We start from the raw sequence: 55,755 nt of genomic DNA, 5'->3' as shown, positions 1-55,755 counted from the left end.
TCCCGACAGGTCCCGGCCGATGAGGGCCTCGTAGAAGGCGCACATGGCCAAGGAACCGACGGCCACCTTCGCCCCGTGCGACAACGGCACCTCGAGATCGGCGCCCAGATGGGCCAGTTCCCACAGGTGGCTGAAATAGTGCTCGGCTCCCGAGGCGGGGCGGGTTCCGCCGTAGGCCTGCATGGCCAGCCCGGACAGGCACAGCCCCTCCACGAGACCCCGGAATGCGTCGGGTTGTCCCGCGGCGAGGGCGTCGGGATCGGACAGGGCCGTGTCCACCCCCGACTGCACCAGGCGCCACACGTCGGGGTCGATGGGCTCCACCCCGGTGACGTCCGCCAGGATCCAGTCGGCGCCACCGGGGATCTTCGCCGCCAGGTCGCCGTAGCCCGAGGCCGTCAGGTACGCAGGGGCGGCCGCCGCGACGTCCAGGTCCATGACGATCACCGCCGGGGCCTTGCAGGCGCGGGTGACCTTCACCCCCTGGCTGCTCATCGGCGCCCCGGAGCCGGTGTAACCGTCCATCGATGCGGCGGTGCCGACGCAGGCGTAGTCCCGGCCCAGTTCGAAGGCCGCCAGCTTCACCAGGTCATTCAGGGTGCCCGCCCCGACCGCCACCGGCACCGCGTCCCCCAGCGAGTCCCGGATCCGGTCGGCGTTTTCCTGGGCCGCGTACAGCACCGGACGGCCCGGGAAGACCAGCGGCTCGGCGAGCGCGGCCCCGGAACCACGCAGCGATTCCTGGACGGCCTCCCCGGCCACCGCGAAGGTGTTCTCGTCGGCGATGACCTTGAAGGGGCCGGGCCCCAGGTGGGCGGTGATCAGCTCGCCCGCCGAGGCCAGCACCCCGCGGCCCACCGACGCGGCGACCGTGTCGGTGGCGCGGGCGAGCGCGTCGCGCAGGATGTCGTCAGGCATCGCCGATCACCAGCCGTGTGCCCGCGGCCAGAGTGGGCTCGGTGTGTGGTCCGCCGAGGTGCAGCGCCCCCGGCAGCCTCGGTTCCGACGCGCCGTCGAAGACCAGGGTGACGTGTCCGAGCGCGCCCAGGTTCTTCTCCGCGACATCCCCGATGGCGGTGATCCGCCACTCCTGGTCGCCGATCAGCACCGGCTGGTCGACGGCCAGCGGGCTCGTCAGCTCCGACTTGTCGATGACGAAGCAGTACGAACGCAGCTCCTCGGGGGCGTTTCCCGCGAAGGTGATGGCCATCTGTTCCGCGAGGAAGTCGCTGGCGTCCGGTCCGACTTCGATGATGGTGGTTGAGTAGCCCATGGGAAAATCCTTTCAGGTTGTTCGGGTCGGGTGGTCAGGACTGCGGGTAGAGGCCGATGCTGGCCAGCCAGGCGATGGCGACGCGCGGAACGCCGTTGAGGAACCGCGAGTACAGCACCGCGGGAACGCCGACCTCGATGGTCTCGGGTTCCGCCTCCCCGAGTCCCATGCCCACGGGGATGAAGTCGCAGGCGTTCTGGGTGTTGATGGCGAACAGCGCGGGCAGCGCCAACTGGGGCGGGATTCTGCCCTTGCCGATCTCCACGCCGATGAGGGTGCCGATGATCTGGGCGATGACCGCTCCGGGGCCGAGCAGCGGCGACAGGAAGGGCAGCGAGCAGATGAGCCCCAGCGCCATCAGGCCCCAGCCGCTTCCGGCGAGGGGGGTCAGCAGGTGGGAGAACCAGTCGCCCAGACCCGAGGCCTGGATGATGCCGATCAGCATGGCGACGAAACCCATGAACGGCAGGATGGTGTTGATCATCATCTGCACGGCGTTGCGGCCGGCCTGGTAGAACACGGCGATGACCTTGCCCGCACCCAGCCCGATCTTCTCCAGCAGCGACTTCTTCTGCTTCGTTGCCATCTGCTCGGTGAGTTTCATGGGGCGTCCGTCCTCCCTGGTGGGGATGGACTTCTCCGCCGGTGCGGTGGCCGCCGCTGCCTGCGCCCCGGCGACCTCGTCGGCATCCGCGAGACGCACCTGGTCCATCCCGACGGCGGAGACGTAGATGCCCTCGTGGATGTGCTGGGCCAGGGGGCCGGTCTTGCCGGTGGGCACGACGTTGATGGTGGGGATGCCCTTCTTCGGGTAGAGGCCGCAGCGCAGCGACCCCCCGCAGTCGATGACCACGCAGCAGTGTTCGTCGTCGGGCACCCGGGTGTTGAACCCGTTGACGGCCTCCGCGCCGGTTAGCTCGGCGATCCTGTCGACCACCTCGGGTTTCTGCCCGCCACCGACGATGTAGACGACCTTGTTGCGTTTCTCGTCCGGGGTGATGGTCAGGGGACCGCCGTAGCCGCCGGGACCCTTGGAGACGGTGATCGTGCGGAACTCAGACATGAGCGTGCACCTCCTTCGACAACGTGACGCCCTGCTGTTTCGCGACGTAGGCGGTGGTGAAGTCCGTCACCCAGCCGCCGAAGAAGTTCAGGACGGCGCCGAGCAGCAGGTAACGGATGGCGAGGTCGCCGGTGGGCAGCTGCAGGGTGATGATGCCCTGCGCGATGCCCGCCCACACGAACAGCTCACCCGGGTTGTTGTGCGGGAACAGGCCGTTGTTGGTGTGCACCATCTGGGCGACGGAGGCGTAGTAGCCGGGTTTGTAGGCCTCGGGCAGGAAACGGCCGAGGGTGAAGGCCGCCGGGTTGGTCAGGAAGAAGGCCCCGATCCACGGCAGGATCAGGTAGCGGCTGATCACGTTGCGGCCGGCCTTCGCGGCGAGCTTGTTGATGCGTTCCTCCCCGATCAGGGCGATCAGGGAGTTCATGGCGATCAGCAGCATCAGGACGAGCGGCACGATGTTGGTCATCCAGCCCAGGAACGTTTCCGCTCCCTTCCGGAACAGCCCGACGAACCATTCCGCTGCCAGAACCATCCCGTCCTGGGCGGCGGCCATCCAGTTCAAAAAGTCGGACATCTCAACTCCTTTCGGGTGTTTTCGGGCATGACGGACCCGTCAGGCCCGGTGGGACCCGGGCTGTCGTGCCCGGGGTGTGGATTGGGAAAAAGAAGAGGGGGCGTCAGTCCGCGGCCGGGGTGGGGGTCCTGCGGCGGAAGGTTCCCTTGACCTTCTTGACGGTGCGGGCCAGGGCGCTCGGCGGTTCGGGGGCCTGGCCTCCGGCGGTGACGATCCGGTAGTTCTCGCGGGCGTTCGCGACGGCTTTGCGGACCTGTCTGCCGTGGTGGGCGGCGTCGGCCGGGTCGATGTCGGCGATGTTCTGGCCCGTGAAGTCCTCGAATCCGCGGAACCGGGCCATCACCGTGACCCCGTTCAGCCGGTGACCCTCGGTGATCACGCCGTCGGCGTCGACGCCGAACAGGACGATCGCGCCCTGCACGACGCCGCCCTTGAACCGCCCCATCGCAACCCGCCCGCGGCGGCGCATGGCGACGAACAGTTTAGTGAACGACTGGGTCTGCTTGAAGGACAGGTAGGACTGCAACACCCAGGCGGCGCCCAGGGCGGCGAGAAAGATCCAGAACGTCATCGTCTCAGCTTTCTGTGAGCGGATTGGTGGCGAGGAAGTAGTAGAACTCCTCGAAGGTGGTCAGGTGGGAGATCCGTGTCAGCAGGTCCCGGCGGGTGCCGAGCCGCAGCACGGCGTCGTAGACGGGCACGAGAACGCTCTCGCCGCGCCGCGGGTCCTGCGGGACCCCCAGCAGGATGATCAACCGCACCCCGTCCTCGTCGGGTTGCCGGGGAACCACGCCGACGGCCAGCAGCACGCCGGAACCGGAGGTGAGGGTGGTGTGCGGGAACCCGACCCAGGAGTCGAGCTGGGTGGGGGAGAGGCGTTCGCGTTCCCGGATGCGCTCCCCGAAACCCTGCTCCGCCAGACCACGGGCCTCGAGGTGACCGGTCATGTAGTCGACGGCGTCGGCGTATCCGGTGCCGGGCGGCAGCGCGAAGAAGTGCTGCTCGTCGAGGGCACTGGCCAGGATGCCGCCGTCCGAACCGGGGGGCCGCATGTGGTGGCGGTCCAGTTCCCGGGCCAGGGCGTGGCGATCCAGGATGTGACCCACGCGCAGGACCGGCACCGGGGCGGAAACCGGGTGGTCGCCGGTGGTGACCACCAGGTCGACCCCGGCGAGTTCGTCCCTTGTGACGGCGGAGGGCAACAGCAGGTACTGCGTCGCCGAGGGCAGCAGCTTGGACAGCTGGAGGCGCACCAGCTCGGCAGTGACCCGGCCCGTCGAGGTGATGACCGCGACCCGCAGCGGCAGACGTGGGTTCCGGTCCGCGGCCTCCAGGAACACCTGGAAATAGGCCGTCAGGAAACCGAGCTCCGAGCCGTCGACGGGCAGTCCCACCCGCTCCTCGATCACCCGCGCGGCCACCGTCGCCATGCGGTGGGCGACGGGGAACTCCTGGCCGATGCTGGCCACCCCCGAGTCGTCCACCCAGATCCGGTACCGCATCCGGTTGATCATGTAGGCCAGGTGCCTGGTGAACTCGGCGAGCTGTGGGGCACCCCGCAGGTCGATCTGCATCTCGGTGTGAATGGCCCCCAGGGTCCGTTCCACCAGCTCCTCGATGGGTTCGCTGTGGTCGCCGAGGTCCGTGGCGAGTTCGCTGTCGCTCGGGGCCCGCATGCCCGCTATCGGGAGTGCCAGGAAGGTCACCTCGTCGCCGGCCAGCTCAACCCCGTCGTCGGCCAGGCGTAGGGTGAGGCGTTCGGCCAGCGCGTGGGCCGGGGTGCCCGGCAGCTCCCGGTACCGGGCGGGCAATGTCCCCAGGGGGCGGGACTGGCGGGTCCGGTCCGTGGCCACGACGGCCCAGCGGGTCAACTCGGGGATGTGGACGGGATCCAACCCGGCCTCGGCGGTCAGCCCGGCGACCGCCTCCTCGATCCGTTGCCAACTCGGGTGGTGGTCGTAGGCGGCGGGGTAGTGGTGCCGAAGGATCAGCAGGCGTTGCTGCAGCTCCGGGCCGCGCAGCACCAGACCGACATGGGTGCGTCCCTCGATCTCCAGTTCCCACTCGCCGACGTGTTCCCGAACCCGGTTGAGGTCCGCCACCACCGTCGTGCGGCCCACCGACATCTCCTGCGCCAGTTCCTCGATCCTCACGGGTTGGGTGGCGCGGAACAGGCGGGCGACGATGAACGAGGCCCGGGCAGTGGGGTCGTTGAAGGAGGTGCTGGAGGCCAGCCCGGAACGGACGGCCCGGTAGCGGGGCGGGTCGGCCACCAGCAGGCGGTAGCGGCCCTCCACCAGGGTGATGGAGGCGGCCTGGCCGAGCAGTTCCTGCAGCGATGCCACCTCACCGGCGACGGTGCGGCGGCTCACCCCGAGCAGGGAGGCGAACTCGTCGGCCGAGGTGGCGCGCGTGGATTCCAGCGCGTTCAGGATTTGTGCTGCCCTGCTCACCTCGGCTCCTTTGCTCGTTCGTCGTTGGGTGGGTATCGGCTCAGGCCTGGCCGGAGCCGTCGCCGCCGAAGAAGCTGTCCCAGGGGACGGCCACGGGCTGGTCCAGGCCGACCACCTCGTAGAGGTGACGCAGCAGCGGGAACCTCTCCGGGGGCACGATGCCGCGTTCGGTCAGGCGGACCATGGCCTTGCCGATCACGACGATGGCCGCGGCGCCCTCCAGGGTCACGCCGGGCATCTGAGCGCGGGCCTGGCTGAAGGTCATCCCCGACCCGACCAGCCGGCCGCACCGTACGTTGCGACCACCCATGGACGTGACGAAGCAGTCGCCGATCCCGGGCAGGCCGATGGGGGTGGTGGGTTTGCCGCCCAGCAGCTCCATGAACTGGATCATCTCCACGGAGGCCTGCCCGAACAGGGCCGCCCCGTAGTTGTAGTTGACGTAACGGTCCCCGGCCGCCTCGCCCATCGCGTCGAGCAGACCCTGCATGAAACCGGCACCGAAGGCGTAACAGTTCTTCGTCGCCGCACACACCTCGACGCCCACGAGGTCGGTGTTGTTCCACACGTGGTAGTGCTCGGTGGCGAACAGTTCGCGCCAGCGCGCCAGGATCTCGGGGTCCTCGCCGGTGAACACGACGCTGGTGTGGCGGTGCACCGCCACCTCGCCCGCGATGGAGGGTCCCGCGATCGCGGAGATGCTCACCTTGGAGCGCAGCTCCTCGGGGAGGCGGGAGGCGAGTGCCCGGGGCAGGATGGTGAGGTTGCCGTCGTCGTCGGCCTGCATGCCCTTGGCGAGGGCTATCACGTGCATTCCGGGGCGCAGCAGGGAGGCGAACTGGTCGCCGGCCCAGTCAACCCCGAACGAGTTGACCCCGCTCATCACGAGCTCAACCCCCTCGAAGGCCCGCGGCGCGTCCTCCAGCTGGTGGGCGGTCACCCCTTCGGGCACCTTCAGGCCCAGGTTCGGGTGGATGCCCGTTTCCTGGATGGATGCGATGATCTCCCGGTCGAGGTGGGTACCGACCAGACGCACCTCGTGGCCGTTGTCGGTCAGGGGGGTGGCCAGGGCGGTGGCCATGATTCCCGAGCCAAGCACGGTGATGACTGCCATGGTTCCTTCTTCCTCGCGCTGCCTTGCGCGGATCGGCTGGTTTCCCCGACGCTAATCGGCGCAGCCGGGAAAAAGCCATAGGAATTGGGCCAGGGTTCTGCACACGGATTGCGACTAAGCGGCCTAATCCGTCGTCATCCCCCCGGGGCAGCGGGGTCACAGGTGTTTGAGGGCCTCCCGGCGGCTCAGGCCGCTGAGCCGCGATCCGCGCGTCTCCACGAAGGCCTTCACCCAGTCCGGGTCGATGCGGGCGTGTTGCCGCAGCGCCCAGCCGATGGCCTTGCGGATGAAGAACTCGGAGCCGTACCGCGACCCCTCCAGGTTGGAGTCGATGGCGTGGCCGAGCAGCTCCAGGTCGATGGAGGTCTTGCGCTGCAGCTGGCAGATGATGGAGATGCGACGCAACCACAGGTCGTCTCCCGTGGCCCAGTCCCAAACCACGGCCCGCGCCCCGGGGGTGGTCGCGACCACGTTTTCCACCAGGGGAGAGGCGATCCCGTCGACGACATCCCACCAGGCCCCGGTCGTGGCGAGGTGCCGGTACAGCTCCAGGGCGCCGAGGTCCTGCCAGTCGCGGGCGTCGCGGTGGCCCGCGATCTCCAGCGCCGCGTACCAGTGTTCCCGGTGCGTGACCTCGTCCCACAGCTCCCGGACGGCCCGTTCCCACTGGTCGCGGCCGGTCAGGGGGTGTTCCTTCAGCAGGGTCTTGGTGATGCGCCGCACCTCGGGCAGCCGCACCCCGTGGAAGGGCAGCGCCGACTTCATGTAGGCCTGCTCCCGGGCGGCCTTCCCGGGATCACCGGCGGCGGCGAGCACGCCGCGGATCTCGTCGACGAGCTGCACGGAGGTCATGGGGTCAATCTACTCGCACGGACATCGATTGCCGCTTTCCTCGACGAGCTGCCGGCGAGGATCCGAAGGGCCGGGACCGGGCGGTTCCGCTTGCCCACTCGTCGTCTGCTTGCGCTGTAGCGCTGGCGTTCGACGGTTGGGCTGGCGGATGGTGGGAAGGCCAGCGGATGGCGCGGCCCGATGCGCCGGTCGTGAACCGGGGTCCGTGACCCGGAGGGCCGACGGCCCGTTGAACCGCCTCCAAGTCCTGTAAAGCCAGCCTTGACAGAAGTGGCGGTGTAAACCTACTCTTTACACATGTCGACCGACGATGTGACCTCCGAGGAGCTCGCGAGGCGTCTTCGGAAGATCGGCTCCCTGGTGGCGGCGGAGCTCGCCGCTGCCGACGATCCGGACGCCCCCGGGGGCGACATGACCCACTCCCTGGCCGCCGTGCGCTCGCTCCAGTCGCTGACCGACGAGATCCTGGCCCGGCTCGTCACCGCGGCCCGCGGGAGGGGGGTCACCTGGCAGGCCATCGGCGATGCCCTGGGTACCAGCCGCCAGGCGGCCTTCCAGCGTTTCGGAAACCCGACCGACCCGAGAACAGGAAAACCCATGAAGAAACCCACCGATTTCGAACTCCGCGCCGCCGTCGAGAAGGCGGAGGCATTCCTCGACGCCATCGAGGAGCACGAATGGCAGAAGGCCAACGAGCTGGCGGGGCCGCGCGCCGGATGGCAGCTCGACGCCGAACGGCTGGCCGACGCCTGGGCGCAGGTGATCGCGCTGGGTGGGGAGCTCGAACGGCGCGGCACCCCGACACCCTTGGTCCTGTCGGGCGGGGTAGTCGTGGTGGAGGAACCCCTTCACATGGAGGCCGCCGACCTCGTGGCCCGCATCAGCTACAACAGCGACGGCGACATGATCGGCCTGTGGTTCCTGCCCTCGGGGCAGGCGCTCGTGGAGGAAGAACGGCAATGACCATCGCCGGGCGGCGGGGCGTTCACGTGCGGGCGGTCGGCGTGTTCCTGCTGGTGGGTTTCGGGGCGGCCCTGCTCCTGGACTGCGTCGTGGCCGTGACCGGCGGGCTGGGAACACCGCAGGCCAAGGGGATACTTCCGCTCCGGATGTTCACCCCCGCCCTGGCCGCCTGGGTGGTCTGCCGGTTCGTCACCCACGAGTCCTGGCTGCGGGAGAGCGGGCTCGCCCGGCGAACGCCCGGTTCCGGGGGGCGTCCCGGTTGGCTCCGGATCCTCGGTTTCGCGACGATCGGGGTCGGCGTCGTGGTGGCCGCGCTCGCCCTGCTGCTGGCGTTGGTCATCGGTGCCGGGTGGTTCAGTCCGGACTGGGCCCTGACCTCGTTCGCGAACAATCTGCGCGGCATCGCCCCGGAGGGGTCGCTGCCGCCCGTCGCGATGATCTGGGTTCTCGTGATAGCGGCGAGCGTGTTCGCCGCGTACACGATCAACGGGCTGTTCGCCCTGGGGGAGGAGGCCGGGTGGCGCGGCTGGCTCCAGTCGGCCCTCGAACCCCTGGGCCGGCGGCAGGGAGTCGTGCTCACCGGCGTGATCTGGGGTCTGTGGCACGCGCCCTTGATCGTCATGGGCTACGAGTACGGCGACAGGCTCCCCGCGGTGGTCGGCATCGCCCTGTTCACCTGCCTGTGCGCCGGCCTCGGCACGCTGCTGTCCTGGCTCCGGGTTCGTTCCGGCAGCGTCGTGCCGGCCGCCATCACCCACGGCGCGGTCAACGCCTTCGGTGGCCTGCCCGCGATGTTGGTGGCGCCCGGTGGCAGTCTGGACCTGGTTCTGGTGGGCCTGATCGGCTGGCCCGCGGTGGTGCTTTTCGGTCTCCTGGCGGCCCTGTTGCTGAGCGGTTCGTGGGCCGGGTGGGCCGGTGTCGAACAGGGGATGCCGTCCTGAGGGTTGGGTCTTGGCCGTCGACTTGTGCTTCTCGCGAAGGGCCGTGTAGAGTTTGCCGACGGCTGGCCCCTATAGCTCAGTAGGCAGAGCGTCTCCATGGTAAGGAGAAGGTCTGCGGTTCGATTCCGCATGGGGGCTCTGTTCTTGCCCGGGAGTTCTCGGGCAAGAATGTCGACGGGGTAGCTCAGTCGGTAGAGCAAGCGGCTCATAATCGCTGTGTCGCGGGTTCAAGTCCCGCCCTCGTCACCACACAACCGAAGCCAGCGCGCATCCGCGCCACTACACCGAGGGAAACTGATCATGGCCAAGAAGGGGCAGGACGTCCGTCCGAAGATCACGCTTGCCTGCACCGAGTGCAAGGAGCGCAACTACATCACCAAGAAGAACCGCCGCAACGATCCCGACCGGATTGAGCTCAAGAAGTACTGCCCGCGCTGCCGCACCCACCGCGCGCACCGCGAAACCCGCTGAGCCGCACTTTTCCGCTGAGGGCCGCACCCGCAAGGGGCGGCCCTCAGCGTTTTCCCGGTAGCCTTCCCCCATGCCGATTTCCGCCGAGCACGCGGGCCGGACCTATCCTCCGGCCCCCGCCTACCGCGTCAGCCGCGCAAAGATCGCAGAGTTCGCGCGCGCCATCCAGGACGAGAACCCCGCCTACTTCGGCGACCATCCCATCGCCCCGCCGACCTTCGCCGCCGTCATCGCGGCCCAGGCGTGGGATGCCCTCTTCGGCGACGAGGAGCTGGGACTGGCCCTGCACCGAACCGTCCACGCCGACCAGACCTTCGACTTCCACCGTCCCCTGCGTGAGGGCGACGACGTGGTGGCCCGGCTCACCATCGAACGGGTCCGCAACCGCGGCAACCTGGACATGGTCACGATCCTGGTGGCGTTGACCGTCGACGACGAGGCGGTCTGCGACGCCCGCTCCACCCTGATGCACACCCGCGAGGAGGCCCCCCATGACTGAACGCGAGATCCAGGTGGGGCAGGAACTCCCGGCCCTGGAGATCCGGGTCACCAGGTCGGTGGTGGTGCGCTACGCCGGTGCCTCCACGGATTTCAACGAGATCCACTTCTCCGACCGCCACGCCCGCGCCATCGGCCTGCCCGGGGTGCTGGCCCACGGCATGTGGACGATGGGTGCCGGGCTCGGCCTGGTCACCAGCTGGATCGGCGATCCGGCCCGCGTCGGGCGCTACTGCGTGAGGTTCACCCGTCCCGTGGTGGTTCCCGACACCGACGAGGGTACGCTGGTGCGTTTCACCGGGACCGTCGCCGCCGTCGCCGACGGGGTGGCCACCGTCAACCTGACTGCGACCTGCGGTGACGACGCGGTGCTGGGGGCCGCGAAGGTGGAGGTCCGCATTGACTGAGCCGCTCGCGAACCACACCACCTTCCGACTCGGCGGGCCCGCGCGGCGTTTCGTCGAGGCGACGACCGAACAGCAGCTCATCGACGCCGTCGCCGACTGCGACTCCCGGGGCGAACCGGTCCTGGTCCTCGGCGGCGGCTCCAACGTCCTGATCGCCGACGAGGGTTTCGACGGCACCGTGGTCAAGGTCGCCACCCGGGGGGTTCGTGCCGAGACCGCGGACTGTTCCGGGGCCCAGCTGGAGGTTGCGGCGGGGGAGGTGTGGGACGATCTCGTCGCCCGGGCCGTGGCCTCGCAGTGGTCCGGAACGGAAGCCCTCTCCGGGATACCCGGGTCCGTGGGGGCCGTCCCGATCCAGAACGTCGGCGCCTACGGGGCCGAGGTGGCGAGCCTCATCCAACGGGTCCGCACCTGGGACCGGGCCGAGGGGTGCATCCGCACTTTCGCGGCCGCCGAGTGCGGCTTCGGCTACCGAGACTCCCGTTTCAAACGCGAGAAGGGACGCCACCTGGTGCTACGCGTCGACTTCCAGCTGCCGCTCGGGGAACTGGGGCAACCCATTCGCTACCCCGAACTGGCCCGTGCCCTCGGTGTCGAGGTGGGGCAGCGCGCCCCCGCCGCCCGGGTGCGGGAGACCGTGCTCGCCATCCGGCGCAGAAAGGGCATGGTCCTGGACGAGAACGACCACGACACCTGGTCCGCCGGTTCCTTCTTCACCAACCCGATCCTCACCCCGGAACAGGCGGCCTCCCTGCCCGCGGAGGCCCCCCGTTTCCCCGCGGGGGAGAGGGTCAAGACCAGCGCCGCCTGGCTGATCCAGCACGCGGGATTCCCCGCGGGTCACGGCACCGGCCCGGCGAGGCTGTCCACCCGGCACGTGCTCGCGCTCACCAACCGCGGACACGCCACCACCGCCGATGTCCTGGCTCTCGCCCGCGAGATCCGCTGCGGGGTGCGGGAACGTTTCGGAATCACCCTGGTTCCCGAGGTGAACCTGGTCGGCGTGAGCATCTGAGCAGAGATTTCGGACCTTGCCGGGTATGCGGTAAGGTATGGGTCTGGCGAGGTCGGCCGCGCCTCGTACCAAGGCGTGCGGCCACGTCGAAGGGTAGTAGCTCAACTGGCAGAGCAGCGGTCTCCAAAACCGCAGGTTGGGGGTTCGAGTCCCTCCTGCCCTGCGAAGCAGATGCTTCCAACGCCTGCCACCCAGTGGGTGGGCAGGCATTTCGTTTGTTGACCGAAAGGGACCGCGCGTGAGCGACGACAAGACTCGGCAGGACGGGGACGAACTCCCCGAGGCTGACCCCGTCGCCGACGACGAGGTGATCGCCGAGCTGGAGGACCAGTTCGACGAGGACTCCTCCGAGGACGGCGCGGAGGACGCCGACCACGAAGACGACGCGGGCAAGGACAAGTCCGGGAAGGCCGACAAGAAAACCTCGAAGGTGGTGACCCGCAGGACCGCGAAAGCCCCCGTCAAGAAGACAACGGCCACCAGGAAACGCTCGGAGACCGAGCGTGAGGAACACGACCCTTACCGGGCGAAGAACCCTGCGCAGTTCGTGCGCCAGTCCGTGGCCGAGCTCAAGAAGGTCGTGTGGCCCACCTGGGTGGAGCTCACCGTGCTGTTCTCCGCGGTCCTGCTGTTCGTGTTGTTCATAATCGCCTACGTCATGCTTCTCGACAACGGCTTCGGCTGGGCCCTGCTCAGCCTGTTTGGAGGAACCCCCAGTGAGTGAGAACACCGACGACTTCGAGATCGATCTGGGGGAACTGCCCGCTCCCAGCGACGAGGTCGAGATCGACCTCGGCCCGCTCGACGAGGAGAACGAACCCCAGGAGGAGATCGCCCTCGCCGATGAACCGGAGGAGGACGAACCCGAACAGCCGGAGACCGACGACGCCACCGCGGCGGCCGTCGCGAAGCTCCGCGAGGAGCTGGAGTCCAAGTTCGGCGAGTGGTACGTCATCCACACCTACTCGGGCATGGAGAACCGGGTCAAGCAGAACCTCGATTCCCGCGCCACCTCCCTGAACATGGAGGACTACATCTTCGAGACGATCGTCCCCACCGAGGAGGTCGTCGAGGTGCGCAACAACGCCCGCAAGACCGTCACGCGCTGCGTGCTGCCCGGCTACGTGCTGGTGCGGATGGAGCTGACCGACGACTCTTGGGCGGCGGTGCGCCACACCCCTTCCGTGACCGGTTTCGTCGGCCACGGCCAGACCCCCGTCCCGCTCAGCCTGGACGAGGTGGTCAGCATGCTGACTCCTTCCGTCGTCGCGAAGGTGGCCTCCGAGGCCTCCGCCGCCGTGGCGCGCGCGAAGAAGAAGGTGGAGGTCGTTGACTTCGCGGTCGGCGACTCCGTGATGGTGATCGACGGCCCCTTCACCGGGGTGCACGCCACGATCACCGAGATCAGCGCCAACCAGCAGCGGTTCCGGGCTCTCGTCGAGATCCTGGGTCGCGAAACCCCTGTCGACCTGGAATTCAAGCAGGTCGAGAAGGTCGGTTAGGTTCCCGCCCGTCCGGGACTCTACAATGGCGCGTTGCGTCGCGACCCGGGTGCGCCCGGCGTGACCGTTCCAAAACCAAACCCATAAGGACCCAACATGCCTCCCAAGAAGAAGGTCGCAGCCCTCGTCAAGGTTGCCCTGCAGGCTGGCTCCGCCACCCCTGCGCCGCCGGTCGGTACCGCTCTCGGTCCGCACGGTGTCAACATCATGGAGTTCGTCAAGGCGTACAACGCCGCGACGGAGTCCCAGCGCGGCAACGTCATCCCCGTCGAGATCACCATCTACGAGGATCGCACGTTCACCTTCATCACGAAGACCCCGCCCGCCGCCGAGCTGATCAAGAAGGCCGCCGGAATCCAGTCGGGCTCGGACAGCCCGCTGAAGAACAAGGTGGGCAAGCTCACCAAGGACCAGGTGCGCGAGATCGCCACGATGAAGCTGCCGGACCTCAACGCCAACGACGTTGACGCCGCCTGCAAGATCGTGGAGGGCACCGCCCGCTCCATGGGCGTCACCGTCGAGTGACGCACCCCCTGGCAGGGAGCCCACTCCCACACCAGAACTGGTGGATCAGCCTGCGAGGCTGACGACAAAGAACGGAACCAGAGATGAAGCACAGCAAGGCTTACAAGGCCGCCGCCGAAAAGCGCGACGGCTCCCAGCTGTACACCCCCGAGGCGGCGGTGAAGCTGGTCAAGGAAATGGCTTCGGCCAAGTTCGACGAGACCATCGAGGTGGCGGTGCGTCTCGGCGTGGATCCCCGCAAGGCGGATCAGATGGTGCGTGGCACGGTCAACCTTCCCAACGGCACTGGCAAGACGGCTCGGGTCCTCGTCTTCGCCTCCGGTGAGAAGGCCGAGGCCGCGATCGCAGCGGGCGCCGACGAGGTCGGCGTCGACGATCTCGTCGAGAAGATCTCCGGCGGCTACCTCGATTTCGATGCCGTCGTCGCCACCCCCGACATGATGGGCAAGGTCGGCCGGCTGGGCCGTATCCTCGGCCCGCGTGGACTGATGCCGAACCCGAAGACCGGCACCGTCACCATGGATGTGGCCAAGGCCGTCTCCGACATCAAGGGCGGCAAGATCGAGTTCCGCGTGGATCGGCACGCGAACCTGCAGTTCATCATCGGCAAGGCCTCGTTCACCGAGCAGCAGCTCGTCGAGAACTACTTCGCGGCGCTGGAGGAGATCCTGCGTCTCAAGCCGGCCGCTTCCAAGGGCCGCTACGTGAAGAAGGTCGCGTTCTCCGCCACCATGTCGCCCAGCGTCCTGGTCGACGGTACGGTCACCAAACCGGCCGAGTGAGCCACTGACGACGAAGGGGCGGGCACCATCCGGTGTCCGCCCCTTCGTCGTCGCCCGGGCAGGAAATGAGCGGGCCGGGAAGGTCAGGGTGAGATCCCGGGGCGGACAGTTGGCCGCCACGCCTGCCCAGCAGCTCACGAAAGCCGCTGCCCTCCGCTTCCAAGGAGGCAGGCAGCTCACCCACGGCCCGTTCGACCACGCGGGTCTGACTCAGCCCCGTCCGGGCGGCGGCCCGACGGACCAGGTCGTGGACGTGCTCGTCCTTGATGTTCAAACTCACACAACAGTTCTACCTTCCCGGAGTAAAATTCCACTCTCCCGGGTTGGTTGGTTCATGAGCTGCTGGGGCGGCGCTCCCGGGAGGCTGATCGAACCGCTCTGCGAGTTGTTGGTGATGGATGCCCCGGTCGGCGTTTTCCTTTCGGGGCAGGTCCGGGCGATGTGTGGGCGCATGTTGGGCAGTCCGGGTCGCGGGTATCAGGGTCAGATCTTGCCGTAGCGCTGCTGGAACTTCTCGACGCGTCCCGTGATGCTGAGCCTGCGCGCCTTGCCCGTGTAGAAGGGGTGGCTGTCGGCGGTTATCTCCACGTCGACCAGGGGATAGGTGTTCCCGTCGCTCCACTCGATCGTCTGCTTGGAGGTCATCGTTGAACGGATCAGATACATGGTCCGGGTGGTGATGTCGCGGAAGACGACGGGGTGGTAGTCGGGGTGGATGCCTGGTTTCATCGTGGGCCTTCCGGGGCGGATTGGAACTTTGATTGCAACTCATTATCATTATCGGCGAATGTTCGTGCAACCCGAGGAGTCCCATGTCGCGTCACTGCCAGGTCACGGGGGCCGCGCCCGGTTTCGGGCACAACGTCCCCTGGTCGAAGAAGAAGACCAACCGCCGTTTCAACGTCAACGTCCAGACAAAGCGTTACTGGGTGCCGTCGCTGGGGCGAAGGGTCAGGCTCACGGTCTCCGCCAAGGGCATCAAGGTGATTGACGCCCGAGGCATCGACGCGGTGGTCGCGGACCTCATCGCCCAGGGAAGGAAGCTCTGAGATGGCCAAGAAAAACGACCTGCGTCCGCTGATCAAGCTGCGCTCCACCGCGGGAACCGGCTACACCTATGTGACCCGGAAGAACCGCCGCAACGACCCCGATCGGCTCTCGCTGCGCAAGTACGACCCCATCATCCGGCGCCACGTCGAGTTCAAGGAAACCCGCTGACGGCCAGGCGCTCCAGGATCACCCAGCCCGAACGGCGCAGGCGGATCGCTGCCCAGCAGGGGAGAAACGGTTCGCGCTCAAGGCCGTGATTGCCTGTCCCGCCACCGGACCACCTCGCATCGTGACGTGTTGTTTCCCGTTCCCCGGCGCAGGGCTTCAGCGCCACAGGGCCGAGAGAGGCAGCGCCCACAGATCGTCGCCGAAGCTGGCGGGGCGGTCAATGGGCGCGAGAACCACGCCCCTTGTCAGGCGGGGGCCGAGTTTGTCCTTCAGGAATCGCAGCCCGGTGAGGTGAGAGCCCGTGACGGTTCGGCTGGCCTTGACCTCGATAGCGATCAGTCGCGAATCGTCGACCTCCAGGACGAAATCGACCTCCTTCTGGTTGCGGTCACGGTAGTGGTGGATGCGGTATCGGCTCCTGCTCCACTGCTGCTGGGCGTGCAGCTCACCGGCGACGAACCCCTCCGTCAGGGCCCCGAGCTGCTGCATGCCGTGCGGGATCGTAGTCAGGGCGGCCGGAGACGCGTCGCACAACCATGCGGCCAGCCCGGAGTCCAGCACGGAAACCTTCGCTCGTCCGATCTCTCGTTTCGTGAGGTTGGTCTCCCACGGTCTCACGTGCAGGATGAGGAACAGCCTGGCCAACACGTCCAGGTAACTCGTCACCGACGATGCCGCGAGCCCCGCATCCTGGGCCAGACGCGCCTTGACCAGTTCACCGGACTGGTGGGCGGCGAGCAGGCGGAGCACCGTGAGCAGACGTTCAGGGGTGAGGCGAGAGCCATCAGCGAGGGCGTCGACGCGGACCAGCCGCTCGACGTAGTTGCGGTACCACTCCGCCCGCAGCCGTGGTTTGGCGTTGTGAACCGCAGGGAAACCACCTGCTGTCAGAAGATGTGCAAGGCCGGCGTGGGTCAGTGGCTCAGCGGAAGCCGGGAAGTCGTGAACTCCCGTGGCCTCGAGCAGTCTGTCAACCAGTGTTCCCGACGCAGTTGTGCCCCGGATCTCGGTCTGGGTCAGCGGGCACACGGTCACCGACAGTGCGCGTCCGGCGAGTGAATCCTTGTCGCCACGTACCCGCGCGAAATCCGATGATCCCGTGAGGATGAAGCGACCTGGTCGACGATCGGCGTCAACGTTGGCCTTGATCGCCAGAGACAACGAAGGCAGGCGCTGGAACTCATCGATGATGAGGACACCATCACCTGCTTGAGCGGCGAATCCCACCGGATCGTTCCGGGCGTAGTCCAAGGTCTGGGGGTCGTCGAGGTTCACCGTGATGGCGTTTGGCCGCAACATCAGCGCCAGAGTTGACTTGCCCGTCTGCCTGGCCCCTTCCACGACCAGGACCGGGCTGAAGCCGAGGAGTTCCTCAGCCCATGGCTGGATGGCTCGTTCAATCAGCCGCGACATGGAGGAAGCCTATCCGAGAGGCGGCGAAACCGCAGATTTGCTGTGATGCAGGTCGTCGTTTCGCTGTGATCGATCCCGCAGGTTTGCTGGCCTTTGTGCATCGTTTCGGCAGGTTCGCGGTGGCTGGCGAGAAACTGGTCCGGCGTCGTGGTCGGGAGGGGCGGGGCAGGTGCTCGGGTTGGAGACGTGATGCGGTGGGCCTATGGCCCGAGCAGCGCAAGGGGGATCACCGCCACACCGTCTTTCCGCCGGTAGGCGGTGGTTCCCGTTGTGAGGATCACCAGATCGGACACGTCCTCGGGCATCCGGGAACGCAGCCAGATGAGGTGTTGAACATCCGGGTCCGTCACCGAGGCGGCCAGTTTCACCTCAATGGCGACGATGCGCCCGTCGCGGGTCTCGGCGATCAGGTCGATCTCGTGATCGCCGTTGCGGGTGCGCAGATGGCCCACGCGGGCCCGTGCCGCCTCGGCGGCCACCCGTACGGTGAGGGTGGCGAGGGCCTCGAACAAGGGGCCGGCGAGGTGGGAGTGGCGAGGAGTGGTCATGGAGGAGGCGGTCGCGCCCAGCAGCGAGGCCGCCAGGGCGGGATCGGCCAGTTGGTGTTTCGGCGCCTGCTGCAATCTGGTGAAGGGGTTGCGGCTGGGGCTCCAACCAGGAACCGGGTCGAGCAGCCGGAGCCGGGTGAGGTGATCACGGTAGGTCTGGGTGGTGTCCCGGGTCGGTTGTTGGCCGTCGCCGCAGGTGGTGGTGTCAAGAAGCTTGGAGTAGCTGGTGGTGGTCGAGGATGCGGCGGCGTATGCCGCGAGCCAGCGGCGCAGCGTTTCGGGCCGGCGCACGCCATAGCCCAGATCCGGCAGGTCGCGATCAATCACGCGCTGGATGTAGGTGGTGAGTTGTTCGGTTCGCAGGTCGGGGCCAAGACCCATGATGCCGGGAAACCCGCTTGCCTCGATGGCGCCCAGATAGTCCGCCAGGCAATACGACGTGTGGCCTTCGATCTCAGCCGAGCAGGGTCGTTCTGCCGTCAGCAGGGAAGCGAGTGAGACGGTGGGGGTGAGCTGCCCGCGTTCGTGAAGGGCCATGGGGCGCATGCGCAGCGACAGGATGCGCCCTGCGCCGCTGTGGGTCCCCTGCGCCGTGGTGGGGGTGGCGGATCCGGTGAGCAGGAAGCTGCCCGGACCTGCTCCGTTGTCCACCTCCCTGCGCACGAGATCCCAGACCTCGGGCATCCGGGACCATTCATCGAGCAGCGTCGTTCCCGGCCGGCGGATTCCGTCGGGATCGGCCTCGACGAGGGCGCGTTGGTCCGGGCGATCCAAGAGGAAAACCTTCGTGGCGCGCTGAAGTGCCGTGCCGGTCTTCCCAACCCCTTTCGCCCCATCCAGCGCAATGGCGGGCGCTTGGGGGAGGAATGTGTCCAGCAGCTCGTCCACGGTGCGGCGAAGATACATGACCACCCTTACTCGACATCCAGCAGGCAATCTAGTCGACATCCAGCAGGCGATCCAGTCGACATCCAGCAGGCGATCCAGTCGACATCCAGCAGGCGATCCAGTCGACATCCAGCAGGGTGATGTTCTTTGGGCACGTGATGCCGGACCGCTGGAGGCGTATCGGGGTACGTCAGGTCAAGCCGGAGGATGGATCGTGGAATGTGGTGACGCCGTCAGAGGTTCGTTGTGTCGGTGGCGCAGACGCGGAGGCGATGCCCGTCGGGATCGGTGGCGACGAAGGTGTAGCCGAAGGCGAGCTCGGTGGGTTCCAGGGCCATGGGGAAGCCGAGCTCACTCCAGGAGCGGTGAATGCGGTCGACATCGTCGCGGGTGGCGTGGCTCATGGACAGTTCGACGCTGCCCGGGGCACCCACGGCCGCCGGATCGATGTCGTCGCGGGCCTGCAGGCCGAGGGTGACATCCTTGGTCAGGGCGAAGACCGAGAAGCCTTCGAAGGTTTCGACGGGCTCCTTTCCAAGGGCATGGCGATAGAACGCGGTGCTGGTATCCACGTCCTCGACGTAGAGGATGATGCTGGTGGGGGTGAAGACTGTCATGAGAGATTTCCTTGTCGCTCGGAATCTGGCCTGTCACATGAGAAGGTACGGGCCGTGGATGACATCTCCTGTCATGTTTGTGTGACAACCTCGGACTCATGAGAGCAGATCGGTTGCTGTCGATGATCTGGCTGTTGCGTGCCAACGGCGGTCTCTCGACCAAGGAACTGGCGCAACGACTGGAGGTCTCGCGACGCACGATCCTAAGAGACGTGGAGGCGCTGTCGGCTGCCGGGGTCCCGGTGTACTGCCAGCGCGGTCCCGGGGGCGGGGTCAGGTTGCTGCCGGGGTACCGCACCGATGTGACCGCGTTGAGCGGGGATGAGAGCAGGGCGCTTTTCGCGGCGCTCTCGTCGTGGGGTGCGGACGCGATGGGATTGAGTGCGGCCTTTGCGTCGGGGATTCGCAAGCTACTCGCTGCTGTCCCGGATGCCCATCGCAACCGGACGGCGGCCGTGGCGTCGCGGATCGTGATTGACCCGAACGGTTGGCTGCCCCAACCTGATGCCCTGCAACCCGGTGAGGCGTTCGCGACGGTGCAGGCAGCCGTGTTCGCGCGGGAGAAGGTGCGTCTCGAATACCGGTCGTCCCGGGCGGTCGTACAGGACCTGGTGGTGGAGCCGCATGGTCTGGTGAGCGCGGGCAATGACTGGTACCTGTGCGCAACCAGTGACGAGTGCGTGCGATTCTTCAAGGTGGCTCGCATTCGGACCGCCACCCTGCTCGCAACGCCCTGCACGGACGATGCAGTGGATGTTGCCGCGGCCTGGAAGCGGCATCGTGCCCGCTTCCTCGAGCGGTTCACCCCGGTGGTCGTGACCGGGTGGCTCCGGGTGGATCGGTGGGAGGATGCCCGGGAGTGGGCCATCCGTGTCGACGAAACCGAACTGGGTGACGATCCGCCCGCGGGGAAGTGGCGTCCCGCGAGTCTGGAGTTCATGGATGATCTCCACGCGCTCACGATCCTGCTTCGCCTTGGCCCCGGCATCCGCGTCGAGGCGCCGACCGAGATCAGGACCAGGCTGCTGAGCCACCTCGACCGGATCACGGAGCTCTACCATCGCTGAGCCGCTCGTGAGATGTCCGTGCCGGGGCCTCGTCGCGGGGGTTGCTCACTGTGCCTCTGCGCCTCGGGGAACAAGGCTCTCGTTTTCCGGCCGGGGTCCCGAAACAAATTCGATCGAAAGATGTGACGTAAAAGGTTGCCGTTGGGGATCCGCGCTGTAATGATTGAAGCGGAGATCGCCCGACGAAAAGTAGCGCAGGCGGCTGGGCGGCAGGGTCGTCGGACCAGCGAGGTGACCTCTTGTTCGAGAAGGCGAACACCAGAACTTTCGAACCCAGTGCAAGGAGGCAAAATGAAGGGCTACGCGATGCTCAGGATCGGTGAGGCCGGGTGGATCGAGAAGGAGGACCCGAAGTGTGGGCCGATGGACGCGATCTGCCGCCCGATCGCCCTGGCTCCGTGCTCCTCCGACATCCACACCGTCTACGAGGGCGGCGTGGGGGAACGCCACAACATGATGCTCGGCCACGAGGCGGTCGGTGAGGTCGTCGAGGTGGGACCCATGGTCAAGGACTTCAAGGTTGGCGATCAGGTCATCATCCCCGCCATCACCCCCGACTGGTCCTCGGTGGCCGCCCAGGAGAGCTACGCCATGCACTCCGGTGTTCCGCTCGGCGGATGGAAGTTCTCCAACACCAAAGACGGTGTCTTCGCCGAACTGATCCACGTCAACGACGCCGACGGAAACCTGGCGCTCCTGCCGGAGGGGATTTCCCCCGAGGTCGGCGCGATGCTGTCCGACATGGTCACCACCGGGCTTCACGGGGCCGAACTCGCCAACATCGAACCCGGCGATGTCGTCGCGGTCATCGGCATCGGTCCGGTGGGCCTGATGTCCGTGGCGAGCGCCTCCGTTCTCGGTGCGGGCCGTCTGTTCGCCGTCGGTTCGCGCCCCAAGTGCATCGAGGTGGCCCAGGAATACGGCGCCACCGACATCATCAACTACCGCGAGGGTGGGATCGTGGAGCAGATCATGGAGGCCACCAAGGGTCAGGGCGTCAACCGGGTCATCGTCGCCGGGGGAGACCTCGACACCTTCCAGCAGGCCTTCGACATCCTGAAGGTGGGCGGTCGGGTCGCGAACGTCAACTACCTGGGAGAGGGTGAGAACATCAAGATCAGCCGCGAGTCGACCTTGGTGGGCATGGGCCACAAACACTTCGTCGGTGGCCTCACCCCCGGCGGTCGTAACCGCATGGACAGGATGGCCAACCTCGTCCTGGCCGGGCGCATCCACCCCGAGAAGATGATCACCCACCGCTTCACCGGGATCGAACACGTCGAAGACGGCGTGGAACTCATGCGCACCAAACCGCGCGACCTCATCAAACCCGTCATCCTGGTGTGAGGAACCCGCCCCGGCGGGGCTTCCCGAAACCCATCGATCCAAGCCATTGGTCTCCCGGGCGAACAAGCTCGGGGGACCATCCCGGGAACCGGGAAACGGGCCCTGGGGCGGGACCCCGAAACCCGGTTGGGCCGACCCACTGAAGCTTGTGGGTCGGCCCAACCGGTCTCCGGGGACAGCGGCCTGTCAGGGGGTGCGGTTACCTGCGGCGTAGGGGGCCTCCGGGCAGATGTCCAGGACCTCCCGTTCAGGTCCGATCAGGGCTTTCTCGTGCTGGCAGCGCCAGCGGCTGTCCTCCTGGACGCCCGGGACGGTGTGACCGTCGTCGATCACGTCACCCTCGCGCATCAGGTAGATACCGGTGTTGTACAGCAGCCTCGAGACCTCATCCGGATCGAGCCCCCGGAAATGGCACTGGAGATCGGGCACCCCGAAGATGCCCAGCCCGCGGGTGTCCATGAGGGAATCGTCGTCGCTGTTGCTGATCCTGAACAACCGCACGTTGAAGAAGCCGTAGTAGGTGTAGCCCTCGCGCTGGACCTCCAGCCAGCGGCGGGGCTCGAAAAAGGCGTCGGCCGCGCTGGAGTACAGCGCGATCGGGTCGGTGAGCTCCACCAGGGCCGAGGTGAGGGCGCGGAACAACCGCAGCCGGTCCTCGAATGCCAGGGCACGGGCCAGGAACTCGAAGGTGGACAGGATGTGACGGCCCCGGGACAGCACGTCCTTGATGTCGGGGAAGTCCCAGCACTGCTGGAGCGCCGTCTCGTAGTCGGCGAGATCGGAGAGGTCCTTGGATGCGTTGAGGAAGGCCTGCGCCGGAACTCCCGACCGGTCCTCGTAGTCGAAACGGTGCTCGGGGAAGGCGAAGAAGACGGGAGGTTCGCCGTCGCCGATGATGTCCGTGGGGCCGAACTCGCGGGACAGGTACTCGCGCCAGGCGCCCACGTCGATGGCCGGTGGGGTCGCGTAGATGCCATTCATGACGAACGGGTCGGGTGGAAAGCGGGGAGATTCCTGCATGACTCCTTCTTAACAGACGAAGGGGCCCGGGGTGTGGCGAGTCCTTCTGGTTGAAACCGCTAGCATGCTGCCCCGATCGGAAGGAACCCCATGCTTGTCGACCACATCGTCGTATCCCGCAAGTCGATCAAGAGCAGCGACGTGTACGCAGTCATCGAATCCAACATCTCCGTGGTCAACTACCTGCTCGAAGAGGGCGCGGAACCCGACGAGCTGAGTCCCGACGCGCTCGGCTCCTACTACGTCGACTACTACCTGGCGGAGGTCTTGAACGGAGGGATCTCGCAGTTCATGTTCAACTGCTGCGGTGAGCACCAGGTCCTCGACCACATCACCCACGCCCTGCCCCTGCTCGGCGCCACCGGGCACGCCGAGCTGTTCTCAGAGGCGCGGGCCAGGTGGGATGCCATGGATGCAGAGGAAAAACAGGCGTTCTTCGACGGGGGGCTCTTCGGGTCCGCGGATCCCTTCGAGGAACTTTCCGACAGGTTCTACGAACTCAACGGCTCCGAGGACCTGATTGAACTGAACTCCGCTTTCATCAGGAACCATCCCAACTTGGAGGTGATCCGGTTGAAGCATCTGGAGGCTCACCTGGCCGGAATCATCCGGACCATCCCGGACCTGGCGGCCCGGCTCGCGGAACGGGAACGGTTCGCCGAGGAGAACAAACCCCGCTACGCCCGGGTCATCGATGTCATCTGCGAGGAACAGGGAATGGAACTGGCCCACATCACCGCCGGGGATCCGGGCTTCATCCACGAGGGTGAGGAGCGGGTGGCCTGGCATTTCCTCACCGATCAGGGGCATTGCTCGATGGTGGACCTGGGGGAGCGGGCGGTGGTGTTCGACGATGACGGCAAGGAGGTCGCCGTGGTCGACATCTCCCGGGTCCCGGCCGGGTGAGCGCCTTCTTCCCCGGGAGCATCGTCGCCATGAGCGAATTTCCCCGGAACCCGGCCGGGTGAGGGGCTCAGGGCGGGCACTGTCGGCCGCTGATCGGGGGAGCAGCGCTCACCGCGGCACGGCCCGGGCGGCAACCCGCCCCCGGTCGAACTCGAAGACCCGGTCCGCCGAGTCGAGGTGCTCCAGGCGGTGCGTGATCTCGATAACGGTCAACCCGGGGAGGTCGCGTTCCAGATTGGCCCGGATGCGGGCCTCCAGGCCGGTGTTCAGGTTGGCCGTGAACTCGTCCAGCACCAGCACCCGCGGCTTCACCAGCAGTGCCCTGGCCAGGCAGAGGCGTTGCAGCTGCCCGCCCGAGAGTTCCCGCCCGTCGCGGCCCGTCCGGGTCGCAAGGTCCTGCGGCATGGCCCGTACCTCGTCGGCCAGCTCGGCGACCGCCAGGGCGTGCCACAGGTCCTCGTCAGTGGCGTCGGGGGCGCCCAGCCGCAGGTTCTCGGCGATGGTGGCATCCAGTACCTGCCCGCGCTGCGGCACCAGGACGATGGCGCGGCGCAGGGAATCGAGGGTGTATTCGCGCACGGAGGTGCCGTCGATCAGGATGTCGCCGCCGGTCAACTCGTCGTAGCGGAGTAGCAGCTGCGCGGCCGTCGACTTGCCCGACCCGCTGGCACCGACGAACACCGTCCGTCCGCCCGGGGTCGCGGTCACCGAGACCCCCGACAGCGCCAGGTTGCCGGGCAGGGCACCCGGGTAGCGGTAGTCGACGTCGCGCCACTCGATGCTCGGCGGTGCCTCCAGGCGCAGCTCCCGCGGACCGTCCGAAACCGCCTCGGGTGTGTGGCACAGCTCCCAGAGTCGCCTGGCCGCGCTCAGCGAGTGATCGAGGTATCCGACGGCGTCCTCCACGCCCCGCGGCCCCTCGAACAGCCGCAGTGACGCCGCCGCCAGGGCTGCCACCAGCAGCGGATCGAGCTGCGCCGAGATCCCGGTCCACATGATCGAGGCAGCCGAGACCAGGGTCAGTGCCAGGTTCGCGCCGCGCCGCAGACCCTTGAAGACCAGCGGGGGCATCGCCGCATCGCGCACCCGGGAGCCGAGTTCGTCGAGTTCCTCGATCCGGCTGCGCTGGTGGCCGTAGGAGAGGACCTCGTCGATCCCGTAGACCGAGTCGGTGGCGTGCGCGGTCAGCTGCCCGCGCAGCCGCAGCCCCTCCGCGGTCGAGCGGAGCGACCGCCGCAACCCCACGAACGGCACCACCAGCAGGGCGACCGCGACGCAGACCGCCGGGATCGCGACCAGGCCCCAGCCTGCCAGCGAGCCCACCGTAACCAGGGCGGCGGTCGGCACCACGAAGGCCGACACCAGCGGCGCGAAGGTGTGGGCGTAGACCACCTCGATGCGGTCCACGTCGCGGGTCAGCGTCGGCAACAGGTCACCGGAACGGTTCCGGAGCACCACGGCCGGCGCCTTCGGCCACAGCGACGCGAAGGCGTGACCGCGCAGCAGTTCCAGGGCCTTGAAGGCGACGTAGTGGCCCGTGAACTGTTCCGCGTAGTAGGCCAGCGCCTTGGCCAGCGCGACCACCACTATCCAGAGCAGCAGCCCACCGATGGGGTGGCCGGATGCGAAGGACGCCACCATCAGCCCGGCCAGCCCGAACAACACCAGTTCGAGACTCAGGTTGATGCAGCGCAGCACTGAGGAAACCAGCAGCGGCGGGTGAACCGGACGGGTGATGCCGGTCAGCCAACGGATCAGTCCAAGGGTGTTCGGGGTCTTCATCGGGCAACCGCCGTTTCAAGAGGTAGCAGGACGCCGTCGCGCAGTTCGTGGGCCGCGTCGGCGATGGAGAGGAGGGAACGGCGGTGGGTGACCATGAGCACCGTCCATTCGGGGCCGATCTCGGCCAGGGCGGCGATGATGGCCGCCTCCGAGACCACGTCAACCTGGCTGGTCGGTTCGTCCAGCAGGAGGATGCGGCGACCCGACAGGAAGGCCCGGGCCAGGGACAGGCGCTGCGCCTGCCCGCCCGAGATCAGCTGACCGCGCTCGCCGACGTCGGAATCCAGGCCCTGCGGCATCCGCTCCACCTCATCGGCCACGTGGGCGCGGCGCAGGGCCTCCCACAGCTCCTCGTCGGTGGCCTCGGGGTTCGCGATGCGCAGGTTGTCGGCGACAGTGCCCGAGAACAGCCATGTGGACTGCGCGACGCAGGCCGAGATGCGGCAGACCTGTTCCGGTTCGAGCGACCCCAGGTCCCGGCCGTCGAGCACGACCGTTCCCTGCTGGGCGGGAAGGGTACCGCGGAGCAGCGACAGCAGCGTCGATTTCCCCGCCCCGGAAGGCCCCATGATCGCCACCTTGGCCCCGTACGGCACCTCGAGGTCGAGGCCGTTCAGGACGGGTCCGCGACCGTAGTCGTGGTGGACGCATCGCAGGCTGATGGCGGATTCGGTCGGTGCGGTTCCGGAGGTCGCGGTGGGACGCTCGGCGGAGACGTGCGACAGCTGCTGCCCGATGGCGCGCTGCGAGGCCAACCCACCCATGCCGATGTAGAAGAACCCGGCCACCTGCACCAGGGGCTCCAGCATCAGGGTCAGCAGCAGGGCCACCGCGAGGCCCTGCCCCGGCGTGATCGCGCCCGACGCGAGGCGGGAGCCGATCAGGTGCACGGACCAGCAGATCAGCAGCAGTGAGAAGGCTCCGTCGAGGACGATGATCACCACCTGGTTGCCCGCCAGCAACCGCATGATGGCCCGGCGGTTGGTCTCACCCTGGGCACGCAGCCGCTCCTCGGTTCGGCTGCCCGCGTTCAGCAGGCGGATGGGGATCAGGTTGCGCAAAGCGTCCAGGTACTGCACGGCCAGGCGGCCGCGTTCCTTGCGGGAGGTCGCCGAGACCTTGCGGAACAGGCGCATGAATCCCCAGATCGCCAGGGGAACCAGGGGGCAGGCTGCCATGATCCCGAGACCCAGCAGCGGATCCAGGGAGGTGACATAGGTCAGGGTGAGGAAGGGAATGGCCAGCGCCGCGAGGGTGGAGCCCAGGTAGACCTGGCGGTACTCGGACATGCGCTCCGCGTTGTCGGTCATGAGGGTCACCAGCTGGGCGGGGGAGGGCCTGCTGGCGGGTACGGGGCGACGGTGTCCGCGGCCGCGCCACGGCCGCAGCCCGGGGGCCGCGTGGGCCGCCGACGTGGCGGAATCGTTGGCCGGGGCGTCGGGACGCACTGCGGCACGGAAATGGGCATCCAGCAACCGGGTCCTGAGACGGCGTTCCTCCTGGCGGGCCGACCACCCGCCGAGCAGCACCTCGGCGAAGGCGCAGCAGGCTGCCACCAGGGCGGTCACCCCGGCCCACAGCCAGCTGGCTGCATCCACGGTCCGGCCCCCGAGCGCGTCTCCCCAGGCCTGCCCGATGATCACGAGGGTCGTTCCCGTGAACGCCGCGGAGCCGACCCGAAGGGCGCCGACGAGCCGCGTCGCACGCCTACCGGATTTCGATACGGATACGTTGCCCATTTCACGTTCCTTAGGCACGCTTAACCTCCTGCAACATGGTGTCTCAAAGATAGCTGATGTGGCCGCCCGTGCCAATCCTCTGGAGTGTCCGGGACCTTGGGAGGTGCGCGGACGGGAACCCGGCTGCCGTGCGGGCGGTGGTGATGCGCGCTTCGGGAGTCGCAGGGATGGGATTCCCTGGTGGGATGGGTGACCCGGAATGCCGGTGAACCGGGGTGCCGGAGCGGGTGACGGGCGTCCGGGGCCTGCGGCCGGCCCGGTTGCCTTCTGCTCGGTGCGGGCTTCGAGGGGCGGATTTGTGACCCGCTGGATTGTCGCCTAGAATTCCCCGAGCCGAAGACCGCAGGTGACGCAAGTCTCAATTCCTCCGCATGGGGGAGCCCGCGCAGGTGACCGCAAGCCAGCAGGCATCGTTCCTGCCCGCCCCGCGCCACCGGCGTCGGGGTTTCTTTCATCTTCTGGGGTCGAGGGCGACAACAGTTATGGAAGGAGACCCAATGGCGAGGCCGGAAAAGGCTGCCAAGGTTTCGGAGCTGGGACAGAAGTTCACGGACTCCGCGGCCGTGGTGCTGACCGAGTACCGTGGTCTCACCGTCAAGGACCTGCAGGATCTGCGCAGGTCCCTCGGTGATGGTGCCACCTACGCCGTTGCGAAGAACACCCTGGCCCTGCTCGCGGCCAGGGAAGTGGGCATCGAGGGCATCGAGTCGACGCTCGTCGGCCCCACCGCGTTCGCCTTCATCACCGGCGACATCGCCAAGGTGACCAAGGGGCTGCGCGACTTCGCGAAGGCACATCCGTTCCTGGTTATCAAGGGAGGCGTTCTCGAGGGTAGGTTCCTCGACGCCAAGGCGGTTCTCAAACTCGCCGACCTCGAGTCCCGCGAGGTCCTGCTGTCCAAGATGGCTGGCGCCATGAAGGGCAGCCTCGCGAAGGCCGCCGGCACTCTGGCAGCTCCGCTGTCGAAGAGTGCCCGCCTGCTCGGTGCGCTGCAGAGCGCCGCCGAGGAGAACCCGAACCTGATCGGTGGAGCCGGCTCGGCGCCTGCCACCGAAACCAAGAACGAGGACGCCGCCGCTGGCGACGTCACCCCGGCCGAAGAGGCCTGAGCAGCAGCCGCTGCGGAAAAGAAATCCGTCGCAGCTTGACTGCTTGCGATGCTTGATCGAAAGGAACGCCCATCATGGCGAAGCTCACCAAGGAAGAGCTCCTTGACGCCTTCAAGGAGATGACCCTCATCGAACTGTCCGAGTTCGTGAAGCTGTTCGAGGAGACCTTCGACGTCACCGCCGCTGCCCCGGTCGCCGTCGCCCAGGCCGCCGCTCCCGCCGCCGGCGGTGGCGACGATGCCGCCGAGGAGGCCGACTCCGGCAAGGTCGATGTCGTCCTCACCTCGGGTGGCGACAAGAAGATCGCCGTCATCAAGGAGGTGCGCGCCCTCACCAGCCTCGGCCTGAAGGAGGCCAAGGACCTGGTGGAGTCCGCTCCGAAGCCCGTCCTCGAGCAGGTCGAGAAGGATGTCGCGGAGAAGGCCAAGGCTGCCCTCGAGGCCGCCGGCGGCTCCGTCGAGCTCAAGTGATCCCGGCCGGGGAACCGGCGTTGATCATCCAGGAGGCCCGCCCCTGCCAGGGGCGGGCCTCCTGTCGTGTGTGTCGCGGGTACGGTCGGGGGATGGGATGTCGATCGGTCTGGGGAGTCGCGGCGGGTCTGTGGGCCGCGGCCGAGATCGTCGAAGCCGTGGCGGCGCGGTGCCTCGCGAGGGGAGCCACCCGGGAGGCCGTGGTGGTGCTTCCCGGTTTCCGCAACGAGAACCCGGCGCGGATCAACCGGTGGCGGGCCGGCGTTGCGCTGCGAACGGCCAGGCACCTGGGGCCGGGCACCCGCATCATCGCCTCGGGCGGGGATCCCGCCGGGGTCGGGGTCGCGGAGGCGGATCTGCTGGCCGCCGAACTCCGTCGCAGGGGATTCACCGGTGAGATCATCACCGAGACGCAGTCGCGGACCACGTGGGAGAACGCCCGACGGGTGTTGCCGCTGCTGGGTTCGGCCAGCTGCATAGCGGTCGCATCCAACCCGTTGCACGGGCTGAAGCTGCGGCTCCACCTCGCGGCCCTGGAACCGGGACTCCGCCAGCGGTTCGTCGCGGCGCAGGACTACCGCCCTCTCGAGCTGGGTCCGCTTCGAGTGCTCTCAACCGTCATCGGGGTGGGGGACCTGCTGCGTCTGCTCCGCGACAGGCACCGGGATCGCTGCGGACGGGAGACCCCCGGACTCACCAGTCGGGTGCTGGGCGGAGGACTCGCGCGCTGGTTCGGATGAGCAGGATCGTCGAGGACACCGGGTCCTGAGCGCGACATCGTCACTCAGGTCGCTACTCGTCCCCTGCCTCGATTCCTGACCTTTCCCATCCCATCACCCTTGCCATCCCATCACCCTTGCCATCCCCTAGCCCTTGCCGTCCCTTCGCCCTTGCCGTCCCTTCGCCCTTGCCGTCCCTTCGCCCTTGCCATCCCGGCTTACCTCTGCCATCTCCCGGCTTATCCTTGCTGTCTCCCGGGCCTGCCCCTGCTGTCTTCTGGCGCGAATCGCGGAGGTTCGACGGTTCAACGTCGCCACCCGACGTTGAACCGTCGAACCTCCGCGATTCACGCTCGTGGGGTGTGGGGCGGGGGCGGTGCGGGTGTGTTTCGGGGGCGGTGCGGATGTGTTTCAGAAGCGGTGTTTGGGAGCATGTTGGTGTTGCCGCGACCGGACGAAGGAGTGGATGAGGCCGTAGAGACGGGGCCACTCGTCGCGGATCTGCGGCCAGGTGACGCGGATGGTGGTATAGCCCAGCAACAGGGCGTTCTGGTCGCGCAGGCGGTCTTTCTCGAACTGTTCGGAGGTGTCGTGGAACTCTTTCCCGTCGGCCTCGATGATGAGGGAGCTTCCCGCCAGCAGGTCAACGCGTCCGATGCCCGGTATCTCCACCTGGGGTGTGCACTGAATCCTCGCGTTGTGCAATCGGAACCGGAGGACGGTCTCCAACGGGGAGTCGCTGCGACCGTCGGCAAGAGCGATCAGTCGCAGGGCCCGTCCGCTCACGGCGGAAGCCCAATCCCGGAGTTGTCCCCGGCCTCGGATTCCTCGTCGCAGGATGCTGTCCAGTACAACCAGGGTGTGCTCGTCCCCGTGGTTCCTGAGGGTGACCTCGAGAGCGGTCTCCAAGGTGTCGACAATCTCGTCGCCGGGTGGCGCCGGGAGGTTGCAGGAACACATCCTTTCCGGGAGTGGACGGGTGCGTTTGCAGTATTCGGAACGCCGCACGTGCAGCAGACGAGTGGGCAACGTGTCGGTTCCGTGATGGGCCAGGGCCGAGAGGCAGGTCAGTGTCGCACCCGCACGAGCTGTATCGATCAAGGTGTCCGGTGTGCCTCGAAGCGCGACTCGACTTCGGTCGATGCGGATCAGGTCACCGGTGGCGAGGGCAGCCTCGTACTCTCGGCGAGTGATACCTGAGCGCAGCACGTCCTGACGGCTGGTGATGCCGAGGTGGGGTTTGGTCCCGTAGAGGTTCATGCCCACATCGTGGGAAGAGAACCCACGGAGGTGACCACCAATCCCCGAAACAGCTGCAGTTGTGGAAAAGGACGTCGCTCGGTGACGGTTGCTCACCCCCGCTCCGTCCCTTCAATGTGGGGTCCTTCTCGAAGTGGGGTCATCCCCGACGTGAGGTCGTCCCCGACGTGAGGTCGTCCCCGACGTGAGGTCTTCCTCGACGTGAGGTCTTCCCCGACGTGAGGTCTTCCTAGACCTGGCGCCGAAGCATGCACGAATCGCTGACATTCGACGTTTCAACGTCGCCACACGACGTTGAAACGTCGAACGTCAGCGATTCCTGCTCGCGGGAAGTGGGGTGTGGGGCGTGGGGAGCGCGGAGTGGGGAGTGGGGTGTGGGAAGTGGGGAGTGGGAATGGAGGCAGGGGTGGGTGGGGCGGACGCCCTTGACGTGGGCGGCTATCATGTTCGTGACGAGGACTGTGCCCGTTGTTTGCGTATCGTCTTGATTCCGTCTATAGTGATTTGTTGCCCTGCTCTGCAATCGTGCCCGTGATTTGACGCGGGTCCTTTGTTGTGCGACGAACCAGCCGCGTTCCCGGAAGGACCGAATCTTGGCCGCCTCGCGCTCTGCGTTGAAGAACACCAATGTCCTCTTGCCCAGTGGTCGGATCTCATTCGCGAAGATCCACGAACCGCTTGAGGTCCCCAACCTGCTCGATCTTCAGATCAACTCCTACAACTGGCTCATCGGAAACGAGGCCTGGCAGGCTGACGTCGAGGAGCGACTGGCCGCAGGCCGTACCGATGTCAACACCCGCTCCGGGCTGGAGGAGATCTTCTCCGAGATCTCTCCCATCGAGGATTTCAACGAGACGATGTCGCTGTCCTTCCGCGACCACCGTTTCGAGGAGCCCAAGCATTCCATCGAGGAGTGCAAGGACCGCGACGTCACCTACGCCGCCCCGCTGTTCGTGACCGCTGAGTTCGTGAACAACGAGACGGGCGAGATCAAGTCGCAGACCGTTTTCATCGGCGACTTCCCGCTGATGACCGACAAGGGCACCTTCATCATCAACGGCACCGAGCGTGTCGTCGTCTCGCAGCTCGTCCGCTCCCCGGGCGTCTACTTCGAGGTCATCCCGGACAAGGGATCCGACAAGGACATCTACTCCTGCAAGGTGATCCCCTCCCGCGGTGCGTGGCTGGAGTTCGAGATCGACAAGCGCGACATGGTCTTCGTGCGTCTCGACCGCAAACGCAAGCAGAACGTAACCGTCCTGCTCAAGGCCCTCGGCTGGAGCGAGGATCGCATCCTCGAGGAGTTCGGTGAATTCGAGTCCATGCGCATGACGCTGGAGAAGGACACCGTCAACACCCAGGACGAGGCGCTGCTGGACATCTACCGCAAGCTGCGTCCCGGCGAACCCCCGGCCCGCGACGCCGCCCAGGCGCTGCTGGAGAACTACTACTTCAACCCGAAGCGCTACGACCTGGCGAAGGTCGGCCGCTACAAGATCAACAAGAAGCTCGGGCTCGACCTGCCGTTCGACAGCCAGGTCCTCACCATGGAGGACATCGTCGCGGCCATCAAGTACGTCGTGGTTCTCCACGAGCACAAGGAGGAGCTGAACGGCCTGCCGGTCGAGGCCGACGACATCGACCACTTCGGCAACCGCCGGCTCCGCACCGTCGGTGAGCTGATCCAGAACCAGCTGCGCACCGGCCTGGGGCGCATGGAGCGCGTCGTCCGCGACCGCATGACCACCCAGGACATCGAGGCCATCACCCCGCAGACCCTCATCAACATCCGCCCCGTGACGGCGGCGTTGAAGGAGTTCTTCGGCACCTCGCAGCTGTCGCAGTTCATGGACCAGAACAACCCGCTCGCGGGGCTGACCCACAAGCGTCGCCTCTTCGCGCTCGGCCCGGGTGGTCTCTCCCGCGACCGCGCGGGCATGGAGGTGCGTGACGTCCACAGCTCGCACTACGGCCGCATGTGCCCGATCGAGACCCCCGAGGGTCCGAACATCGGCCTCATCGGTTCGCTCGCCTCGTTCGCCCGAGTCAATGCCTTCGGGTTCATCGAGACCCCTTACCGGCGCGTCATCGACGGCAAGGTCACCGACCAGATCGACTACCTGACCGCCGACGAGGAGGACCGTTTCTCCATCGCCCAGGCCAACGCGGCCCTGGACGCCGAGGGCCGTCTCGCCGAGGAACGCGTCCTGGTGCGAATCAAGCACGGTGACGTCGACACCATCCCGGCGGCGGACGTCGAATACATGGACGTCTCACCCCGGCAGATGGTCTCGGTGGCCACCGCGCTGATCCCGTTCCTCGAGCACGACGACGCCTCCCGGGCGCTGATGGGCGCCAATATGCAGCGCCAGGCGGTGCCGCTGATCCGCAACGAGGCCCCGTTCGTGGGCACTGGCATGGAGTACCGCGCCGCCGTGGACGTCGGTGACGTGACCCTCGCGAAGAAGGCCGGTGTGGTCTCCTCGGTCACGGCCGACCTCATCGAGGTCGCCAACGACGACGCCACCTACTCCTCGTACCGGCTTGAGAAGTTCGTGCGCTCCAACGCGGGTACCTGCATCAACCAGCGCCCGCTGGTCGCGGCCGGGGACCGCGTCGAGGTCGGCACCCCGCTGGCCGACGGCCCCTGCACCGACCGGGGTGAGCTGGCTCTCGGCAAGAACCTCCTCGTGGCGTTCATGCCGTGGGAGGGCCTCAACTACGAGGACGCCATCATCCTGTCGCAGCGTCTCGTGCAGGACGATGTCCTGACCTCGATCCACATCGAGGAGCACGAGGTCGACGCCCGCGACACGAAACTGGGCGCCGAGGAGATCACCCGCGACATCCCCAACGTCTCCGACGAGATGCTGGCCGACCTCGACGAGCGTGGCATCGTCCGCATCGGCGCCGAGGTCTCGGCCGGCGACATCCTGGTCGGCAAGGTCACCCCGAAGGGCGAGACCGAGCTGACCCCCGAGGAGCGCCTGCTGCGAGCGATCTTCGGGGAGAAGGCCCGTGAGGTCCGCGACACCTCCCTGAAGGTGCCGCACGGCGAATCCGGCACCGTCATCGGGGTGCGGGTCTTCGACACCCGCGACGACGACGAGCTGCCGCCCGGGGTCAACCAGCTGGTTCGGGTCCACGTCGCCCAGAAACGCAAGATCAGCGACGGCGACAAACTCGCCGGCCGCCACGGCAACAAGGGTGTCATCTCGAAGATCCTTCCCGTGGAGGACATGCCCTTCCTGGCCGACGGCACCCCCGTCGACATCGTCCTCAACCCCCTCGGCGTCCCTTCCCGGATGAACATCGGGCAGGTGCTGGAGAACCACCTCGGGTGGATCGCCAAGACCGGCTGGGACATCACGGAGGTCAAGGAGGCCTGGGCGGATCGTCTGCGCGAGGTCGGTCTCGGCCGCGTCGAGGCCGACTCCCGGGTCGCAACCCCCGTCTTCGACGGCGCGGACGAACACGAGATCACCGGTCTGCTGGAGAACTCGCTGACCACCCGCGACGGGGAGCGCCTCATCGACGGCGGCGGCAAGGCCCAGCTGTTCGACGGCCGCTCCGGCGAGCCCTACCCGGAGAAGACCGGTGTCGGCTACATGTACATGCTGAAGCTGCACCACCTGGTCGACGACAAGATCCACGCCCGCTCCACCGGCCCGTACTCGATGATCACCCAGCAGCCGCTGGGCGGCAAGGCGCAGTTCGGTGGCCAGCGTTTCGGCGAGATGGAGGTGTGGGCGCTCGAGGCCTACGGCGCCGCCTGGGCCCTCCAGGAGCTGCTGACAATCAAGTCCGACGACGTTCCCGGCCGTGTGAAGGTCTACGAGGCGATCGTCAAGGGCGAGAACATTCCCGAACCCGGCATTCCCGAGTCCTTCAAGGTGCTCGTCAAGGAGATGCAGTCGCTGTGTCTGAACGTGGAGGTCCTCTCCGGTGACGGCCGCGTCATTGACCTGCGGGACTCGGAGGATGACCTGCGCAACGCCGAGGACTTCGGCATCGATCTCGGGAGGCGTCCCGGAGGCGACCACTTCCTCGACGTCACCGAAGTCTGAGTCTGACTCAGTCAAGCCGGTGACCCGGCACCAGTAAAACCTCAGATTTCAGGCACAGGCACCCGCCGGGGCGGCGGGGGAAAGAGAACCAATGCTGGACGTGAACGTCTACGACAAGCTCTGCATCGGACTGGCGAGCGCCGACCAGATCCGCGAGTGGAGCCACGGTGAGGTCAAGAAGCCCGAGACCATCAACTACCGTACTCTCAAGCCGGAGCGCGACGGCCTCTTCTGCGAGAAGATCTTCGGCCCCACCCGCGACTGGGAATGCTACTGCGGCAAGTACAAGCGGGTTCGTTTCAAGGGCATCATCTGCGAGCGCTGCGGCGTCGAGGTGACCCGCTCCAACGTGCGTCGTGAGCGGATGGGCCACATCGAACTGGCCGCGCCCGTCACCCACATCTGGTACTTCAAGGGCGTCCCCTCGCGCCTCGGGTACCTGCTGGACATCGCTCCGAAGGACCTCGAGAAGGTCATCTACTTCGCCGCGCACATGATCACCAACGTGGACGAGGAGGCCCGCCACCGCGACCTCCCGAGCCTCCAGGCCCGCCACGAGGCCTACATCAAACAGCTCGAGAAGAACCGGGACTCGGAGATCGAGGCCCGCCTGGCCAAGCTGGAGGAGGACCTGGCCCAGCTCGAGTCCGAGGGTGCCAAGGCCGACATCAAACGCAAGGTCTCCGACGGTGCGCAGAAGGAGGCGGGGCAGCTCCGCAACCAGTACCAGCGCCGGATCGACCGCGCCCAGGCGGTGTGGGACCGGTTCAAGTCGCTGAAGGTCCAGGACCTGGAGGGCGACGAGATCCTCTACCGGGACATGAAGCAGCGCTACGGCAAGTACTTCACCGGCTACATGGGTGCCGAGGCCATCAAGAAGCGTCTCGAGACCTTCGACCTGCAGGCCGAGGCCGAGAAGCTGCGTGAGACCATCGCCAACGGCAAGGGCCAGCGCAAGACCCGTGCCCTGAAGCGCCTGAAGGTGGTCGCCGCCTTCCTGAGCGGCAACAACAACCCTGCCGGGATGGTGCTCGACGCCGTTCCCGTCATCCCGCCGGACCTGCGTCCCATGGTGCAGCTCGACGGCGGCCGGTTCGCCACCTCGGATCTCAACGACCTCTACCGGCGCGTCATCAACCGCAACAACCGGCTGAAGCGTCTCCTCGACCTCGGCGCCCCCGAGATCATCGTCAACAACGAGAAGCGCATGCTCCAGGAGGCCGTCGACTCGCTGTTCGACAACGGGCGCCGCGGCCGCCCCGTCACCGGGCCGGGCAACCGTCCGCTGAAGTCGATCTCGGACATGCTGAAGGGCAAGCAGGGCCGGTTCCGCCAGAACCTGCTCGGCAAGCGCGTCGACTACTCGGGTCGTTCCGTGATCGTGGTCGGTCCCCAGCTGAAACTGCACCAGTGCGGCCTGCCGAAGGCCATGGCCCTGGAGCTGTTCAAACCCTTCGTGATGAAACGCCTGGACGACCTCAACCACGCCCAGAACATCAAGGCCGCCAAGCGCATGGTCGAACGTCAGCGTCCCATCGTGTGGGACGTGCTGGAGGAGGTCATCGCCGAGCATCCGGTGCTGCTGAACCGTGCACCAACCCTTCACCGTCTCGGCATCCAGGCCTTCGAGCCGCAGCTGATCGAGGGCAAGGCGATCCAGCTCCACCCGCTCGTCTGTGCGGCCTTCAACGCCGACTTCGACGGCGACCAGATGGCCGTTCACCTGCCGCTGTCCGCCGAGGCCCAGGCCGAGGCGCGGGTGCTGATGCTGTCGACGAACAACATCCTCAAACCGGCTGATGGCCGTCCCGTGACCGTTCCCAGCCACGAGATGATCATCGGCATGTACTGGTTGACGATGCTGCAGGAGCAGGAGAAGGGAGCCGGTCGCGTCTTCTCCTCGGTGGCCGAGGCGATCATGGCCCACGACCGCGGCGACCTGCACGTCGGTGCCCCCATCAAGCTGCGCATCAAGGGCGTCGTTCCCCCGGCCGGGTACGCCGACAAGGTGCGTGCGGACGGGTCGGTCATCCTCGAGACCTCGCTCGGCCGGGCCCTGTTCAACGAGGCCCTGCCCGCGGATTTCCCGTTCGTGAACGAGCGGGTCGGCAAGAAACAGATCGGCCAGATCGTCAACGACCTCGCCGAGCGGTATCCGCTGATCGACACCGTGCGCACCCTCGACGGGTTGAAGGACCTGGGCTTCCAGTGGGGTTCGCGTTCCGGCGTGACCGTCTCCATCGCGGACGTCCAGACCCCGCCCAGCAAGCCGGAAATCCTCGCCGCCTACGACGCCCGGGCCACGAAGATCGACACCTTGTACGAGCGTGGTTCGGTGACGGAGGACGAGCGGCGCCAGGAGCTGATCGAGCTGTGGACCGACGCCACCGCGGAGCTGACGGATGCGATGAAGGAAAACTTCTCGCAGACCAACCCGATCTTCGTGATGGTCAACTCGGGTGCCCGCGGCAACATGACCCAGATGCGCCAGATCGCGGCCATGCGAGGCCTGGTGGCCAACCCGAAGGGCGACATCATCGCCCGGCCCATCAAGTCGAACTTCCGCGAGGGCCTGTCGGTGCTGGAGTACTTCATCTCCACCCACGGTGGCCGTAAGGGACAGGCCGACACCGCGTTGCGGACCGCCGACTCGGGTTACCTGACCCGGCGCCTGGTGGACGTCTCGCAGGACGTCATCATCCGCGAGGAGGACTGCCAGACCGAACGTGGCCTGGTCAAGACCATCGCCCGCTGGACCAAGATCGTCACGGGTGAGGACGGCAAGAAGACCCAGGTGACGGCGGAACCTCTGGAGGAGGGGGCCTCCGTCTCCATCGTTCCCGACGTGGAGACCGCCGTCTACGCCCGCACCGCGGCCACCGACGTCACCGACTCCGAGGGCAATGTGCTCGTGGCGGCGGGCACCGATCTCGGTGATGCCGAGATCGAGCAGCTCGCATCCGTCGGTGTCACCCGGGTCAAGGTCCGCTCCGTGCTGACCTGTGAGGCCGCAACCGGCACCTGCGCCATGTGCTACGGCCGGTCGCTGGCCTCCGGGAAGACCGTGGATGTCGGCGAGGCCGTCGGTATCGTCGCTGCCCAGTCCATCGGTGAGCCCGGCACCCAGCTGACGATGCGTACCTTCCACACCGGTGGTGTGGCCGGTGACGACATCACGCAGGGTCTGCCGCGCGTCGTGGAGCTGTTCGAGGCCCGTCAGCCGAAGGGCAAGGCTCCCATCGCCGAGGCCGATGGTGTCATCCGCATCGAGGACGGCGACCGTAGCCGCAAGATCATCATCGTGCGCGACGACGGCGGCGACGACCTCGAATACCCGGTGGCGCGCCGCACCCGGCTGGAGTTCGAGGACGCCAACGGGGTGCGCGTGGCGATCCGCGACGGGGTGCGCGTGACCATCGGTCAGCAGCTCACCGCCGGTCAGGTGGATCCGCAGGACGTGCTGCGCATCCGGGGTCTGCGCAAGGTCCAGGAGCACCTGGTGGATGAGGTGCAGCGCGTGTACCGCACGCAGGGCGCCCCCATCCACGACAAGCACATCGAGATCATCATCCGTCAGATGCTGCGTCGTGTGACCGTCATCGACTCGGGCGACACCTCGATGATGCCGGGTGAGCTGGTGGACCGGCAGGCCTACGAGGCGGCGAACCGCAAGGCCCTGACCGAGGGCGGGCGTCCCGCGGAGGGCCGGCCGGTGCTGATGGGCATCACCAAGGCGTCCCTCGCGACGGATTCGTGGCTGTCGGCCGCGTCCTTCCAGGAGACGACGAAGGTGCTCACCGACGCCGCCATCCAGGGCAAGTCCGACACCCTCGTCGGTCTGAAGGAGAACGTGATCCTCGGCAAGCTGATCCCGGCCGGCACCGGCCTGGAGCGTTACCGCAACATCCGGGTGGAGCCCACCGCGGATGCGAGGTCGCAGGCCTACACCGTCAGCTACGACCCGTACGACTACTCGTTCAGTTCCGATCTCGACGTTCCCGGCGTTCCGCTGGACGACATCGACTTCGGCGACATCCGCTGACGACGGGGACGAAACGGGGCGGGCGCCGATCGGTGCCCGCCCCGTTCGCACCCCCCGCATGAAACGCCGCGGGGGACCGGGTCCGGTGGCGACCATTTCGTCACTCGTTCCTCTGTTCCGCGTCATTTCAAGTAGAGAAAGGCCACTGGTGAAGGCGGATCTCCTTTCCCGTGGAATCGCCTTCAGGTGCCGCTTTGACCCGGGGGAGCGGGTCGGGTAGTCTGTGAGGGCGTGTCCGCCGCGTGCGGGCACCTTGTGCGTGCCCTGGCATGACCCCGAGGATCCTTGAGTTGCGAAGAAGTCCCGGGTCTGTGCGGAGTTCGCACGGCAGCCGCGCCAGCGATGCTCACGGAAACGGTGACCCGGGATGCTCCTTGGGGACGGCTGCGAGCCAGGGATACCCGTCCAGACAATGAAAGTGATACCAACAGGTGCCAACAATTCAGCAGCTGGTCCGCAAGGGCCGCACCGACAAGGTCAGCAAGAACAAGACCCCTGCCCTCAAGGGTTCTCCGCAGCGTCGTGGTGTCTGCACCCGCGTCTACACCACCACCCCGAAGAAGCCGAACTCCGCCCTGCGCAAGGTCGCGCGTGTCCGCCTGAGCTCCGGCATCGAAGTCACCGCCTACATCCCGGGCGTCGGTCACAACCTGCAGGAGCACTCGATGGTGCTCGTGCGCGGAGGTCGTGTGAAGGACCTGCCCGGTGTCCGTTACAAGATCATCCGCGGCGCCCTCGACACCCAGGGTGTCAAGGGCCGCAAGCAGGCCCGCAGCCGTTACGGCGCGAAGAAGGAGAAGTAATGCCTCGCAAGGGACCCGCGCCCAAGCGCCCCGTCATGGTCGATCCGGTCTACGGCTCCCCGCTGGTGAGCCAGCTCGTCAGCAAGATCCTGCTCGACGGCAAGAAGACCGTGGCCCAGTCCATCGTCTACAACGCCCTCGAGGGCACCCGCGCCAAGACCGGCCAGGACCCCGTCCAGACCCTGAAGCGGGCCCTCGACAACGTCAAGCCCTCCATCGAGGTCAAGTCCCGTCGCGTCGGTGGCGCCACCTATCAGGTGCCGATCGAGGTCAAACCGGGCCGCCAGACCACGCTGGCCATGCGCTGGCTCGTCAGCTTCTCCCGCGCCCGCCGCGAGAAGACCATGACCGAGCGGCTCATGAACGAGATCCTGGACGCGAGCAATGGCCTCGGTGCCTCGGTGAAGCGTCGCGAGGACACCCACAAGATGGCCGAGGCCAACCGCGCCTTCGCCCACTACCGCTGGTGACTTCCACACTGCCCCCGGAGCCGTTCCGGGGGCAGTGGCACGCCCGCAGACGATGCGTCCCTGCGCATCTGACCTGACTTCACACCACAGACCAAGAAGGAAACCTCGTGGCAAAGATTGACCTTTCCAAGGTCCGCAATATCGGCATCATGGCGCACATCGACGCCGGCAAGACCACCACAACCGAGCGCATCCTCTTCTACACCGGCAAGTCCTACAAGATCGGTGAGGTTCACGACGGCGCCGCCACCATGGACTGGATGGAGCAGGAACAGGAACGCGGCATCACCATCACCTCCGCCGCGACCACCGCCTTCTGGCACGACATCCAGGTCAACATCATCGACACCCCGGGACACGTCGACTTCACCGTCGAGGTGGAGCGCTCGCTGCGCGTGCTCGACGGTGCCGTGGCGGTGTTCGACGGTGTCGCGGGCGTGGAGCCGCAGTCGCAGACCGTGTGGCGCCAGGCCACGAAGTACGGTGTGCCGCGCATCTGCTACATCAACAAGCTGGACCGCACGGGTGCTTCCTTCGAACACTGCGTCAAGACCATCCGTGAACGTCTCAACGCCACCCCGGTGCTGCTGCAGCTGCCGATCGGTGCGGAGTCGAACTTCCAGGGCCAGGTGGACCTGGTCACGATGAAGGCGAACATCTGGCCGCTCGAGGTGACCAAACCGGGCCTCGACGACTACGAGGTCACGGACATCCCCGCCGACATGGTGGAGGCCGCCGAACTGGCTCGCGCCGAGATGCTGGAGACCGTCGCCGAGAACGACGACGAGTTCATGGAGCTGTGGCTGGAGGATCCCGACGCGATCACCGTCGAGCAGCTCAAGGCCGCCATCCGCCGCGGCGTGCTGGCCTCCGCCTTCACCGCCGTGGTTTGCGGCACCTCGTTCAAGAACAAGGGCGTGCAGCCGTTGCTGGACGCCGTCGTCGACTACCTGCCCTCGCCGCTGGACGTGCCCGCCATCGAGGGCTTCAAACCGGGCGACGAGTCCGTCGAGATGTCCCGCAAGCCCTCCGAGGACGAGCCGCTGTCGATCCTGGCCTTCAAGGTCGCCGCGGATCCGCACCTGGGCAAGCTGACCTTCATCCGCGTCTACTCCGGTGTCCTGAAAGCCGGCTCGCAGGTGCTGAACGCCACCAAGGGCAAGAAGGAACGCATCGGCAAGATCTACCAGATGCACGCCAACAAGCGTGAGGAGATCGAATCGATCGGCGCGGGCATGATCTGCGCGGTGATGGGCCTGAAGGACACCACCACCGGTGAGACCCTCTGCGATCCCGCAAACCCGATCATCCTGGAGTCGATGGAGTTCCCGAACCCCGTCATCGAGCAGGCCATCGAGCCGAAGTCGAAGTCGGACCAGGAGAAGCTGTCGGTGGCCATCCAGCGGCTCGCCGAGGAGGACCCGACCTTCCGCGTCCACACCGACGAGGAGACCGGTCAGACCATCATCGCCGGCATGGGTGAGCTGCACCTCGAGGTGCTGATCGACCGCATGAAGCGCGAGTTCAAGGTGGAGGCCAACATCGGCAAACCGCAGGTGGCCTACCGCGAGACGCTGCGCCGCAAGGTGGAGAAGGTGGAGTACACCCACAAGAAACAGTCCGGTGGTTCCGGCCAGTTCGGCCGCGTCATCATCGACCTGGAACCCACCGAGGCGGGTTCGGGCTACGAGTTCGTCAACGCCGTCACCGGCGGGCGCATCCCGAAGGAGTACATCCCCGCGGTCGACGCCGGCATCAAGGAGGCCATGCAGTTCGGTGTGCTGGCCGGCTACCCGGTCGAGGACATCAAGGTCACCCTGACCGACGGCGCCTACCACGATGTCGACTCCTCGGAGCTCGCGTTCAAGCTGGCCGGTTCCATGGCCTTCAAGGAGGCCGCCAGGAAGGCCGACCCGGCGATCCTGGAGCCGATGATGGCCGTCGAGGTCACCACCCCCGAGGACTACCTCGGCACCGTGATCGGTGACCTGAACGCCCGCCGCGGCCACGTCCAGTCGATGGACGAGCTGCACGGCAACCGCGTCGTGCGCGCCCTGGTGCCGCTGTCGGAGATGTTCGGCTATGTCGGTGACCTGCGCTCGAAGACCTCGGGCCAGGCCTCCTACTCCATGGAGTTCGACTCCTACGCCGAGACCCCGAAGAACATCTCGGAAGAGATCGTTGCCAAGGCTCGCGGTGGCGAGTGATCCGCTGAGTTGAAACCCCACCGGCCCGGGACCGTCAGGTCCCGGGCCGGTTTGCATCATCCGGTGCGGCCCGCCACGGATCCGGTGGCCGTGGGTCCGGTGGCTGCGCCGCTCTCGCGGCGGGAGTCCTGAAAGGCCCCGCCCGCGCTGGGGCGGGCGGGGCCGAGGAGGGAAAGGGAAGGATCAGTCGACCAGGGTCAGGTCGTCGAGATGGTCCGTCTTGCCGTGTTTCGGGCTGGTCTCCATGCGCCTGGGGGTGTTCCTGGCCCGGGTCAGGGCATCGATGGCGCGGGGATCCCCCAGGTCGGCGGCTTTCTGCAGCCAGTTCTGCGCGACGGCGTGGTCCCCCTGTTCCTGGAGGATCTCGCTGAGCAGCAGCATGCCGTCGGTGTTGCCCAGCAGGGCTGCGCGGAAGAACCACTGGGTGGCCTCGTCGCGCTCCGCGGGGTTGTTGACCAGAAGACCCAGGTTGACCATGGCGTCGGAGCGCCTCTGGGCCGCCGCCATCCGCCACCAACGCGCCGCCTGCGTGTTGTCGCCTCGCCCGTAGGCCTTGAAGCCGAGGTCAATCAGTGTTTCGACGTCCTGTGACATGGGAGGGAGACTAACCGGGTCTGCTTCGGAGCGGGAGGGCAGTGAAACACCCCGAACACGGGGACAAACCACCCAAAAAAGGGTAAAAGTGCTTGTCAGAGCGGGTTTGGGTGGTTTGGGGAGGGGATGCGGTGGTGCCGCCCGGTCGGACAAAAGGAGGACGCGGGAATTTCGCGCGTCGCGCACCGAGGGCAATGCGACAGGAGACCCGGGTTGACCATGGTGTCGGACCCCGTCGGGGCCAGGACAGGCGCACCCCGGCGCTTGGTGGCCCCATCCGCGCTCCCATCGGCCGGCGAGGCAGTCGACACCGCGATGTCCACATCATGGTCACCGCGGCGCCGGGACGGGAGTCAGGCGCCGAGCCCCCAGATCGAGGCCGCGCCCGGTGCAGTGAAGTGGAAGCCGGAGGTGAGCAGCGCCTGGGGGACCGCACGCTGGGAGGCGCCGAGCAGTTCGGCGAGCATGCTGCCGATGCTGCTGGTACCGCCGGCCGCCCCGGTCCTCCCCGCTCGGTCCAGCAGGACCTGGGGAACCACCGCAATCGAGGGTGGGCCGCAGGCGCGGGACAGCAGCCGGTGGAGGTCGCGGTTGCGCAGGGGTTCGGGCGCGGTCAGGTTCACCGGGCCGCAGACGTCGTCGTGCTCGATGGCCCATAGGAGTCCAGCCGCGGCGTCCTCCAGCCCGATCCACGGCTGCCACTGGTCGCCGCGGCCGAGCCGGGCCCCCGCCCCCACCCGGTAGGCGGCGCCGAGGATCCTGCCCAGCCCGCCCGAAGGGCTGACCACCAGGCCCGTGCGGGACTGGACCGTGCGCAGCCCGGCCCGCGCCGCCGGGCCCGCGGCGGCCTCCCAGCGCTGGCACAGCTCGGACAGGAATCCCTCGCCAGGACCGCACGCCTCGGTGAGGACTTCATCCCCCCGGTCCCCGTAGAAGCCGGTGGCCGACCCACTCAGCAGGACCTCGGGCCGCACCGCCGGGGGTAGGGCCGCGGTGACCTGGGCGATGAGGGCGGTGGTGGACAGGCGCGAGGCCGCGAGCGCGCGACGGCGCGCAGGTGTCCAGGGGCGCGGCGCGATCGGGGCGCCCGACAGGCACACCACGGCTCTTGCTCCCTCCAGGGTTCCGGGCGCCAGGAGGTGCTCGGCGGGGGCCCACCAGGCGTGCTCTCTACCGGAGGCATCGACCTCGATGCCCTCCCGCGGCGCCCTGCCCGGTCCGCTGCGGTGGAGGATCCGGATCTTCCAGCCGCTGTCCCGGGCCTTGTCCGCCAGGCGGGATCCGATGAGGCCCGCCCCGGCCACGACGAGCAGCCCCGGGTTGCTGCGCCGGCTGGGCGATGCTGCGGGAATGTCATGAGTGCCCACTGACCCACCTTAGGCCCTCGGCCAGCCTCTGGCCCCGTCTGGGCCCTTGCGCCGGAGGCGGTGATCGACCGGATCGGCGACCTGACGCGCTTCAACGTCGCCGAGGTGTCCGAACTCGCCCACGGCGCCTCGCCCGTAAGCCTTGAAGCCGAGGTCGATCAGTGTTTCGACGTCCTGTGACATGGGATGGCGACTGACCGGGTCTGCTTCGGAGCGGGAGGGCAGTGAAACACCCCAAACGCGGGGACAAACCACTCAAAAAAGAGCAAAAGTGCTTGTCAGAGCGGGTTTGGGTGGTTTGGGGAGGGGGTGGTGGTGCTGTCCGGTCGGACAAAAGGAGGACGCGGGAATTCCGCGCGTCGCGCACCGAGGGCAATGCGACAGGAGGGTTGTGGAAGACCTTGGGGCCGGGTCAGTAACGTTGTCGCATGAGAATTGGAATCACCAGCGACCACGCCGCTCACAATATGCGCATTGATCTGATTCCCCGCTTGAGAGAGCTCGGTTACGACGTGGTGGACTGCGGACCAGCCACGTCCGAGCGCACCGACTACGCGAAATGGGGGGTGCGGCTGGCCAAGGACGTGGCAGCCGCGCGTTTCGATGTCGGTATCGCGATCTGTGGCTCCGGTATTGGCATCTCCATCGCGGCCAACAAGATCAAGGGGATCCGGGCGGCCTGCGTCTCCGAGGCCTACTCGGCCGGGATGAGCCGGCGTCACAACAACGCGAACGTCCTTTGTTTCGGTTCCCGCGTGGTGGGTCCCGACGTCGCCCTGGCCATTTGCGAGGCCTTCCTGAAGGCCTCCTTCGAGGGCGGGCGTCACGCCGGGCGGGTGGCGCAGCTCCGGCAGCTGGACTCGGGAGATACGTCCTTCCTGGACGAAGGTTGTTGAAAGGGATTGGGACACGACCCTGAGCTTGACTTCCAGGGCCGGGCCGATAGCATTACACGGGTATGCGCTCGGGTAATAGGCTTGGGCGTTGGACCCCTGGTGTGACCCATAGCTCAGGGGTGCACCAGATTAATGGCCACGCACGGTGCGTGGTTGGACCAAGAAGGAGCCCTAAGTGGCAAAGGCCAAGTTTGAGCGGACTAAGCCGCACTGCAACATCGGCACCATTGGACACGTCGACCACGGCAAGACCACTCTGACCGCGGCGATCACCAAGGTGCTCCACGACAAGTACCCCGACCTGAACGAACTGTCCCCGTTCGACAGCATCGACAAGGCCCCCGAGGAGCGCCAGCGCGGCATCACCATCTCGATCGCCCACGTCGAGTACCAGACCGAGAAGCGTCACTACGCGCACGTCGACTGCCCCGGGCACGCCGACTACGTCAAGAACATGATCACCGGTGCCGCCCAGATGGACGGTGCGATCCTCGTCGTGGCCGCCACCGACGGTCCGATGGCCCAGACCCACGAGCACATCCTGCTCGCCCGTCAGGTCGGCGTGCCGGCCATCGTCGTGGCCCTCAACAAGTGCGACATGATCGCCGAGGAGGACGCGGACCTCATCGACCTGGTCGAGATGGAGCTGCGTGAGATCCTCACCGCCCAGGAGTTCGACGGCGACAACCTCCCGATCGTCCGCGTGGCGGCCTTCCCGGCGCTGAACGGCGACGAGAAGTGGGCCGGCAGCATCCTTGAGCTGATGGAGGCTGTCGACGAGTACATCCCGCAGCCCGAGCGTGACACCGACAAGCCGTTCCTGATGCCCGTCGAGGACGTCTTCACCATCACCGGCCGCGGCACCGTCATCACCGGCCGCATCGAGCGCGGCATCGTCAGGACCGGTGACTCCGTCGACCTCGTCGGCATCCGTCCGGAGAAGCAGACCACCACCGTCACCGGTGTCGAGATGTTCCGCAAGATCCTCGACGAGGGTCGCGCCGGTGAGAACGTCGGCCTGCTGCTGCGTGGCACGAAGAAGGAGGACGTGGAGCGCGGCATGGTCGTGATCAAGCCCGGTTCCACCACCCCGCACACCGACTTCGAGGCCACCGTCTACGTGCTCAACAAGGAAGAGGGCGGCCGCCACAAGCCGTTCTTCTCCAACTACTCCCCGCAGTTCTACTTCCGCACCACCGACGTCACCGGTGTGGTCCAGCTGCCGGAGGGCAAGGAAATGGTCATGCCCGGTGACAACACCGAAATGACCGTTCACCTGAACAAGCCCATCGCCATGGAGGAGAACCTCAAGTTCGCCATCCGTGAGGGCGGCCGCACCGTCGGCGCCGGCAAGGTCACCAAGATCATCAAGTGACCCTAGCCTGACAGGCAACAGGGGAAGGGGCCCGCACGAAAGCGCGGGCCCCTTCCCCTGTTCCGTGGAGTCCAGAGAGCTGGCCGGGCCGTCTTGTGGGCGTCAACGATCGGGACGCCCCGGAGCCAGCAGCGTGGTCTCCGCGGGGAACGGTCAACCGATGGAGCGGCGGAATGCCCTCAACCAGCCGAGGCGTCCCCCGGAGCTCTGCTCGTTCTCCTCGTTGCCGTGGGGTTCCGAACCCTCCGTGGGGGGAAGGAGCTGGGTCTCCTTCTCGTGGGCCTGCTCGGCCTCCCAGTCGGCCTTGACCTGTTCGACGAAATCCTGGCGTTGCTCCTGGGGCGGGGCGGTGGCGGTGTCCGGTTCCAGGCGGGTGCGGGGAAGGGCGTAGACCGCCTGGGTCTGCAGCCAGTTGATGAGCTGTTCACGCAGCAAGCAGCGCAGTTCGAACAACCTGCTGGAGTTCGTCGCCGATACGACGGCGCGAATCCGGACCGACCCACCCGTGGCGTCCATGACCTGGAGGGCGACGGTGCGGCCGTCCCACAGGTCGGTGGTTTTCACCAGGCGCAGCAGCTCGATCCGCATGGCCTCCACGGGAACCAGCCAGTCCAGATCGAACTCGATGACCCCCGTTTGTCGCGGCTCCTCCCGGCTCCAGTTCTCGAAGGTTTTCGTGGTGAACAGCGTCGAGGGCACGATCCAGCGTCGCTCGTCCCAGCTCCTCAACACCACATAGGTGAGGGTGATTTCCTCGACGGTTCCCTGGTTGTCGTCCGTGACCACGATGTCGCCGACGCGCAGGGAACCGGTGAAGGCGATCTGAAGTCCGGCGAAGATGTTCGTGAGCGACGACTGTGCCGCGAGACCTGCGACCAGCGACACCAGACCGGCGGAGGCCAGCAGGGAGGTTCCGATGGCCCGGAACTGGTCGAAGGTGAGCAACGCACCGGCGATTGCCCCGATCCAGACCACACCGATCAAAACCCGGGCGATGACCTGCATCTGGGTGCGGATACGCCGGAACTGTGGGGTTTCCCGGGCGTTCTTCTTGCGGGCGAGGACGGCGTCCTCGACGGTTCTGATGACCCCCGTCATGCCGTACGCGGCGGCGAAGATCATCACGATCAGGAAAAAGTGCTCGAAATTCGCCCGCCACGACGGCGCCGCCTGCCACGGGGTGGGGGCGCTGGCGATCAGCACCCCCATGCCGGTGCCGAAGACGGTCAGGATGAAGCGCTGGGGGAGTCGCAGGTTTCGGCTGAGGAAACCCAGGTCCTCCTGGTGCCTGGACAGTTGCCGCATGATGATCGAGATGATCACGGAGACGACGACGCCGGCCAGGAACCCGACAGCCCCGTATCCGAGAACGGTCAACAGATCCAGGGCCACTTCGGTGGCGGTTTCGTCGGTGGGAAGCATGCAGACAACCGTAGCCGCTGCTTCCTGTGAGTGGGCTTTCAGCCGCGTTTCTGAATGCTGGCCCACTCGTCCCGCAGCCCCACCGTGCGGTGGAACAGCAGCGGGGTGTGGTCGTCGGCGGCGAAGTATCCGAGCCGCTCGAACTGCACCACCTCTCCCGGGGCGGCATCCGCCAGCGCGGGTTCCACCTTTGCGTCGGTGAGCAGCTCGCGGGATGCGGGGTTGAGGTCGTCCAGGGCCTCGCCCGTGCGTTCCCCAGGAGCCTCGGCGGTGAACAGCCTGTCGTACAGGGCGACGGTGGCATCCAGGGCGTGCGGGGCCGAGACCCAGTGCATCGTCGACTTCACCTTCCGGCCGTCGGCGGGGGTGCCGCCCCGGGATTCCGGGTCGAAGCTGCAACGCACCTCGACGACGTTGCCCGCCTCGTCCTTGACCACGTCGCGGGCGGTCACCAGATAGGCGCCACGCAACCTGACCTCACGACCGGGGGAGAGACGGAAGTATTTCGGTGGCGGAACCTCCCGGAAGTCATCCTGCTCGATCCACAGCTCCCCGGTGAACGGCACCAGGCGGGTGCCGTCGGCAGGGTTCTCCGGGTTGTTGACCACCTCGAACCACTCGACCACCGGGCTGCCGTCGGCCTCGGTGGGCCAGTCCAGCAGGGTCAGCTTCAAGGGCCGGGTCACGGCCATCCGGCGCTGCGCCGTCGCATTCAGCACGCGACGCACGTAACTCTCCAGCTCCTCGATGGCCTTGCGGGAATTGGTGCGGGTGGTGCCCACCTCGCGGCAGAACGCCCGGATGGCGGCCGGCGGGTAGCCGCGCCGCCGCAGTCCCCGGATGGTCGGCATCCGCGGATCGTCCCAGCCATCCACGACGCCGTCCGCGACCAGTTTCGCCAGGCGACGCTTGGACGTGACGGTGTGGGTCAGCTCCAGTCGCGCGAACTCGTACTGGCGCGGGGGAGCGGGAACCTCGAGCTGCTCCAGGAACCAGTCGTAGAGAGGCCGGTGGGATTCGAACTCGAGGGTGCAGATGGAATGGGTGACGCCCTCGATGGCGTCGGACTGGCCGTGGGCCCAGTCGTAGGTGGGATAGATCGACCACGTCTCACCCGTGCGGTGGTGTGCGATGTTGCGGATGCGGTACATCACGGGGTCGCGCAGCTGCATGTTCTCGTGCGCCATGTCGATCTTCGCCCGCAGCACCCGTGAGCCGTCGGGAAACTCCCCTGCGCGCATCCTCTCGAACAGGTCGAGGTTCTCCGCGACGCTGCGGTTGCGGAACGGCGATTCGACGCCGGGGGTGTTGAAGGACCCCCGGGTGGCCGAGATGGTCTCACCGTCCTGGTCGTCGACGTAGGCCAGGCCCTTCTCGATGAGCTGCACGGCCCAGTCGTGGAGGGTCTCGAAGTAGTCGGAGGCGTGGCGCACCTCAGAGGGTTCGTAGCCCAGCCACTCGATGTCCTCGACGATGGAGTTGACGAAGGCCTCCTCCTCGGTTTCCGGGTTGGTGTCGTCGAGACGCAGCATGCAGGTGCCACCGAAGTCCTCGGCGGTGCCGAAGTCCACGACGATGGCCTTGGCGTGGCCGACGTGGAGGAAACCGTTGGGTTCGGGTGGGAACCGGGTCTGGACCCTGCCACCGTAGGTCCCTGCCTCGTTGTCGCGGCGGATGGCATCGGTGATGAAGTTGCTGGGGACACCCGGTTCGCTCATGGTGGCGAAGCTATCACCTTCCAAGCCACAGGCCGAACAACCAGAACAGCAACACGAACGGGGTGGCCAGCAGGACGAGCGTGACCCCGAACACCAGCGTCAACGCCACCAGCCAGTAGGTGATGGTTGCCCTGCGCACCTGGTCGTGATCCTCGATGGCGCGGTGCAGCAGTTTCAGGTTCTTCGCGTTCGACATCCACAGGGCGTCGAAGAAGGAACCGATCAGCGGAACTGAACCGAGACACCAGTTGACCACGTAGTTCCACAGCATTCGGAGAAGAACCGGCACGGGGACGCGCAGCCGGACCGCGTCGAGGATCACCACGCATCCCAGGGCCGTCGCCACCACGTTGCCGGCGGCCGGAACGAGACTCAGCAGCGGGTCGAAACCGAAGCGGAAACCGGTGCCGGGCACCCGGAAGACCTCGTCCAGCCAGAAGGTGAAGTGACGGCTGATGGGGGAGGGGCCGTCCTTGGGTTCCGGGAGGGAACCCGAGGCTCTCAGCGTGCGTGAGCGGTGGGATTCACGGGAGGACACGGCATCATGATGCCACTGGGCGGGACCGCGGGTTCGGACCCGCGGCGGTGGGGCCATTAGGCTTGGCCCACTATGACTGAGCTGACTCCCGCCCGCACCCGCGTCGCCCCCTCCCCGACGGGGGATCCGCACGTCGGCACCGCGTTCATGGCCCTGTTCGACAAGGCGTGGGCCGCCAAGACCGGTGGTGCATTCGTGCTGCGGATCGAGGACACCGACCAGAACCGGCTCGTGGCGGGCAGCGAGCAGCAGATCCACGACACCCTCGCCTGGCTCGGGCTCTCTCCCGACGAGGGGCCGCTGGAGGGCGGCGAGTTCGGGCCCTACCGGCAGTCGGAGCGGCTCGACACCTACCGGCCGTTCGTCGAGCGGCTGATCGCCGACGGGCACGCCTACCACTGCTGGTGCTCCTCGGAGCGTCTGTCCGAGCTGCGCAAGGAACAGGAGGCCTCGAAGGCAGCGAAGACCGGATACGACCGGCTCTGCCTCGGGAAGAGCCGCGAGGAACGCAGCCGGCTGCCCGGGTTCACCGAGACCCCGGTGGTGCGGATGCTCGTGCCCGACGACGCACCCCTGACCTTCACCGACATCATTCGCGGCGAGGTGAAGGCTCCTTTCCCCGACGACCAGGTGATCCTGAAGGCCGACGGATTCCCCACCTACCACATGGCAGTGGTCGTCGACGACCACCTGATGGGGATCACGACGGTGGTGCGCGGTGAGGAGTGGATCAGCTCCACCCCGAAACACCTCCTGCTGTATCGCTGGCTCGGTTTCCCCGAACCGCAGTACGCACACATGCCGCTGCTGCGCAACACCGACAGGTCGAAGATCTCCAAGCGCCGCAACCCGGCCGCCCGCCTGATGTGGTTCCGCGAACAGGGTTACCTGCCGGAGGCGGTCCGCAACTTCCTGCAGCTGCTCGGCTATCCGCCGGCCGACGACGACTCCGAGGTGGCAACCTTCGAGGATTTCGTCGAAAACTTCTCCTGGGACAAGGTCAACACCACCGGCCCGGTTTTCGACGTGAAGAAACTGGACTGGCTGAACGGCCATTACATCCGCGCACTCGGTGCCGAAGAACTGACCGCACGGATCGTCGCCTTCCACACCGAACGCGGCGACTGGGATGCGAACATCGACATCGACGTGCTGCGCAGGGCCGTGCCGCTGGTCAGCGAACGCATGACCCTGCTGGGCGAGGCCCTGCCGAAGCTGGGGTTCCTGTTCACCGACCGGGTGGAGATCGAGGAAGCGGCCCGCGCGTCACTGCCCGGCAACGCCGCGGAGGTCCTCGACGCCGGGATCGAGGTGTTGGAGACGGTGCCCTTCGACGCCGCCTCGATCCAGGCCGGGCTGCGGGAGAAACTCGTCGACGGACTGGGCATCAAACCGAAGTTCGCCTTCGGGCCGCTGCGGGTTGGACTGACCGGGGCCAAGGTGTCGCCGCCGCTGTTCGAGTCCATGGAGATCCTGGGTCGCGAGGAAACCCTCAAACGGTTGCGCGCGCTGCGTGAAACCCTCTGATCGGCGGGCCTCTACCTCAGGAAACACCTGGTCAGCTCTTGCGCTGGTGGACGGACTCGAACTCGAACGTCTTGAGGAACGCCCGTGCGCGTTCCGTCTCGGGATCGGTGAAGAACTTCTCAGGTGGGGCGATCTCGACGATCCGGCCCGCATCCATCAACACCACCCGATCCGCGATCGCCCGCGCGAAGGGCATCTCGTGGGTGACGATGAGCATGGTCATGCCATCGGCTGCCAGCTCCAGCACCACGTCGAGAACCTCGCGGACGATCTCCGGATCCAGGGACGCGGTGATCTCGTCGAGCAGCAGCAACTCCGGGTGCATCATCAACGCCCGCACGATCGCGACCCGCTGCTTCTGACCTCCCGACAGCTCACGCGGCAGCGACCTCGCCTTCCCGGCGAGTCCGACACGCTCCAGCAGCCCCGTGGCCTCCTTCACGGCCTCGTTGCGGTCGCGCCCCTGCACCAGGCGAGGGCCGAGCAGCAGGTTGTCCATCACGTTCAGGTGCGGGAACAGTTCGTAGCTCTGGAACACCATCCCGACACGTTGCCGGATCTCGGTCCAGCGGGTTCCGGGATCCGTGATCACGACACCGTCCAGTTCCACACTGCCGTCGGTGATCGTCTCCAGACCGTTCAGGCAACGCAGCAGCGTCGACTTCCCGCAGCCCGAAGGCCCGACGACGGCGATCACCTCACCGGGGGCGACCTCCAGGTCGATCCCGTCCAGGGCCCGGAGGTCCCCATAGTTCTTCCCCAGGCCTGAGATTCGCAGCATCGGGGTCATGTGGTGGCCCACTTCCTCTCGAGACGCCGCGCACCCCACGAGATCGGGAAACACACGACGAAATACATGATCAAAACGGTGCCGTAGATCCACAGGGCACCGTCGGGATGGGTGAAACGGTTGACGTCGATGATCTGCTGGCCGACCTTCAGCACCTCGACCACACCGATGAGAGCCACCAGGGGAGTGGTCATGATCATGCGGTTGGTCAGGTTGATTGTGGTCGGGAGCAGACGACGCGCCGCCTGGGGCAGCACGACGTGGCGCTGCACCTGCCATGGGGTCAGGCCGAGCGCCTGCGCACTGGCGTACTGGTGTTTCGGGATCGACGTGATGGCGGAACGCACCAGGTCGCCCATTTCGGCCGTGCCCCACAACGTGAACACGACCACCGCGGCCGCCCGGCCGTCGAGGTTGACACCGAGATAGCGGGCCAGGTCGAAGAACACCAGGAACAACAACACGATCTGCGGCATGATCCGCACCACCTCCAGGTAGATGCGGGTGAACAGCTTCACCACCGGGTTCCGCGATGTCATGACGATGCCCAGCCCGATGCCGAGAACGATCGAGAAGGCCATGGCGATCAGGGCAATGGATGCGCTGACCCACAGCCCCTCAAGCAGCCGCAGGAAATTCCGTCCCTGGAGGAGCAGCTCAATCCCCGAACGCTGCACGGCGCAACCTCCTCTCCAGGAAACCGGCGCTCAGCGAGACCGGAAGCAGGATGAGCAGGTAACAGACGACGAGCAGCAGCAGGGCCTCGGACGTCTGATATTTCGAACCGATCTGCTCCTTCGCCCTGAACACCAGATCGGGCAGGGCGATGATGCTGACCACGGAGGTCTCCTTCACCAGGAACACCAGGTTCGCCGTGATACCCGGCATGCTGATGGCGACGGCCTGCGGAAGAATCACCCTTCGCATTGCCTGCCATGGTGTCAGACCGAGGCTCAGGGAGGACTGCAACTGGATCGGCTCCACCGCATCCAACCCGCTGCGCAGCGTCTCCGCCATGAAACTGCCGCCCAAGAAGGCAAGGCCGATGATGGCGCAGATCTCCTGGTCCAGTTTGATCCCGAGCTTCGGTAGCCCGTAGTAGAGGAAGAAAAGCTGTACCAGCAGTGGGGTGTTGCGTGAGATCTCCACGTACGCGGCTGCCAGATGGCGGGCCACGGGGATGCGGAAGTGCTGCGCCACGGCGCAGCAGATCCCGGCGAACAGGGCGCCGATGACCCCGAACAGCGCGACCCGCACCGTGAGCAGGGCCGCCTCGGCGTAGACGGGGGCCGAACTGAAGACGATGCCCCAGTTCATGTCAGCTCCTCGCCGGTGACGCTCCTCATGCTCAGAGCTGGCCTCCTTCGACCACCAACTCATCCGCGGACGCCGAATCGCCGTAGATGGGTCGCAGGGTCTGTTCGAAGTCGGCGTGGAAGAACTGTTCCTTGCCTAGGGTGACCAGGTGTTCGTTCAGCCAGGACAGCAGCGTCCCGTTGCCCTTGGTGACGGCACCAGCGATGCTGTCGGGGTCACCGAGAGCCGTGATACCCGCGGTGAAACCGTCGCTGGAGATCGCCCAGGCGAGGGCCTCGGTGTTGTCGGTGACCCAGGCATCCCCGCGGCCGTCGGCCAGGGCGCTGGTGGCATCGTTGTACTGCTCGTACTTGTCAGGTTCGATCTCCGGATGGTTCTTGGCCAACCAGGTCTCGGCCGTGGTGCCCTTGACCACGATGATCTTCTTGCCGGCCAGCTGGGACTCCTCCGTGATCAGCGCCGAGTCCGGGGAGACCACCCCGAGGGAGACCTTCATGTAGGGGTTGGCGAAGTCCACCTTCTCCCCGCGTTCCGGTGTGACGGTGAAATTCGCCAGGATGATGTCCACCTTCGCGGTCTGCAGGAACTCGACCCGGGAAGCGGCCTCGACGGGAACGTAGTCCACCTTTGCGCCTAGGTCCTTGCCGATTCTCTCCGCGTAGACCACGTCATAGCCTGCGGGTTTGCCGTCGGCATCGACATACCCGAAGGGGGCTTTGTCGCTGAAAACCCCGATCCTGACGGTGCCGGAGGACTTGATCTGGTCGAGGGTCCGGAACTGTCCGTTGTCGGCTGATCCGGTTCCGGAGGAAGCGACCGGATCGGGCGACGCTCCGGAGCAGGCGGTGAAGGCCAGGGCCAACGACGCGAATGTGCCACCCAGGATGTGGCGACGGGAAATGGGCATGGGTACTCCTTGTTCAGGGTGTGGATCGTTGACCATCAACAGGTGTGACGGGTCAGTCTGCGACGGCTGCCGGAAAACGCAGAAAAATGCGAGTGCGCAGTGAAGATGAAAATTCCGGGACGATCCGGACTTCCGGGTGCGTCAGAACTGACAGACCGGGTGGGAACACCGGCATGCAGAGGCGGTGAAGTGCGCGCCGAGCTGCATCATGCGGGGATGTTCCATGAGGTCAGACACTAGGTCGGAGCCATGTGTGGAGTCAAGGGGGAAGCGTGGGGAATTGACGACGAGGCTGTTGCCCCATCCCGAGCCGGTGTTGCTCGCAGCCTTTTTCGCAGGTTTCGTCCTGCCGGCCATGGGCACGTGGCGGATGGTGGTGCGCAGCCACGTCGGGACACAGTCGTGACCTCCCGGCCCGTGGCGTGCCGCCGATCCGGGCCGGGAGGCCGGTGAGTGGTCAGTCGTTGCGACGGCGCTGGGTTCCCAGCACCCGTTTCTGAAGGGGGTGGGTGGCCAGCAGGGCCAGGGCGGCGAGGACGAAACCCGTCACGATCACCGTGATCACCACCACGACCCCGGTCGTGGGCAGCTGATACCCGTGCTTCTCCACTATGTTCACCAACGGCTGCGCCATGCCGAAACCGAGCAGGTAGCCAGTGGTGGTGACCAACGCCAGCGGTCCCAGGTTCTCCAGCCACTGCACCCGAGCGTGGAAGGACTCGGGGGTGCCGATGCGGTGCAGCGCGATCGTGAGGTCGGAGCGTTCGAACACCGAAGAGGCCTGACTGATGAGGATGGAGGTGGCGGTCAGCAGCAGGGCGACGGCCAGGGTGATGATGACCCCCTTGGTGAAATCCCACGTGGCTTTTTCGGAGAAGGCCGTGAGGGCCTCGCTGTCCTTGCCGTTGAGCTCGATGGGCATCCTCCCGAGGTAGCCCGCGATCAGGGCCAGGATCCCCAGCCCGCCGATGCGGCGCCAGGCGCTTCGGGGATCGGCCAGGATCCGGCGCCCGGCCATCAGCACCGCGGGCCCGGGAAGCAGGAAGTACAAACGGGAGAAGTGTTGGAGCATCCACGGGCCGAAGAGGTTGTAGCCGAAGATCACGCAGCCGATGATCGCAGCGAACACCACGTAGCCCATGACCTCCCGGCCGGCCTGGATGTGAGGAAGCATGG

54 protein-coding genes and 3 tRNA genes (2 of these 57 only partly in view) are annotated in these 55,755 nt (G+C 66.8%); 30 read left to right on the top strand and 27 right to left on the bottom strand.

Annotated features, from left to right (window positions below; translation table 11 throughout):
* The 8 genes from ACO6D6_RS10895 to ACO6D6_RS10860 all read right to left on the bottom strand — a co-directional run.
* Positions 1-918, bottom strand: the 5' portion of a protein-coding gene (locus ACO6D6_RS10895; RefSeq protein ID WP_484785276.1) for a sn-glycerol-1-phosphate dehydrogenase. Its footprint begins 411 nt before the window's first position; the window shows 918 of its 1,329 coding nt (coding positions 1-918); its start codon is at positions 916-918; its stop codon lies beyond the left edge, outside the window.
* Entirely contained in the window at positions 911-1,273 is a 363-nt protein-coding gene (locus ACO6D6_RS10890; RefSeq protein ID WP_484785275.1) for a PTS glucitol/sorbitol transporter subunit IIA, read from the bottom strand. The genes ACO6D6_RS10895 and ACO6D6_RS10890 overlap by 8 nt, the downstream gene beginning before the upstream one ends.
* Positions 1,274-1,307: 34 nt before the next feature.
* Positions 1,308-2,336, bottom strand: a complete 1,029-nt coding sequence (gene srlE, locus ACO6D6_RS10885) for a PTS glucitol/sorbitol transporter subunit IIB (protein WP_484785274.1) — start codon at positions 2,334-2,336, stop codon at positions 1,308-1,310.
* Positions 2,329-2,913 (bottom strand): PTS glucitol/sorbitol transporter subunit IIC, encoded by a 585-nt coding sequence (gene srlA, locus ACO6D6_RS10880; RefSeq protein WP_484785273.1) that lies wholly within the window; start codon positions 2,911-2,913, stop codon positions 2,329-2,331. The genes srlE and srlA overlap by 8 nt, the downstream gene beginning before the upstream one ends.
* Before the next feature lie 103 nt (positions 2,914-3,016).
* Positions 3,017-3,484 carry a transcriptional regulator GutM gene (locus tag ACO6D6_RS10875; protein ID WP_484785272.1) on the bottom strand — a complete coding sequence of 156 codons (468 nt, stop codon included), beginning with the start codon at positions 3,482-3,484 and terminating at the stop codon, positions 3,017-3,019.
* 4 nt (positions 3,485-3,488) lie between these two features.
* Positions 3,489-5,366 (bottom strand): BglG family transcription antiterminator, encoded by a 1,878-nt coding sequence (locus ACO6D6_RS10870; RefSeq protein ID WP_484785271.1) that lies wholly within the window; start codon positions 5,364-5,366, stop codon positions 3,489-3,491.
* A gap of 40 nt (positions 5,367-5,406) precedes the next feature.
* On the bottom strand, positions 5,407-6,480 hold the full coding sequence (locus ACO6D6_RS10865; RefSeq protein WP_484785270.1) for an NAD(P)H-dependent glycerol-3-phosphate dehydrogenase: 1,074 nt from the start codon (positions 6,478-6,480) through the stop codon (positions 5,407-5,409).
* A gap of 156 nt (positions 6,481-6,636) precedes the next feature.
* Positions 6,637-7,332, bottom strand: a complete 696-nt coding sequence (locus ACO6D6_RS10860; RefSeq protein WP_484785269.1) for a DNA alkylation repair protein — start codon at positions 7,330-7,332, stop codon at positions 6,637-6,639.
* Positions 7,333-7,629: 297 nt separating this feature from the next.
* Between ACO6D6_RS10860 and ACO6D6_RS10855 the strand changes: the two genes are divergently transcribed.
* From ACO6D6_RS10855 to rplA, 13 genes are all read left to right on the top strand, one after another.
* Positions 7,630-8,295 (top strand): DUF3887 domain-containing protein, encoded by a 666-nt coding sequence (locus ACO6D6_RS10855; RefSeq protein ID WP_484785268.1) that lies wholly within the window; start codon positions 7,630-7,632, stop codon positions 8,293-8,295.
* Positions 8,292-9,236, top strand: coding sequence for a CPBP family intramembrane glutamic endopeptidase (locus tag ACO6D6_RS10850; protein ID WP_484785267.1), 945 nt, complete (start codon positions 8,292-8,294; stop codon positions 9,234-9,236). Before ACO6D6_RS10855 ends, ACO6D6_RS10850 begins: the two co-directional genes overlap by 4 nt.
* A 65-nt stretch (positions 9,237-9,301) precedes the next feature.
* Positions 9,302-9,374 (top strand) — tRNA-Thr (locus tag ACO6D6_RS10845).
* 35 nt (positions 9,375-9,409) lie between these two features.
* Positions 9,410-9,485, top strand: a tRNA-Met gene (locus ACO6D6_RS10840).
* Between the two features lie 51 nt (positions 9,486-9,536).
* Positions 9,537-9,707 (top strand): 50S ribosomal protein L33, encoded by a 171-nt coding sequence (gene rpmG / locus ACO6D6_RS10835; RefSeq protein ID WP_014847298.1) that lies wholly within the window; start codon positions 9,537-9,539, stop codon positions 9,705-9,707.
* 70 nt (positions 9,708-9,777) lie between these two features.
* On the top strand, positions 9,778-10,206 hold the full coding sequence (locus ACO6D6_RS10830) for an FAS1-like dehydratase domain-containing protein (protein WP_484785266.1): 429 nt from the start codon (positions 9,778-9,780) through the stop codon (positions 10,204-10,206).
* On the top strand, positions 10,199-10,612 hold the full coding sequence (locus ACO6D6_RS10825; protein WP_484785265.1) for a MaoC/PaaZ C-terminal domain-containing protein: 414 nt from the start codon (positions 10,199-10,201) through the stop codon (positions 10,610-10,612). The genes ACO6D6_RS10830 and ACO6D6_RS10825 overlap by 8 nt, the downstream gene beginning before the upstream one ends.
* Complete coding sequence (locus tag ACO6D6_RS10820) at positions 10,605-11,627, top strand: UDP-N-acetylmuramate dehydrogenase (protein ID WP_484785264.1); 1,023 nt, start codon at positions 10,605-10,607, stop codon at positions 11,625-11,627. Before ACO6D6_RS10825 ends, ACO6D6_RS10820 begins: the two co-directional genes overlap by 8 nt.
* A 90-nt stretch (positions 11,628-11,717) precedes the next feature.
* A tRNA-Trp gene (locus ACO6D6_RS10815) sits at positions 11,718-11,790 on the top strand.
* Positions 11,791-11,865: 75 nt separating this feature from the next.
* Entirely contained in the window at positions 11,866-12,351 is a 486-nt protein-coding gene (gene secE, locus ACO6D6_RS10810) for a preprotein translocase subunit SecE (protein WP_484785263.1), read from the top strand.
* A complete protein-coding gene (gene nusG / locus ACO6D6_RS10805; RefSeq protein WP_484785262.1) occupies positions 12,329-13,129 on the top strand; it encodes a transcription termination/antitermination protein NusG in 801 nt (266 codons plus the stop codon). Before secE ends, nusG begins: the two co-directional genes overlap by 23 nt.
* A gap of 96 nt (positions 13,130-13,225) precedes the next feature.
* Positions 13,226-13,654: a 50S ribosomal protein L11 gene (gene rplK, locus ACO6D6_RS10800; protein WP_484785261.1), complete on the top strand. Its 429-nt coding sequence runs from the start codon at positions 13,226-13,228 to the stop codon at positions 13,652-13,654.
* A gap of 83 nt (positions 13,655-13,737) precedes the next feature.
* Entirely contained in the window at positions 13,738-14,436 is a 699-nt protein-coding gene (gene rplA / locus ACO6D6_RS10795; RefSeq protein ID WP_484785260.1) for a 50S ribosomal protein L1, read from the top strand.
* Here rplA and ACO6D6_RS10790 read toward each other — a convergent pair.
* Positions 14,417-14,716 (bottom strand): type II toxin-antitoxin system VapB family antitoxin, encoded by a 300-nt coding sequence (locus tag ACO6D6_RS10790; RefSeq protein ID WP_484785259.1) that lies wholly within the window; start codon positions 14,714-14,716, stop codon positions 14,417-14,419. The two genes, rplA and ACO6D6_RS10790, sit on opposite strands and share 20 nt — an antisense overlap.
* A 203-nt stretch (positions 14,717-14,919) precedes the next feature.
* Positions 14,920-15,165 (bottom strand): type B 50S ribosomal protein L31, encoded by a 246-nt coding sequence (locus ACO6D6_RS10785; protein WP_484785258.1) that lies wholly within the window; start codon positions 15,163-15,165, stop codon positions 14,920-14,922.
* An 83-nt stretch (positions 15,166-15,248) separates the two neighbouring features.
* Between ACO6D6_RS10785 and rpmB the strand changes: the two genes are divergently transcribed.
* Together rpmB and rpmG (ACO6D6_RS10775) are read left to right on the top strand one after the other, a co-directional pair.
* Complete coding sequence (gene rpmB, locus ACO6D6_RS10780) at positions 15,249-15,485, top strand: 50S ribosomal protein L28 (protein WP_484785257.1); 237 nt, start codon at positions 15,249-15,251, stop codon at positions 15,483-15,485.
* A 1-nt stretch (position 15,486) separates the two neighbouring features.
* Entirely contained in the window at positions 15,487-15,654 is a 168-nt protein-coding gene (gene rpmG, locus ACO6D6_RS10775) for a 50S ribosomal protein L33 (protein ID WP_126378943.1), read from the top strand.
* 156 nt (positions 15,655-15,810) lie between these two features.
* Here the strand turns inward: rpmG (ACO6D6_RS10775) and ACO6D6_RS10770 are convergent, their stop codons facing one another.
* From ACO6D6_RS10770 to ACO6D6_RS10760, 3 genes are all read right to left on the bottom strand, one after another.
* Positions 15,811-17,067, bottom strand: a complete 1,257-nt coding sequence (locus ACO6D6_RS10770) for an ATP-binding protein (RefSeq protein WP_484785256.1) — start codon at positions 17,065-17,067, stop codon at positions 15,811-15,813.
* 200 nt (positions 17,068-17,267) lie between these two features.
* A complete protein-coding gene (locus tag ACO6D6_RS10765; RefSeq protein WP_484785255.1) occupies positions 17,268-18,521 on the bottom strand; it encodes an ATP-binding protein in 1,254 nt (417 codons plus the stop codon).
* A 215-nt stretch (positions 18,522-18,736) separates the two neighbouring features.
* Complete coding sequence (locus ACO6D6_RS10760; protein ID WP_484785254.1) at positions 18,737-19,120, bottom strand: VOC family protein; 384 nt, start codon at positions 19,118-19,120, stop codon at positions 18,737-18,739.
* Positions 19,121-19,218: 98 nt separating this feature from the next.
* On the opposite strand from ACO6D6_RS10760, the gene ACO6D6_RS10755 reads away from it, so the two are divergent.
* The gene (locus ACO6D6_RS10755; protein ID WP_484785253.1) at positions 19,219-20,187 is read left to right on the top strand and encodes a helix-turn-helix transcriptional regulator; all 969 of its coding nucleotides are present in this window, start codon (positions 19,219-19,221) and stop codon (positions 20,185-20,187) included.
* Between the two features lie 291 nt (positions 20,188-20,478).
* Positions 20,479-21,534 carry an NAD(P)-dependent alcohol dehydrogenase gene (locus ACO6D6_RS10750; protein WP_484785252.1) on the top strand — a complete coding sequence of 352 codons (1,056 nt, stop codon included), beginning with the start codon at positions 20,479-20,481 and terminating at the stop codon, positions 21,532-21,534.
* Positions 21,535-21,720: 186 nt separating this feature from the next.
* Here the strand turns inward: ACO6D6_RS10750 and ACO6D6_RS10745 are convergent, their stop codons facing one another.
* Positions 21,721-22,554 (bottom strand): DUF4261 domain-containing protein, encoded by an 834-nt coding sequence (locus ACO6D6_RS10745; RefSeq protein ID WP_484785251.1) that lies wholly within the window; start codon positions 22,552-22,554, stop codon positions 21,721-21,723.
* A 90-nt stretch (positions 22,555-22,644) separates the two neighbouring features.
* On the opposite strand from ACO6D6_RS10745, the gene ACO6D6_RS10740 reads away from it, so the two are divergent.
* Positions 22,645-23,460: a DMP19 family protein gene (locus tag ACO6D6_RS10740; RefSeq protein ID WP_484785250.1), complete on the top strand. Its 816-nt coding sequence runs from the start codon at positions 22,645-22,647 to the stop codon at positions 23,458-23,460.
* Positions 23,461-23,568: 108 nt separating this feature from the next.
* On the opposite strand, the gene ACO6D6_RS10735 is transcribed toward ACO6D6_RS10740, so the two are convergent.
* Both ACO6D6_RS10735 and ACO6D6_RS10730 read right to left on the bottom strand, forming a co-directional pair.
* Positions 23,569-25,242, bottom strand: coding sequence for an ABC transporter ATP-binding protein (locus ACO6D6_RS10735; RefSeq protein ID WP_484785249.1), 1,674 nt, complete (start codon positions 25,240-25,242; stop codon positions 23,569-23,571).
* Positions 25,239-26,981 carry an ATP-binding cassette domain-containing protein gene (locus ACO6D6_RS10730; RefSeq protein WP_484785248.1) on the bottom strand — a complete coding sequence of 581 codons (1,743 nt, stop codon included), beginning with the start codon at positions 26,979-26,981 and terminating at the stop codon, positions 25,239-25,241. Before ACO6D6_RS10730 ends, ACO6D6_RS10735 begins: the two co-directional genes overlap by 4 nt.
* A gap of 497 nt (positions 26,982-27,478) precedes the next feature.
* Here ACO6D6_RS10730 and rplJ point away from each other — a divergent pair, with 497 nt between their 5' ends.
* The 3 genes from rplJ (at position 27,479) to ACO6D6_RS10715 (ending at position 29,300) form a co-directional block, all read left to right on the top strand.
* The gene (rplJ, locus tag ACO6D6_RS10725; protein ID WP_484785247.1) at positions 27,479-28,090 is read left to right on the top strand and encodes a 50S ribosomal protein L10; all 612 of its coding nucleotides are present in this window, start codon (positions 27,479-27,481) and stop codon (positions 28,088-28,090) included.
* A 74-nt stretch (positions 28,091-28,164) separates the two neighbouring features.
* On the top strand, positions 28,165-28,560 hold the full coding sequence (rplL, locus tag ACO6D6_RS10720) for a 50S ribosomal protein L7/L12 (RefSeq protein WP_484785246.1): 396 nt from the start codon (positions 28,165-28,167) through the stop codon (positions 28,558-28,560).
* Positions 28,561-28,652: 92 nt separating this feature from the next.
* On the top strand, positions 28,653-29,300 hold the full coding sequence (locus ACO6D6_RS10715; protein ID WP_484785245.1) for a YdcF family protein: 648 nt from the start codon (positions 28,653-28,655) through the stop codon (positions 29,298-29,300).
* Between the two features lie 390 nt (positions 29,301-29,690).
* Here ACO6D6_RS10715 and ACO6D6_RS10710 read toward each other — a convergent pair whose 3' ends face one another.
* Positions 29,691-30,539, bottom strand: a complete 849-nt coding sequence (locus ACO6D6_RS10710) for an endonuclease domain-containing protein (protein ID WP_484785244.1) — start codon at positions 30,537-30,539, stop codon at positions 29,691-29,693.
* Between the two features lie 593 nt (positions 30,540-31,132).
* Here ACO6D6_RS10710 and rpoB point away from each other — a divergent pair.
* From rpoB to fusA, 5 genes are all read left to right on the top strand, one after another.
* A complete protein-coding gene (gene rpoB / locus ACO6D6_RS10705) occupies positions 31,133-34,606 on the top strand; it encodes a DNA-directed RNA polymerase subunit beta (RefSeq protein WP_484785243.1) in 3,474 nt (1,157 codons plus the stop codon).
* Between the two features lie 91 nt (positions 34,607-34,697).
* A complete protein-coding gene (locus tag ACO6D6_RS10700; RefSeq protein WP_484785242.1) occupies positions 34,698-38,648 on the top strand; it encodes a DNA-directed RNA polymerase subunit beta' in 3,951 nt (1,316 codons plus the stop codon).
* A 431-nt stretch (positions 38,649-39,079) separates the two neighbouring features.
* The gene (gene rpsL / locus ACO6D6_RS10695; RefSeq protein WP_014847273.1) at positions 39,080-39,451 is read left to right on the top strand and encodes a 30S ribosomal protein S12; all 372 of its coding nucleotides are present in this window, start codon (positions 39,080-39,082) and stop codon (positions 39,449-39,451) included.
* The gene (rpsG, locus tag ACO6D6_RS10690; RefSeq protein ID WP_014847272.1) at positions 39,451-39,921 is read left to right on the top strand and encodes a 30S ribosomal protein S7; all 471 of its coding nucleotides are present in this window, start codon (positions 39,451-39,453) and stop codon (positions 39,919-39,921) included. The genes rpsL and rpsG overlap by 1 nt, the downstream gene beginning before the upstream one ends.
* 107 nt (positions 39,922-40,028) lie before the next feature.
* Positions 40,029-42,128, top strand: coding sequence for an elongation factor G (gene fusA / locus ACO6D6_RS10685; RefSeq protein ID WP_484785241.1), 2,100 nt, complete (start codon positions 40,029-40,031; stop codon positions 42,126-42,128).
* A 183-nt stretch (positions 42,129-42,311) separates the two neighbouring features.
* Here the strand turns inward: fusA and ACO6D6_RS10680 are convergent, their stop codons facing one another.
* The gene (locus ACO6D6_RS10680; protein WP_484785240.1) at positions 42,312-42,722 is read right to left on the bottom strand and encodes an SEL1-like repeat protein; all 411 of its coding nucleotides are present in this window, start codon (positions 42,720-42,722) and stop codon (positions 42,312-42,314) included.
* Between the two features lie 353 nt (positions 42,723-43,075).
* Entirely contained in the window at positions 43,076-44,089 is a 1,014-nt protein-coding gene (locus ACO6D6_RS10675; protein WP_484785239.1) for a TIGR01777 family oxidoreductase, read from the bottom strand.
* Positions 44,090-44,517: 428 nt separating this feature from the next.
* Here ACO6D6_RS10675 and rpiB point away from each other — a divergent pair, with 428 nt between their 5' ends.
* Positions 44,518-44,985 carry a ribose 5-phosphate isomerase B gene (gene rpiB / locus ACO6D6_RS10670; protein WP_484785238.1) on the top strand — a complete coding sequence of 156 codons (468 nt, stop codon included), beginning with the start codon at positions 44,518-44,520 and terminating at the stop codon, positions 44,983-44,985.
* A 175-nt stretch (positions 44,986-45,160) separates the two neighbouring features.
* A complete protein-coding gene (gene tuf / locus ACO6D6_RS10665; protein ID WP_484785237.1) occupies positions 45,161-46,360 on the top strand; it encodes an elongation factor Tu in 1,200 nt (399 codons plus the stop codon).
* A 153-nt stretch (positions 46,361-46,513) separates the two neighbouring features.
* Here tuf and ACO6D6_RS10660 read toward each other — a convergent pair whose 3' ends face one another.
* Genes ACO6D6_RS10660 through ACO6D6_RS10650 form a run of 3 tightly spaced genes read right to left on the bottom strand, consistent with a single transcriptional unit; the run spans position 46,514 to position 50,038 of the window.
* Complete coding sequence (locus tag ACO6D6_RS10660; RefSeq protein ID WP_484785236.1) at positions 46,514-47,782, bottom strand: mechanosensitive ion channel family protein; 1,269 nt, start codon at positions 47,780-47,782, stop codon at positions 46,514-46,516.
* 38 nt (positions 47,783-47,820) lie between these two features.
* Complete coding sequence (locus ACO6D6_RS10655; protein WP_484785235.1) at positions 47,821-49,500, bottom strand: glutamine--tRNA ligase/YqeY domain fusion protein; 1,680 nt, start codon at positions 49,498-49,500, stop codon at positions 47,821-47,823.
* Positions 49,501-49,513: 13 nt separating this feature from the next.
* Positions 49,514-50,038, bottom strand: coding sequence for a DUF4112 domain-containing protein (locus ACO6D6_RS10650; protein WP_484785234.1), 525 nt, complete (start codon positions 50,036-50,038; stop codon positions 49,514-49,516).
* Positions 50,039-50,185: 147 nt separating this feature from the next.
* Between ACO6D6_RS10650 and gltX the strand changes: the two genes are divergently transcribed.
* Complete coding sequence (gene gltX / locus ACO6D6_RS10645) at positions 50,186-51,565, top strand: glutamate--tRNA ligase (protein WP_484785306.1); 1,380 nt, start codon at positions 50,186-50,188, stop codon at positions 51,563-51,565.
* 31 nt (positions 51,566-51,596) lie between these two features.
* Here the strand turns inward: gltX and ACO6D6_RS10640 are convergent, their stop codons facing one another.
* Genes ACO6D6_RS10640 through ACO6D6_RS10625 form a run of 4 tightly spaced genes read right to left on the bottom strand, consistent with a single transcriptional unit; the run spans position 51,597 to position 54,579 of the window.
* Positions 51,597-52,346 carry an amino acid ABC transporter ATP-binding protein gene (locus ACO6D6_RS10640; protein ID WP_484785233.1) on the bottom strand — a complete coding sequence of 250 codons (750 nt, stop codon included), beginning with the start codon at positions 52,344-52,346 and terminating at the stop codon, positions 51,597-51,599.
* 5 nt (positions 52,347-52,351) lie between these two features.
* Positions 52,352-53,032 carry an amino acid ABC transporter permease gene (locus ACO6D6_RS10635; RefSeq protein WP_484785232.1) on the bottom strand — a complete coding sequence of 227 codons (681 nt, stop codon included), beginning with the start codon at positions 53,030-53,032 and terminating at the stop codon, positions 52,352-52,354.
* On the bottom strand, positions 53,013-53,672 hold the full coding sequence (locus ACO6D6_RS10630; protein WP_484785231.1) for an amino acid ABC transporter permease: 660 nt from the start codon (positions 53,670-53,672) through the stop codon (positions 53,013-53,015). The genes ACO6D6_RS10635 and ACO6D6_RS10630 overlap by 20 nt, the downstream gene beginning before the upstream one ends.
* Positions 53,673-53,703: 31 nt before the next feature.
* The gene (locus tag ACO6D6_RS10625) at positions 53,704-54,579 is read right to left on the bottom strand and encodes a cysteine ABC transporter substrate-binding protein (RefSeq protein WP_484785230.1); all 876 of its coding nucleotides are present in this window, start codon (positions 54,577-54,579) and stop codon (positions 53,704-53,706) included.
* A gap of 280 nt (positions 54,580-54,859) precedes the next feature.
* Here ACO6D6_RS10625 and ACO6D6_RS10620 point away from each other — a divergent pair, with 280 nt between their 5' ends.
* Positions 54,860-54,985 carry a hypothetical protein gene (locus ACO6D6_RS10620; RefSeq protein ID WP_484785229.1) on the top strand — a complete coding sequence of 42 codons (126 nt, stop codon included), beginning with the start codon at positions 54,860-54,862 and terminating at the stop codon, positions 54,983-54,985.
* Between the two features lie 51 nt (positions 54,986-55,036).
* On the opposite strand, the gene ACO6D6_RS10615 is transcribed toward ACO6D6_RS10620, so the two are convergent.
* Positions 55,037-55,755, bottom strand: partial view of an FtsX-like permease family protein gene (locus ACO6D6_RS10615; RefSeq protein ID WP_484785228.1) — the 3' portion only. The gene runs 694 nt beyond the window's last position; the window shows 719 of its 1,413 coding nt (coding positions 695-1,413); its start codon lies beyond the right edge, outside the window — the gene reads right to left on this strand; the stop codon is at positions 55,037-55,039.

The sequence above is a fragment of the Arachnia sp. genome, assembly GCF_057238465.1.
This window is presented reverse-complemented; position numbering and strand designations above follow the sequence as displayed.

Excerpts from the sequence above, each read along its gene's own strand:
- gltX (WP_484785306.1), top strand. The coding sequence starts at position 50,186 with ATGGCCCTGTTCGACAAGGCGTGGGCCGCCAAGACCGGTGGTGCATTC.
- rpmG (WP_014847298.1), top strand. The coding sequence starts at position 9,537 with ATGGCCAAGAAGGGGCAGGACGTCCGTCCGAAGATCACGCTTGCCTGC.
- ACO6D6_RS10890 (WP_484785275.1), bottom strand. The coding sequence starts at position 1,273 with ATGGGCTACTCAACCACCATCATCGAAGTCGGACCGGACGCCAGCGAC.
- ACO6D6_RS10710 (WP_484785244.1), bottom strand. The coding sequence starts at position 30,539 with ATGAACCTCTACGGGACCAAACCCCACCTCGGCATCACCAGCCGTCAG.
- ACO6D6_RS10765 (WP_484785255.1), bottom strand. The coding sequence starts at position 18,521 with ATGTATCTTCGCCGCACCGTGGACGAGCTGCTGGACACATTCCTCCCC.
- rpsG (WP_014847272.1), top strand. The coding sequence starts at position 39,451 with ATGCCTCGCAAGGGACCCGCGCCCAAGCGCCCCGTCATGGTCGATCCG.
- ACO6D6_RS10700 (WP_484785242.1), top strand. The coding sequence starts at position 34,698 with ATGCTGGACGTGAACGTCTACGACAAGCTCTGCATCGGACTGGCGAGC.
- ACO6D6_RS10660 (WP_484785236.1), bottom strand. The coding sequence starts at position 47,782 with ATGCTTCCCACCGACGAAACCGCCACCGAAGTGGCCCTGGATCTGTTG.
- rpiB (WP_484785238.1), top strand. The coding sequence starts at position 44,518 with ATGAGAATTGGAATCACCAGCGACCACGCCGCTCACAATATGCGCATT.
- ACO6D6_RS10745 (WP_484785251.1), bottom strand. The coding sequence starts at position 22,554 with ATGCAGGAATCTCCCCGCTTTCCACCCGACCCGTTCGTCATGAATGGC.
- ACO6D6_RS10865 (WP_484785270.1), bottom strand. The coding sequence starts at position 6,480 with ATGGCAGTCATCACCGTGCTTGGCTCGGGAATCATGGCCACCGCCCTG.
- ACO6D6_RS10770 (WP_484785256.1), bottom strand. The coding sequence starts at position 17,067 with ATGTCGCGGCTGATTGAACGAGCCATCCAGCCATGGGCTGAGGAACTC.
- ACO6D6_RS10860 (WP_484785269.1), bottom strand. The coding sequence starts at position 7,332 with ATGACCTCCGTGCAGCTCGTCGACGAGATCCGCGGCGTGCTCGCCGCC.
- ACO6D6_RS10730 (WP_484785248.1), bottom strand. The coding sequence starts at position 26,981 with ATGGGCAACGTATCCGTATCGAAATCCGGTAGGCGTGCGACGCGGCTC.
- srlE (WP_484785274.1), bottom strand. The coding sequence starts at position 2,336 with ATGTCTGAGTTCCGCACGATCACCGTCTCCAAGGGTCCCGGCGGCTAC.
- ACO6D6_RS10855 (WP_484785268.1), top strand. The coding sequence starts at position 7,630 with ATGTCGACCGACGATGTGACCTCCGAGGAGCTCGCGAGGCGTCTTCGG.
- ACO6D6_RS10735 (WP_484785249.1), bottom strand. The coding sequence starts at position 25,242 with ATGAAGACCCCGAACACCCTTGGACTGATCCGTTGGCTGACCGGCATC.
- ACO6D6_RS10680 (WP_484785240.1), bottom strand. The coding sequence starts at position 42,722 with ATGTCACAGGACGTCGAAACACTGATTGACCTCGGCTTCAAGGCCTAC.
- rplA (WP_484785260.1), top strand. The coding sequence starts at position 13,738 with ATGAAGCACAGCAAGGCTTACAAGGCCGCCGCCGAAAAGCGCGACGGC.
- ACO6D6_RS10785 (WP_484785258.1), bottom strand. The coding sequence starts at position 15,165 with ATGAAACCAGGCATCCACCCCGACTACCACCCCGTCGTCTTCCGCGAC.
- ACO6D6_RS10750 (WP_484785252.1), top strand. The coding sequence starts at position 20,479 with ATGAAGGGCTACGCGATGCTCAGGATCGGTGAGGCCGGGTGGATCGAG.
- ACO6D6_RS10715 (WP_484785245.1), top strand. The coding sequence starts at position 28,653 with ATGGGATGTCGATCGGTCTGGGGAGTCGCGGCGGGTCTGTGGGCCGCG.
- ACO6D6_RS10760 (WP_484785254.1), bottom strand. The coding sequence starts at position 19,120 with ATGACAGTCTTCACCCCCACCAGCATCATCCTCTACGTCGAGGACGTG.
- rpmB (WP_484785257.1), top strand. The coding sequence starts at position 15,249 with ATGTCGCGTCACTGCCAGGTCACGGGGGCCGCGCCCGGTTTCGGGCAC.
- ACO6D6_RS10825 (WP_484785265.1), top strand. The coding sequence starts at position 10,199 with ATGACTGAACGCGAGATCCAGGTGGGGCAGGAACTCCCGGCCCTGGAG.
- ACO6D6_RS10640 (WP_484785233.1), bottom strand. The coding sequence starts at position 52,346 with ATGCTGCGAATCTCAGGCCTGGGGAAGAACTATGGGGACCTCCGGGCC.
- ACO6D6_RS10740 (WP_484785250.1), top strand. The coding sequence starts at position 22,645 with ATGCTTGTCGACCACATCGTCGTATCCCGCAAGTCGATCAAGAGCAGC.
- rplK (WP_484785261.1), top strand. The coding sequence starts at position 13,226 with ATGCCTCCCAAGAAGAAGGTCGCAGCCCTCGTCAAGGTTGCCCTGCAG.
- ACO6D6_RS10755 (WP_484785253.1), top strand. The coding sequence starts at position 19,219 with ATGAGAGCAGATCGGTTGCTGTCGATGATCTGGCTGTTGCGTGCCAAC.
- rpmG (WP_126378943.1), top strand. The coding sequence starts at position 15,487 with ATGGCCAAGAAAAACGACCTGCGTCCGCTGATCAAGCTGCGCTCCACC.
- ACO6D6_RS10875 (WP_484785272.1), bottom strand. The coding sequence starts at position 3,484 with ATGACGTTCTGGATCTTTCTCGCCGCCCTGGGCGCCGCCTGGGTGTTG.
- ACO6D6_RS10625 (WP_484785230.1), bottom strand. The coding sequence starts at position 54,579 with ATGCCCATTTCCCGTCGCCACATCCTGGGTGGCACATTCGCGTCGTTG.
- rplJ (WP_484785247.1), top strand. The coding sequence starts at position 27,479 with ATGGCGAGGCCGGAAAAGGCTGCCAAGGTTTCGGAGCTGGGACAGAAG.
- srlA (WP_484785273.1), bottom strand. The coding sequence starts at position 2,913 with ATGTCCGACTTTTTGAACTGGATGGCCGCCGCCCAGGACGGGATGGTT.
- ACO6D6_RS10850 (WP_484785267.1), top strand. The coding sequence starts at position 8,292 with ATGACCATCGCCGGGCGGCGGGGCGTTCACGTGCGGGCGGTCGGCGTG.
- ACO6D6_RS10830 (WP_484785266.1), top strand. The coding sequence starts at position 9,778 with ATGCCGATTTCCGCCGAGCACGCGGGCCGGACCTATCCTCCGGCCCCC.
- rplL (WP_484785246.1), top strand. The coding sequence starts at position 28,165 with ATGGCGAAGCTCACCAAGGAAGAGCTCCTTGACGCCTTCAAGGAGATG.
- ACO6D6_RS10655 (WP_484785235.1), bottom strand. The coding sequence starts at position 49,500 with ATGAGCGAACCGGGTGTCCCCAGCAACTTCATCACCGATGCCATCCGC.
- ACO6D6_RS10630 (WP_484785231.1), bottom strand. The coding sequence starts at position 53,672 with ATGAACTGGGGCATCGTCTTCAGTTCGGCCCCCGTCTACGCCGAGGCG.